The sequence below is a fragment of the Pelagicoccus enzymogenes genome, from assembly GCF_014803405.1.
Classification (GTDB): domain Bacteria; phylum Verrucomicrobiota; class Verrucomicrobiia; order Opitutales; family Opitutaceae; genus Pelagicoccus; species Pelagicoccus enzymogenes.
The window spans coordinates 288357-346027 of the sequence record NZ_JACYFG010000038.1; the positions used below are offsets into that span (position 1 = coordinate 288357).

At 56.6% G+C, this 57671-nt stretch carries 49 protein-coding genes (2 of these 49 cut by a window edge); 33 read left to right on the top strand and 16 right to left on the bottom strand.

Annotation, left to right across the window (positions count from 1 at the left end):
• On the bottom strand, positions 1–392 hold the beginning of the coding sequence (gene gltB / locus IEN85_RS15940; RefSeq protein ID WP_191618098.1) for a glutamate synthase large subunit. 4159 nt of this gene lie to the left of the window's left edge; only the first 392 of its 4551 coding nucleotides appear in the window; its start codon is at positions 390–392; the stop codon falls past the left edge of the window.
• Positions 393–500: 108 nt separating this feature from the next.
• Positions 501–842, bottom strand: a complete 342-nt coding sequence (locus tag IEN85_RS15945; protein ID WP_191618099.1) for a glutaredoxin family protein — start codon at positions 840–842, stop codon at positions 501–503.
• Between the two features lie 308 nt (positions 843–1150).
• On the opposite strand from IEN85_RS15945, the gene recA reads away from it, so the two are divergent.
• The 6 genes from recA to trmB all read left to right on the top strand — a co-directional run bounded on the left by recA (position 1151) and on the right by trmB (position 8436).
• Positions 1151–2212, top strand: coding sequence for a recombinase RecA (gene recA / locus IEN85_RS15950; RefSeq protein ID WP_191618100.1), 1062 nt, complete (start codon positions 1151–1153; stop codon positions 2210–2212).
• Positions 2213–2343: 131 nt separating this feature from the next.
• On the top strand, positions 2344–3702 hold the full coding sequence (gene mnmE / locus IEN85_RS15955) for a tRNA uridine-5-carboxymethylaminomethyl(34) synthesis GTPase MnmE (RefSeq protein WP_191618101.1): 1359 nt from the start codon (positions 2344–2346) through the stop codon (positions 3700–3702).
• 72 nt (positions 3703–3774) lie between these two features.
• A complete protein-coding gene (gene mnmG / locus IEN85_RS15960) occupies positions 3775–5616 on the top strand; it encodes a tRNA uridine-5-carboxymethylaminomethyl(34) synthesis enzyme MnmG (RefSeq protein ID WP_191618171.1) in 1842 nt (613 codons plus the stop codon).
• A 153-nt stretch (positions 5617–5769) separates the two neighbouring features.
• Positions 5770–6459 (top strand): response regulator, encoded by a 690-nt coding sequence (locus IEN85_RS15965; RefSeq protein WP_191618102.1) that lies wholly within the window; start codon positions 5770–5772, stop codon positions 6457–6459.
• Positions 6460–6465: 6 nt separating this feature from the next.
• Positions 6466–7797, top strand: a complete 1332-nt coding sequence (locus tag IEN85_RS15970) for a sensor histidine kinase (protein WP_191618103.1) — start codon at positions 6466–6468, stop codon at positions 7795–7797.
• Positions 7798–7845: 48 nt separating this feature from the next.
• Positions 7846–8436 (top strand): tRNA (guanosine(46)-N7)-methyltransferase TrmB, encoded by a 591-nt coding sequence (gene trmB / locus IEN85_RS15975; protein ID WP_191618104.1) that lies wholly within the window; start codon positions 7846–7848, stop codon positions 8434–8436.
• Between the two features lie 75 nt (positions 8437–8511).
• Here trmB and IEN85_RS15980 read toward each other — a convergent pair whose 3' ends face one another.
• Positions 8512–8709, bottom strand: coding sequence for a hypothetical protein (locus tag IEN85_RS15980; RefSeq protein ID WP_191618105.1), 198 nt, complete (start codon positions 8707–8709; stop codon positions 8512–8514).
• A gap of 172 nt (positions 8710–8881) precedes the next feature.
• On the opposite strand from IEN85_RS15980, the gene IEN85_RS15985 reads away from it, so the two are divergent.
• The 13 genes from IEN85_RS15985 to IEN85_RS16045 all read left to right on the top strand — a co-directional run bounded on the left by IEN85_RS15985 (position 8882) and on the right by IEN85_RS16045 (position 20413).
• Complete coding sequence (locus tag IEN85_RS15985; protein WP_191618106.1) at positions 8882–9727, top strand: F0F1 ATP synthase subunit A; 846 nt, start codon at positions 8882–8884, stop codon at positions 9725–9727.
• 78 nt (positions 9728–9805) lie between these two features.
• On the top strand, positions 9806–10012 hold the full coding sequence (locus IEN85_RS15990) for an ATPase (protein ID WP_191618107.1): 207 nt from the start codon (positions 9806–9808) through the stop codon (positions 10010–10012).
• An 87-nt stretch (positions 10013–10099) separates the two neighbouring features.
• Positions 10100–10648 (top strand): F0F1 ATP synthase subunit B, encoded by a 549-nt coding sequence (atpF, locus tag IEN85_RS15995; RefSeq protein WP_191618108.1) that lies wholly within the window; start codon positions 10100–10102, stop codon positions 10646–10648.
• A 24-nt stretch (positions 10649–10672) separates the two neighbouring features.
• A complete protein-coding gene (locus IEN85_RS16000) occupies positions 10673–11068 on the top strand; it encodes a F0F1 ATP synthase subunit delta (protein ID WP_191618109.1) in 396 nt (131 codons plus the stop codon).
• Between the two features lie 47 nt (positions 11069–11115).
• A complete protein-coding gene (atpA, locus tag IEN85_RS16005) occupies positions 11116–12648 on the top strand; it encodes a F0F1 ATP synthase subunit alpha (RefSeq protein WP_191618110.1) in 1533 nt (510 codons plus the stop codon).
• A 39-nt stretch (positions 12649–12687) separates the two neighbouring features.
• A complete protein-coding gene (gene atpG, locus IEN85_RS16010) occupies positions 12688–13566 on the top strand; it encodes an ATP synthase F1 subunit gamma (RefSeq protein ID WP_191618111.1) in 879 nt (292 codons plus the stop codon).
• A gap of 39 nt (positions 13567–13605) precedes the next feature.
• Positions 13606–15024: a F0F1 ATP synthase subunit beta gene (gene atpD / locus IEN85_RS16015; RefSeq protein ID WP_191618112.1), complete on the top strand. Its 1419-nt coding sequence runs from the start codon at positions 13606–13608 to the stop codon at positions 15022–15024.
• A 21-nt stretch (positions 15025–15045) separates the two neighbouring features.
• Positions 15046–15450: an ATP synthase F1 subunit epsilon gene (gene atpC / locus IEN85_RS16020; protein ID WP_191618113.1), complete on the top strand. Its 405-nt coding sequence runs from the start codon at positions 15046–15048 to the stop codon at positions 15448–15450.
• Positions 15451–15749: 299 nt separating this feature from the next.
• Positions 15750–16256 (top strand): hypothetical protein, encoded by a 507-nt coding sequence (locus tag IEN85_RS16025; protein ID WP_191618114.1) that lies wholly within the window; start codon positions 15750–15752, stop codon positions 16254–16256.
• 23 nt (positions 16257–16279) lie between these two features.
• The gene (locus IEN85_RS16030) at positions 16280–16981 is read left to right on the top strand and encodes a PspA/IM30 family protein (RefSeq protein ID WP_191618115.1); all 702 of its coding nucleotides are present in this window, start codon (positions 16280–16282) and stop codon (positions 16979–16981) included.
• Positions 16974–17648: an OB-fold-containig protein gene (locus IEN85_RS16035; RefSeq protein ID WP_191618116.1), complete on the top strand. Its 675-nt coding sequence runs from the start codon at positions 16974–16976 to the stop codon at positions 17646–17648. The genes IEN85_RS16030 and IEN85_RS16035 overlap by 8 nt, the downstream gene beginning before the upstream one ends.
• 6 nt (positions 17649–17654) lie before the next feature.
• Positions 17655–19379, top strand: a complete 1725-nt coding sequence (locus tag IEN85_RS16040; RefSeq protein WP_191618117.1) for a flotillin family protein — start codon at positions 17655–17657, stop codon at positions 19377–19379.
• 89 nt (positions 19380–19468) lie between these two features.
• Positions 19469–20413, top strand: a complete 945-nt coding sequence (locus IEN85_RS16045; protein ID WP_191618118.1) for a hypothetical protein — start codon at positions 19469–19471, stop codon at positions 20411–20413.
• Between the two features lie 77 nt (positions 20414–20490).
• On the opposite strand, the gene IEN85_RS16050 is transcribed toward IEN85_RS16045, so the two are convergent.
• The 4 genes from IEN85_RS16050 to IEN85_RS16065 all read right to left on the bottom strand — a co-directional run bounded on the left by IEN85_RS16050 (position 20491) and on the right by IEN85_RS16065 (position 25824).
• Positions 20491–22083 (bottom strand): S8 family peptidase, encoded by a 1593-nt coding sequence (locus IEN85_RS16050; protein ID WP_191618119.1) that lies wholly within the window; start codon positions 22081–22083, stop codon positions 20491–20493.
• A gap of 96 nt (positions 22084–22179) precedes the next feature.
• On the bottom strand, positions 22180–23946 hold the full coding sequence (locus IEN85_RS16055) for a hypothetical protein (protein WP_191618120.1): 1767 nt from the start codon (positions 23944–23946) through the stop codon (positions 22180–22182).
• Positions 23947–23950: 4 nt separating this feature from the next.
• Positions 23951–24247 (bottom strand): STAS domain-containing protein, encoded by a 297-nt coding sequence (locus IEN85_RS16060; protein ID WP_191618121.1) that lies wholly within the window; start codon positions 24245–24247, stop codon positions 23951–23953.
• 14 nt (positions 24248–24261) lie between these two features.
• Positions 24262–25824: a response regulator gene (locus IEN85_RS16065; protein WP_191618122.1), complete on the bottom strand. Its 1563-nt coding sequence runs from the start codon at positions 25822–25824 to the stop codon at positions 24262–24264.
• A 337-nt stretch (positions 25825–26161) separates the two neighbouring features.
• Between IEN85_RS16065 and IEN85_RS16070 the strand changes: the two genes are divergently transcribed.
• The 7 genes from IEN85_RS16070 (at position 26162) to IEN85_RS16100 (ending at position 33997) form a co-directional block, all read left to right on the top strand.
• Positions 26162–26527, top strand: coding sequence for a response regulator (locus tag IEN85_RS16070; RefSeq protein WP_191618123.1), 366 nt, complete (start codon positions 26162–26164; stop codon positions 26525–26527).
• Positions 26528–26538: 11 nt separating this feature from the next.
• Entirely contained in the window at positions 26539–28917 is a 2379-nt protein-coding gene (locus IEN85_RS16075) for a chemotaxis protein CheA (protein ID WP_191618124.1), read from the top strand.
• Positions 28918–28921: 4 nt separating this feature from the next.
• Positions 28922–29371, top strand: coding sequence for a chemotaxis protein CheW (locus IEN85_RS16080; RefSeq protein WP_191618125.1), 450 nt, complete (start codon positions 28922–28924; stop codon positions 29369–29371).
• A 73-nt stretch (positions 29372–29444) separates the two neighbouring features.
• Positions 29445–31658 (top strand): PAS domain-containing protein, encoded by a 2214-nt coding sequence (locus tag IEN85_RS16085; RefSeq protein ID WP_191618126.1) that lies wholly within the window; start codon positions 29445–29447, stop codon positions 31656–31658.
• Between the two features lie 34 nt (positions 31659–31692).
• On the top strand, positions 31693–32067 hold the full coding sequence (locus IEN85_RS16090) for a response regulator (RefSeq protein ID WP_191618127.1): 375 nt from the start codon (positions 31693–31695) through the stop codon (positions 32065–32067).
• A gap of 5 nt (positions 32068–32072) precedes the next feature.
• Positions 32073–33131 (top strand): protein-glutamate methylesterase/protein-glutamine glutaminase, encoded by a 1059-nt coding sequence (locus tag IEN85_RS16095; RefSeq protein WP_191618128.1) that lies wholly within the window; start codon positions 32073–32075, stop codon positions 33129–33131.
• 11 nt (positions 33132–33142) lie between these two features.
• Positions 33143–33997, top strand: a complete 855-nt coding sequence (locus IEN85_RS16100) for a CheR family methyltransferase (protein ID WP_191618129.1) — start codon at positions 33143–33145, stop codon at positions 33995–33997.
• A 62-nt stretch (positions 33998–34059) separates the two neighbouring features.
• Here IEN85_RS16100 and IEN85_RS16105 read toward each other — a convergent pair whose 3' ends face one another.
• From IEN85_RS16105 to IEN85_RS16140, 8 genes are all read right to left on the bottom strand, one after another.
• On the bottom strand, positions 34060–36132 hold the full coding sequence (locus IEN85_RS16105; protein WP_191618130.1) for a hypothetical protein: 2073 nt from the start codon (positions 36130–36132) through the stop codon (positions 34060–34062).
• Positions 36129–38126, bottom strand: coding sequence for a hypothetical protein (locus tag IEN85_RS16110; RefSeq protein WP_191618131.1), 1998 nt, complete (start codon positions 38124–38126; stop codon positions 36129–36131). The genes IEN85_RS16105 and IEN85_RS16110 overlap by 4 nt, the downstream gene beginning before the upstream one ends.
• A gap of 372 nt (positions 38127–38498) precedes the next feature.
• Positions 38499–39845 carry an ABC transporter permease gene (locus tag IEN85_RS16115; RefSeq protein WP_191618132.1) on the bottom strand — a complete coding sequence of 449 codons (1347 nt, stop codon included), beginning with the start codon at positions 39843–39845 and terminating at the stop codon, positions 38499–38501.
• A gap of 57 nt (positions 39846–39902) precedes the next feature.
• Complete coding sequence (locus tag IEN85_RS16120) at positions 39903–40826, bottom strand: ABC transporter ATP-binding protein (RefSeq protein WP_191618133.1); 924 nt, start codon at positions 40824–40826, stop codon at positions 39903–39905.
• Positions 40827–40974: 148 nt separating this feature from the next.
• On the bottom strand, positions 40975–42759 hold the full coding sequence (locus tag IEN85_RS16125) for an SLC13 family permease (protein ID WP_191618134.1): 1785 nt from the start codon (positions 42757–42759) through the stop codon (positions 40975–40977).
• Positions 42756–43346 (bottom strand): RrF2 family transcriptional regulator, encoded by a 591-nt coding sequence (locus IEN85_RS16130; RefSeq protein ID WP_191618135.1) that lies wholly within the window; start codon positions 43344–43346, stop codon positions 42756–42758. Before IEN85_RS16130 ends, IEN85_RS16125 begins: the two co-directional genes overlap by 4 nt.
• Positions 43347–43489: 143 nt before the next feature.
• Positions 43490–46372: a response regulator gene (locus IEN85_RS16135; protein ID WP_191618136.1), complete on the bottom strand. Its 2883-nt coding sequence runs from the start codon at positions 46370–46372 to the stop codon at positions 43490–43492.
• A 176-nt stretch (positions 46373–46548) separates the two neighbouring features.
• Entirely contained in the window at positions 46549–47196 is a 648-nt protein-coding gene (locus tag IEN85_RS16140) for a hypothetical protein (RefSeq protein WP_191618137.1), read from the bottom strand.
• Positions 47197–47462: 266 nt separating this feature from the next.
• On the opposite strand from IEN85_RS16140, the gene IEN85_RS16145 reads away from it, so the two are divergent.
• On the top strand, positions 47463–51431 hold the full coding sequence (locus IEN85_RS16145) for a PAS domain S-box protein (RefSeq protein ID WP_191618138.1): 3969 nt from the start codon (positions 47463–47465) through the stop codon (positions 51429–51431).
• Here IEN85_RS16145 and purU read toward each other — a convergent pair.
• Complete coding sequence (gene purU, locus IEN85_RS16150; protein WP_191618139.1) at positions 51428–52288, bottom strand: formyltetrahydrofolate deformylase; 861 nt, start codon at positions 52286–52288, stop codon at positions 51428–51430. The two genes, IEN85_RS16145 and purU, sit on opposite strands and share 4 nt — an antisense overlap.
• 234 nt (positions 52289–52522) lie before the next feature.
• Between purU and IEN85_RS16155 the strand changes: the two genes are divergently transcribed.
• The 6 genes in view from IEN85_RS16155 to IEN85_RS16180 are tightly spaced (at most 24 nt apart) and all read left to right on the top strand, a layout consistent with a single transcriptional unit that may run on beyond the window.
• Complete coding sequence (locus IEN85_RS16155; RefSeq protein WP_191618140.1) at positions 52523–53323, top strand: DUF3450 family protein; 801 nt, start codon at positions 52523–52525, stop codon at positions 53321–53323.
• 24 nt (positions 53324–53347) lie between these two features.
• Positions 53348–54781, top strand: coding sequence for a MotA/TolQ/ExbB proton channel family protein (locus tag IEN85_RS16160; protein WP_191618141.1), 1434 nt, complete (start codon positions 53348–53350; stop codon positions 54779–54781).
• Positions 54782–54784: 3 nt separating this feature from the next.
• Positions 54785–55339 (top strand): MotA/TolQ/ExbB proton channel family protein, encoded by a 555-nt coding sequence (locus IEN85_RS16165; RefSeq protein WP_191618142.1) that lies wholly within the window; start codon positions 54785–54787, stop codon positions 55337–55339.
• On the top strand, positions 55332–55745 hold the full coding sequence (locus IEN85_RS16170; protein WP_191618143.1) for an ExbD/TolR family protein: 414 nt from the start codon (positions 55332–55334) through the stop codon (positions 55743–55745). Before IEN85_RS16165 ends, IEN85_RS16170 begins: the two co-directional genes overlap by 8 nt.
• An 8-nt stretch (positions 55746–55753) precedes the next feature.
• Complete coding sequence (locus IEN85_RS16175; RefSeq protein WP_191618144.1) at positions 55754–56458, top strand: TonB family protein; 705 nt, start codon at positions 55754–55756, stop codon at positions 56456–56458.
• Positions 56459–56461: 3 nt separating this feature from the next.
• On the top strand, positions 56462–57671 hold the 5' portion of the coding sequence (locus tag IEN85_RS16180) for a tetratricopeptide repeat protein (RefSeq protein ID WP_191618145.1). 161 nt of this gene lie beyond the right edge of the window; the window shows 1210 of its 1371 coding nt (coding positions 1–1210); it begins with the start codon at positions 56462–56464; its stop codon lies off the right edge, out of view.

Below are 57671 nucleotides of genomic sequence, written 5' to 3' on the forward strand. Positions count from 1 at the left end.
GGGATGTAGCGCCAAGCCAGCAGGCTGAGGCCTTCGGCTTCGACCGCGTTTTCGATGATCTTGCGGCCGTGGGCTTGGGCGTAGTCGTCGTTGCGAGGGAGGAAGATGACGCCGACGCCGAGGTCGTCGTCGTTGAAGAGCTGCTTGCCTTGGTCTTCAAGGAATTCCCGGAAGAGCTGGTGTGGAATTTGCGTGAGGATGCCGGCTCCGTCTCCCGTGATAGCGTCGGCGTCGACGGCTCCGCGGTGAGCGAGGTTCTTGAGGGCTTGCAGCGATTTTTGCAGCAGGGCGTGGGAGCGTTCGCCGTTGATGTTGGCGAGCAGTCCGACGCCGCAAGCGTCATGCTCGAAGTCTTTTCTATAGAGAAGTGGAGAGGCTTGAATCTTGTCCATGGTTTGAGAGTGGTGGGAGCTCGAAATCTGAAAGCTGGAGGCAAAAAAAGGCCGGATGTTCTCTCCGGCCCTTGCTTTGTTGGTGTCGCAACGGATTGCGATCGCCCTTTAGAAGAATCGGATGGGCTTGGAAGCGGAGCGCATCTTTTCGTGCTCCTCGTCCGTGCAGCCTCGGTCCGTCGGAGCCGCGGCTTCCGCGTCGGTCGCTTTCACGAGATCGTTGGCGAGCATGTACTGCTCGACCTCTTCGCCGGAAACGTCGGCCAGCATGACGCCGTCGATTTCCACGCAGGGAGAAAGGGGTTGTCCGGACTTGGCCACCATTTCGGCGTAGTTGTCGGGATTGTTGATGATGTCGATGTCTTCGTACTCGAGCTGGTGCTTCTGCATGATGGCGCGCACGCCCATGCTCCAGCCGCAAGTAGGTTTCAGGTAAGCTTTGATCTTCATGACGTCAGTTAGGTGTAAGGTTGTTGTGCAATATTCGCGCCGTGCAGTGCGAATGTAGACGACGAAGCCGCACTTTCAAGCGGGCGCCCGTTTTTCTGCAAGAAGAATAAGGTTATCACAAGTGGAGCCCCACCTTGATTGCGGATTGTGAAAATTTTCGATCGCCCTTTTGGCATAGGACAGGATATGTCCGAGGCGGTCTGGTATATTTGGCGGAAGAACTGTACTTCGAATCTTGCCAGTGCAGATGGGCGAAAGCAGATTTGGCTCAAACACAACGTAAACCCTAATACTTTTGGAATTAACACATGGCTAAAGGCAAAACCAACCCCCTTCCCTCCTCTGACGATCGTCAGAAGAACGTCGAACTCGCGATTTCCGCGATTACCAAGCAGTTTGGCGAAGGGTCGATCATGCGTCTGGGCAGCGGCTCGAAGCTGGACGTGGACGTGATCTCTACCGGATCGATCTCCATCGACTTGGCTCTTGGAGTGGGCGGTTTGCCGCGCGGCCGTATCTGTGAAATCTACGGACCGGAATCCTCAGGTAAGACCACCATGTGTTTGAGCTTGATAGCGGAAGCTCAGCGCAAGGGCGGACTGGCTGCCTTCATCGACGTAGAGCACGCTCTGGATCCCAAGTACGCTCGCAAGTTGGGCGTCAACGTGGACGACTTGCTCGTTTCCCAGCCGGACTCCGGCGAAGATGCCCTCAATATCACCGAGACCCTCATCCGTTCCAACGCCATTGACGTGATCGTGATCGACTCTGTGGCAGCCCTTGTTTCCAAGAACGAACTCGACGGACAGATGGGTGACGCCACGGTGGGTTCGCAGGCTCGCTTGATGAGCCAGGCGATGCGTCGTCTCACCGGTATCGTGAGTAAGACAAAGTGTATTTGCCTGTTTACCAACCAGATACGCGAGAAGATCGGCGTTATGTTCGGCAGTCCGGAAACCACTCCCGGTGGTCGCGCCCTCAAGTTCTTCGCCTCGGTTCGCATGGACATCCGCCGTATCGGGCAAATCAAGGACAACTCTGGCGCCGTGATGGGCAACCGGACTCGTATCAAGTTCGTGAAGAACAAGGTGGCGCCTCCTTTCACGGAGGCCGAGTTCGACATCATGTACAACGAAGGCATCTCGCGCACTGGATCCATCGTGGACCTAGGGATCGAGCACAAGGTTTTGGACAAGAAGGGCGCGTGGATTTCTTACAACGGAGACCTGATCGGGCAAGGGCGGGAGGCTGCCAAGGCCTTCCTTGCGGAAAACAAGGAGGTGTTCGAGGAGATTTCCCAGAAGATCCTGGAAACTGTGAACCCTGATCTTCTCGAAAAGAAGCAAATCGAGGAGACCGCGTCCAAGTAGTCGCGGCAGACCCTTCTCTCTCCCAGTTTATCAAAGGCCGCTTGTCAAAGCGGCCTTTTTGTTGGATGGGTTAAAACCGACCGAGGGGAAGCGGGACATGGTCAAGACCCGTCCCGCAATTATTTTTGTGTATGGAAAATACAGATACGATAGCAGCATTGGCGACACCAAGCGGCGAGTCCGCGATTGCCTTGATCCGCGTAACGGGAGCTTTGTGCGAAAAAATCGCCATGGAAGCTTTCACCTTGGCGAAGTCCCCTGCCCCACGGCATGCGTCTTACGGAAGCTATCGCGATTTGTCGGGAGAAATTCTCGACGACGTGGTTTACATTCTGTTTCGCGGTCCCAAGTCCTACACCGGCGAGGATGTGCTAGAGGTCAGCTGCCATGGGAATCCTTTGATTGCGACGCGATTGCTGGAAGATTTATTGGCTCGCGGCTGTCGCCAATCCGATCCCGGAGAGTTCACGCGTCGAGCTTTTCTCAATGGCCGCATGGATCTCACTCAAGCGGAAGCGGTGATGGAGCTCATTCAAGCTCGCAGTGATCGGGCTATCCGCGTCGCCAACAAACAATTACGTGGAAACTTTGGTCGCCAGCTCGACGAATTGAAGATGCGTCTGCTCGCTACGGTGGCGACAATCGAAGCCTACATCGACTTTCCCGACGAAGACCTTCCTCCAGAACAAAAGAAAGCTGAAATCGAGGCCATCCGCTCGGTGCTCGCATTCTGCGGACGCATCATCGACAGCGGGAAGTACGCGGCCTTTTTGAGAGATGGCGTGAAGACTTTGATTCTTGGCGAGCCGAACGCAGGAAAAAGCTCTCTGCTGAATTGCTTGCTCGGTTTCGAGAGAGCCATTGTAAGCGACGAGCCCGGCACCACGAGGGACTTTATCAGGGAACGCATCATGTTGGATGGGTATTGTATCCAGGTAATGGATACGGCAGGGTTGCGAGAAGCTGCCAACGGTATCGAGCAGCAAGGCATTCGCAAGACGGTTGAATTGACGGAAGAAGCAGACCTTTTTCTTTTGGTGATAGACGGTACCCTCCCCGCCCCTACGCTTCCGGAGGAAGTATCGAGACAGATTACTGCCGATAACTGCATTTTGGTTCAGAACAAGGCGGATTTGGGCGCGTTGCAGCCCCTCCCCTCCCCGCTCGACGGATTGAGGCGAGTCACTATGTCTGCTCTTTCGGGAACTGGGCTTGAGTCGTTGAAGTCTGCCGCTGTCGAAATGATTGACGCTCACCTGGCTCAAGACCAGGACGACTTGATTTTGGTAAATGCGCGGCACAGTGCCGCTCTCAAGGAATTGTCGGAGTGCCTGGAGTCTGCTATTCGCAATTTCGAAGCGGGAGAACCCGCTGAGTTTGTGGCGAGCGAACTTAGGGGGGCCGTTGAGGCCATTGGACGGGTATTGGGCCGCATCGACAACGAGGACATGCTCGACGTGCTCTTTTCGAGCTTTTGCATCGGTAAATAGGCCTTTTCGAGGGGGCTACGAACCTGCTTGAGCTTGGAGCCCCCTCTCCTATCGTCCCCGTCCATGAGCGGAATGCTGGATGAGTACGATGTGATAGTTTGTGGTGCGGGACACGCTGGATGCGAGGCCGCTTTGGCTGCTGCCCGCATGGGGGCCAGGACGCTCGTGTTGAGCGGCAATATCGACACGATTGCGGCCATGAGTTGCAATCCGGCCATTGGTGGAGTTGCCAAAGGCCAGATTGTGAGAGAAATCGATGCCCTCGGCGGCGAAATGGCGGTCAATGCGGACGTCTCAGGCATTCAGTTCCGCTTGCTCAACGCTTCCAAGGGGCCCGCCGTGCAATCGCCGCGAGCCCAGTGCGACAAGAAAGTCTATGCCTTGCGAATGAAGCATGTCCTAGAATTGCAGGAAAACCTGTCCATCTTTCAAGCTACCGTGACGGGCCTCATTTTCAAGAACGGCAAGGTTGTCGGTTGTCGCACGAATCTTGACGTTGAGTTCTTCGGCAAAACATTGGTCGTGACCACGGGGACGTTTCTTCGCGGATTGATGCATGTGGGAAAAAACAAGACCGAAGGCGGTCGCATGGGCGATTATTCGGCAAAAACGCTTTCCGGAAGCTTTCTGGAGGCCGGAATCGAGCTCGAACGCCTGAAGACAGGAACGCCGCCGCGGCTTCTGGGGCGAACCATCGACTTTTCCGGGCTCGAGGAACAAAAGGGCGACGAAACGCCCGCCTTGTTTGGGTTCTACGATACGCGAGGCGAAAAGGACTTGTTCCACGTGGAACAACGCGGAGAACAGTTCGCGGGTTGGAAGCCAGGGACGGACCAGGTTTCGTGTTGGATCACTTACACTTCGCCGGAGACGCAAAAGATCGTGAACGATAACTTGCACCTGTCTGCCATGTACGGGGGCGAGATAGAAGGCACAGGGCCGCGTTATTGTCCGAGTATCGAAGACAAGTTCGTGCGTTTCGCCGACAAGACGCGTCACATGCTGTTCCTGGAGCCGGAGGGGCGAAATACGAACGAGTATTACGTGAACGGTCTCTCGACTAGCTTGCCGTTCGCGGCCCAGTTGGAGATGTTGCGATCGATCGATGGCTTGCAGGATGTGCATCTGTTGCGGCCGGCTTACGCGGTGGAATACGATTTCGCCCCGCCGACGCAACTTTTTGCCCACTTGGAGTCCAAGAAGGTGGAAAACCTTTTCTTTGCGGGGCAAATCAACGGAACCTCTGGGTACGAGGAGGCTGCCTGTCAGGGGTTGGTCGCGGGCGTCAACGCGGTGTTGAAGGCGAGGGGGGAGGAGCCGATGGTGCTGAAGCGGCACGATGGCTACATCGGGGTCTTGATCGACGATCTCGTGACCAAGGGCACTAAGGAGCCGTACCGCATGTTCACGAGTAGGGCGGAGTACCGGCTTTTGTTCAATCATGGCAGCGCGGAATTGCGCATGCTGGAGCACACGTCGGCCCATGGGCTCGTCTCTGGGGAGCGTTTGCGCCGCATGAAAGAAAAGAAAGCGAACGTCGAGAAGTGGGTGGATTGGCTCGAGAAGAACCGACGTGACACGTCGACTTGGGCGACGCACATTCGTCGTGGGCTAGGGAAGGGGGAGCTTCCTCCTGAGCTTGATTCGCTAGAGGAGGGAACGCTAGAGCAGGTCCTCTATCGCACCAAGTACGCGGGGTATCTCGAACGCGAAACCCGTCAGATCGCCAAGTTGAAGGATGTCGAAAAGATTAAGATTCCGGCAGATTTTGACTACTCCAAGCTCAACGGCTTACGGCTTGAGTCGATCGCCAAACTTAGCGAAACGAGGCCGGCAACCCTCGCGCAAGCGGGGCGAATCAGTGGTGTCAATCCATCGGATATCAGTATCTTGATGATTGCCTTGAAGAAGTAAGGTGTTGTTAGATAGAGGTTTATGTTGTATTAGGGGGTGTCTTTCCCTCTTCTTCTTCGAATATTCACGTCACTGAATTGTAACGCTAGGGCAGTTGCGCTCTGACTTTGTCTCGTAACAATCGGGCTCTTACTTATTACGCTTATGGTAGCTATGGATGACTCGAAGAGAATTTTGGTGGTAGACGACGAAGTCGACGTGACTGAGTTGTTGAGCTACCATTTGCGGCAACGCGGCTATGAAGTCCGAACCCTTAATGACTCTCGCTTGGCGTTGGAGACGGCACGGCAATTCCGGCCGGAACTGGTCGTTCTGGATATAATGATGCCGGATTTCAGCGGCTTGCAGGTCTGCAGGCTGATGCGTGCCGATTCGTCGTTGAAGGAGATTCCGATCATTTTTCTCAGCGCCAAGACGGAAGAGGGGGATCGTATTGACGGTTTCGAGAGCGGGGCGGACGACTATGTCTGCAAGCCTTTCAGTCCGAAGGAGCTGATGCTCAGGGTGGCTGCCGTGTTGAAGCGGAGAGGGGAGACCGAGGAAGCCAAGATCCTGGAGGTGAATGGAATTCGCATGGACGTGGAACATCACCGCGTCGAAGTGGAGTCCGAAGGCGTCGAGTTGACCGCTACCGAGTTTCGTTTGCTCAAACTGCTCTTAGAAGAGCGGGGCAAGGTGCAGACGCGGGAAACGCTGCTCCACAAGGTGTGGAACTACGAGAACGATATCGAAACCCGCACCGTAGATACCCATATGCGTCGATTGCGTGAAAAGCTCGGCAATGAAGCCTCTTGGCTTGAGACCGTGCGTGGGGTGGGCTACCGCTTAGTTGAGAGCCGGTAGTTCCCTATGACCATATTTTTTGCCTGCGTTGCCTTGGGTGTCGCTATCTTCTTCGCTAACAAGTACTTCAAGCAGAAGGTGGCGATTCGATTGCTCGCTGAATCGCTCACGAGCCGCACCACGATTTTGACTCACTCGAGCGATTTTCGTGGGGTGAATGAAAACTGGGGCTTGCTTCTCGACGAGTTGAATCGACTCATCGAGGACAACAACAGCCTTAGTCGTAAAAGCAGCGGCCAGCTTAACCAGATCGAGACCACTCTTGGCAGTTTGCAGGAAGGAGTGCTGATCATTGATAGGGATAATTATATCCTGTTGGTTAACAACGCTTTGAAAAAAATGTTCCCTTCCATGAGCGAAGGGGTGGGGCAGCGAATCGAGAGCGGAATGGGCAGCTCTGATTTCCTGGATTTCGTTTGGGACGTCAAGAAGGGCAGGGGGCCGGCAAAGAGGGAGATCGCCTTCCGCAACGGTCAATCGGAGATTTGGCTGGACGTCACCGCTGCCCGCCTTTCCGAAGCTTTGGAAGGCAATGGCCCGTGGTACCTTTTCGTATTGCACGATACCACGCGGCAGAAGGTTCTGGCTCAGGCCCGCAAGAATTTCGTGGCGAACGCTTCCCACGAGTTGAAGACTCCCGTCGCGGTCATCAAGGGCTATTCCGAAACCTTGGTCACGGATCACGAGACCATGCCGCTTCAGGATCGGGAGCAGTTTATTTCGACGATTCATCGTCACTCAGAACGCTTGGCCCTGTTGATCAACGACTTGCTGAGTCTGTCCCGGCTCGAGAGCGACTCGCCGAGCTTCGATTGGTCGGAATCGGACGTGTTGTCTTGGATTCGGGAAATAGCGATCGACTATGGGTCGAATCCCAAGAAATCGGGTTTGAAGGTTCAGACTGCCTTTCCGGACGACATGCGGGCGCGAGTTCGCTACGATGTGCTCAAACTTCGCCAGGTTTTCGATAATCTCGTGGAAAACGCCTGCAAGTACTCGCCGGAGGGCGGATCCGTTTGGATCGGGGCCAGAATCCGCGGTGGCGAGGTGCTCCTTTGGGTGGAGGACGAAGGAGCTGGAGTGCCGAAGGAAGACCTGAACAAGATCTTCGAGCGTTTTTACCGGGTGGACAAGGGACGCTCTCGCGAAACGGGCGGAACAGGGCTCGGATTGAGCATCGTCAAGCACATCATCGAGTGGCACGAAGGCCAAGTTTGGGCTGAGTTGGCGGACAAGGGCGGGTTGCGAGTGGTATTTAGTCTACCGCTTTTGCCGGATTCGGTGGAGAAGGGTAGCCCAGGAGCCGTTTCGATTGAGACGGAAACTGAGCGAGCCTAGGAAATACGGGTTGAAAGCTTTCCGGTTTCAGCGCTTAAACCCGCTGCCATGAACACCGGTTACGAACAGCACCTCGAATGGGTAAAGAAGCGACGCGCTGAGTTGCGGCAGAAGCTGGCGAAGCTGTTTCCGGAGCCTGCGGATCTCAGCCTGGAAATTGGCTGTGGCCACGGGCATTGGATGGCTGACTTCGCTGCAGCTTTTCCGGAGAAGCAATGCCTCGGTGTCGACTTGATCGGCGATCGTATCGAGCGGGCTGAGAAGAAGGTGGCTCGCGCGGGGACGAGCAACGCTCGCTTTTTGAGAGGCGAAGCCTTCGAGGTTCTCGACCTCATGCCGGATCACGTGCGATTGAACGAAGTGTTTATCCTTTTCCCTGATCCTTGGCCGAAGAAGCGTCACTGGAAGAATCGGCTCTTCAGCCAGAAATTCCTATCCGAGTTGGCGAAGCGTTGCCGCCCAGGAGTGCGGTGCTATTTTCGAACGGACCATGATCCGTATTTCGAGTGGGCAGAGGAAGTCGTTGCTGAACAGGATCTTTGGAGCAGAGAACACGAATTCGTTTGGCCCTTCGAGCGGGAAACGGTCTTCCAGAACAGGGCTGAGAGTTACCAGTCGCTGGTTGTTGTTAAACTATAGGCTTTCGCCTTTAACAACGCTTTCTCGGCTAAAGGGCGCAACACTATTATATAGTCCAACAACTTCCGCAGCGCACTAACCGTAGACAGCGATGGCTACGAGTTGCAGCCCGATAGCCAGTACTGCGAGGAGGGTGCAAAGCAAATAGAAGGGGTCGAAGGCTTTGGGCCGACCGCGTTTGGCGGGACGCTTTTTCGCCGACTTGTGGGGCGACCGCTTTTTCTCGATTTCCTTCAATCCGCTCAGGGCGCTGGTGAGATTGTCCTTTGCCATTTGTACCCTAAATTTCAGATCGTATCAGCGAAGCCAAGAACTTACGCTCAGTATTAGATTTCTTACTGGGTATGAAATGGATTGCTTACAATCTGCCCTAATAGACCCAAAAAGTCTTTCCAGAGTTGACGGCTCCCCGAGCGTCGTCCAACTAATCCTCCTTCTTTCACCTATGGCGGGCAAAAAGACACTTCTCCTCTCATCACTAGCGCTACTTCTTCCGGTAGCTGATGCATCTGCTGCAGTTAGCCCCGCAGCGAATGAACTTTTCAACGTATTCGGGCTGCCGGTCACCAACTCGATGGTGACAAGCTGGGTGATCTCGATCCTGCTCATCATCGGAATTCGCATGATGGTAGGGCGCCCGAAGATGGTCCCTTCGAAAGGCCAAGCCCTCGTCGAATCGCTTCTCTGCTTCGTCCGCGACACGACCTCTCCCATCGTCGGCAAGAAGGCGTTCCGCATGACCTTGCCGGTCATCCTCGGTCTCTTTTTCTACATCCTAATCCAGAACTGGAGCGGATTGCTTCCTGGAGTCGGAAGCGTAGGGATGGGGTACGCCGGCGAGGACGGTCACTTTCACGTGACTGAGCCATGGATCCGCCCAGCCAACGCTGACTGGAACGGCACTATCGCTCTGGCGGCGGTTACCATGATTGCTTGGCTGTTCATCGTTCTGAAGTCCGACGGTCCAGCTGTTCTCATCAAAGACCTTTTCGGCAACAAGGCCGACAAGAAGGAAGTGGGTAAGACCATGTGGATGGCGCTTTGGCCAATCTTCCTGATCGTCGGCGTGATCGAAGTGGTCTCCATCTTGATTCGTCCTTTGACACTCTCCGTTCGCTTGTTCGGCAACATCTACGGTGGCGAAAGCTTGCTCCACCAAACGGGCTTCATTTTCCCATTCTACTTTCTCGAGCTCATCGTTGGCTTCGTCCAGCCGCTGGTATTCATCCTGTTGTTCAGCGTGTACGTTGGTCTCATCTGCAACCACGGTGACGGAGAAGAGCACCACTAGAGATAACAATCTGTTGTCGGGACCATGTGCAAAAAATGTGGGCGGCAATATAATAGCTAACAAAAAAACATACGTATAATGAACATCCTCGCGGAACTCACAGGTAACATTGGTGCAGGTATCGGCGCTCTCGGAGCGGCGATTGGCGTAGGCCTCATCGGTCTCAAGGCTGCTGAAGCAGTTGGTCGCAACCCAGGCGCTTCTGGTAAGATCCTCGTACAAGCGATCCTCGGTATGGCTCTCGCTGAAGGTCTCGGCATTCTCGCCATCTTCTTCATCCAGTAGTTCACTACTTGATACTTTTGGCACCACCTGCGAAACAGCGGTGGTGCCATAATACTTTCTCGAACACTCTCGTATCTCCTTACGAACATGATTGACCTCATCCAAGTCCTCGCGGCGGCAGACCCACAAGCAGCTGATTCGGCGAACCTCGTCGAAACCTTTGGTATCCACGGTAGCCACATCATCATGCAAGCGATCAGCTTCACGATCCTCGCTGGAGTGCTCTGGAAGTTCGCGTTCAAGCCAGTGATGGCGACAATGGAAGAACGCGAAGCGAAGATCGACTCCGGTCTCCGGTACGCAGAAGAGATGAAGGTTAAGCTTGCCGAAGCCGAAGCTGAAAAGAAGAAGATCCTTCAGGAAGCGTCAGCCGAAGCGAAGTCTATCGTTACCGAAGCTCGTCAGACCGCTGAAGCTCGTATCGAAAAGTCTGCTCAAGACGCGATCAAGGCTGCGGAAGACATCACTAAGAAGGCTGAGCTGCAGATCGAAAACGACCGCAAGCAGATGCTCGCCGAAGCTCGCAGCGAAATCTCCCGTCTCGTCGTAGCTACCGCTGGCAAGGTTCTCTCCAAGGAACTCACAGCAGAAGAAAAGGCCCGCTACTCCGAGAGCGCGTCCTCAACACTCGTTTAATCCGCGAGCTGTACTTAAGTTTCAATGACACGCGACAAGCAAATCATCAATTACGCGAAGGGCTTGCTAAAGGTCTCTCTGGAAGACGGCCAGTTTTCCGAAGAGCGTGCCGCAGCGGTTTTACAGTCCCTGGAAAAGAATCCACCGCGTAACTACGCTTCGGTCCTCAAGGAGTACTTGAAGCTCGTGCAGCGCGAAGTCGCGAACAGCACTGCCGCTGTAGAGCACGCCGGCGACCTCAGCCCAGCCGCCACCGAGGCGATCAAGGCTAAGTTCACCGCTCACTACGGTCGCGCCATTTCCGTAACCACTAGGCAAAACGACTCCCTTATCGCGGGCATTCGCGTGCGAGTCGGCTGCGACGTTTACGACTCCTCGGTTGCCGGAGCTCTCAAAGAGCTAGAGGCGACGCTCTCCTAAATCACCCTCCTTTCAGAATACGCATCCTTTCAAAACGCTAGAACACTATGAGTTCCGTCATCGAGCAAATCGAACAACAGATCGCTAACCTTCAGGCCAAGACGGTCCAGAGCAACACAGGCAAGATCGTCACCATCGCGGACGGCGTTGCCAAGATCGACGGCCTTTCCCAGGCCATGTACAACGAAATGATCGAGTTCCCAGGCGGGTCGATCGGCATCGCCCTGAACCTCGAAGAAGATTCCGTTGGTGTTGTTATCCTCGGTGAATCCACTCACCTCAAGGCAGGTGACGAAGCTAAGTGCACGGGCCAGCTTCTCTCCGTTCCTGTTGGCAAGGGCCTCCTCGGCCGCGTTGTTAACGCTCTCGGCCAGCCAGTAGACGGCAAGGGTCCAATCGAAAGCACCGAGAAGTACCCAGTTGAAAAGATCGCTCCTGGTATCATCGAGCGAAAGTCCGTCGACCAGCCGCTCGCGACTGGCATCATGGCGATCGACTCCATGATTCCAATCGGCCGTGGTCAGCGCGAGCTCATCATCGGTGACCGCGGTACCGGCAAGACCACCATCGCGATCGACACCATCATCAACCAAGCGAAGATCAACGACGTTGGCCTCGCTTCCGGTGATCCAAATTTCCGCCCTGTATACTCTATTTACGTAGCGGTTGGTCAGAAGAACTCCAACATCGCACGTACGCTCGGCGTTCTCGAAGCAGCAGACGCTCTCAAGTACACCATCCTCGTCGTCGCTGGAGCGGCGGACGCCGCGGCAGACCAGTACCTCGCTCCTTACTCGGGTGTTGCGATGGCCGAATGGTTCATGTCCAACGGCATGGACGCGCTCATCGTTTACGATGACCTTTCCAAGCACGCTGCGGCTTACCGCCAAATGTCCCTCGTACTCAAGCGTCCATCCGGTCGTGAAGCGTACCCAGGTGACGTATTCTACCTCCACTCCCGCTTGCTCGAGCGTTCCGCACGCGTTAACGAGGACAACGGTAACGGTTCCATCACGGCGCTTCCTATCATCGAAACGCTCGCAGGTGACCTTTCTGCCTACATCCCAACCAACGTGATCTCCATCACCGATGGTCAGATCTTCCTCGAAACCGACCTCTTCAACCAAGGCATCCGCCCAGCGGTATCGGTGGGTCTCTCAGTATCCCGTGTTGGTTCTGCGGCGCAGATCAAGGCGACCAAGCAGGTTGCCGGCAAGATCAAGCTCGAGCTCGCCCAGTTCCGCGAACTCGCGGCCTTCGCCCAGTTTGGCTCCGACCTCGATGCCAAGACGAAGGCTCAGCTCGACCGCGGCGCTCGTATCGTTGAGCTCTTCAAGCAACCCGCTTTCAACCCGCTCCCAATCGAAGAGCAGGTGGCCGTTCTCTGGGGTATCCAGAATAACTACTACGACGACATCGACGTTTCCAAGATCGTTGCCGCTGCCGGTTCCATCCGTGAATTCTTCACCACTCGCAAGGAGTCTCTCCTCGTGAGCATCCGTGAAAAGGCGAAGATCGACGACGCGTTGCAAGCCGAGCTCAAGAAGGCTTACGACGAGTGGAAGCCAAGCTTCGCTTAATCTCGTTCGCTTATAAATCCTCGCGAACCTCTTCCATAGATGCCTAGCACTAAAGAAATCCGAGGCCGAATAAAGTCGGTCAAGAACACTCGCCAGATTACTAAGGCGATGGAGCTTGTCGCGGCTTCGAAGATGAAGAAGGCGCAGCAAAACGCGTCTTCGGGCCAGCCTTACGCAGCGTTGCTCGCGGAAGTTTTGGCGAACGTCTCCGGTCGTATCGACGGAATCGAGCATCCCTTTTTCGAGGAACGCGAAGTTAAGAAACGCGGCATCCTCGTTGTATCCACAGACCGAGGACTTTGCGGACCGCTTAACAGCAACGTTTTCCGTGAACTCATGAAGGTGAAGAACGACGCGAAGTTCGTCACCATTGGTCGCAAGGCAGTTCAGTTCGTTAGCCGTAACAAGCTCGACCTGCTCGCTGAGTTTTCCGTACCCGACGAAGTGCCTTACCTTCAGGTAAAGCAGATCGTCGAGTTCATGATCGAGAAGTACGAAGCTGGGGAGATCGACACCGTCGAAATCCTTTATCCCCGTTTTGTGAATACGTTGGTTCAGGAGGCTTCCTTCGGAAAGCTGCTCCCGATCAGCAACCTCGACGACATGATCAACGGACTTCGCGGGAAAGACGCAAAGCCGTATCAAGAAAGCTTGGACGACCGCATGATGAAGTTCGAGCCGGATCCCAAGGCCATCCTCTCCTCCTTGCTTCCGCTCTTCGTCAACCGCGAGGCGCATCAAGCCATTCTCTCCGCGCGCGCTTCCGAGCACAGCGCCCGAATGGTTGCGATGAAGACAGCGAAGGACAACGCGAGCAACTTGCTCGACTCCCTCACGCTTCAGTACAACAAGGCCCGTCAGGCCGCCATCACACAAGAAATCCTCGAAATTGCCGCGGCAACAGCGTCCAACGGCTAACCCTACTTTTAGAACAAAACTTCCATCACCGAAAAGGCTATGAGCAACACCGGAAAGATCCTCCAAGTCATTGGACCCGTTGTAGACGTAAAGTTTGCACCCGAAACGATCCCGCCAATCTATCAGGCGCTTACAATTCAGTTCGAAGCCGCTGGCCAAAAAATCGATCTGACTCTCGAAGTTCAGCAGCACCTTGGTGAAGGCGTTGTGCGTGCGGTTGCGATGTCTTCCACGGAAGGCCTCAAGCGCGGCATGGAAATCACCGACTCCGGCGCTCCAATCTCTGTACCAGTAGGTGAGGGTGTTCTCGGCCGTATCTTCAACGTAACCGGCGATCCCGTGGATAACCGCGGCGAAGTTAAGTTCGACAAGAAGTACCCGATCCACCGTCCAGCTCCACCGCTGACCGAGCAGGACACCAAGGCCTCTATCCTTGAGACAGGCATCAAGGTCATCGATCTCATCTGCCCGTTCATCAAGGGGGGTAAGGTTGGCGCTTTTGGTGGTGCGGGTGTTGGTAAAACCGTTGTGATCATGGAGCTCATCAACAACATCGCGAAGACTCACGGTGGTTACTCCGTATTCGCAGGTGTAGGTGAGCGTTCTCGTGAGGGTAATGACCTTTACCACGAAATGTCAGATTCCGGCGTTATCGACCAGGAGAACATCGAGAACTCCAAGGTTGCTCTCGTGTACGGTCAGATGAACGAACCACCTGGCGCACGTATGCGTGTTGCGCTTTCCGCTCTTTCGATGGCTGAGTACTTCCGCGACGAAAAGAACCAGGACGTACTGCTCTTCGTAGACAACGTATTCCGTTTCTCCCAAGCAGGTTCTGAGGTATCCGCGCTTCTTGGACGTTCTCCATCGGCGGTTGGTTACCAGCCAACCCTCTCTTCTGAAATGGGTGCTCTCCAGGAGCGTATCACTTCTACCACCAAGGGATCCGTTACTTCCTTCCAGGCGGTTTACGTTCCTGCGGACGACTTGACTGACCCTGCTCCAGCGAACACCTTCGCTCACCTCGACTCCACTATCGTACTCGAGCGTTCGATCGCTGACTTGGGTATCTACCCAGCGGTTGACCCACTCGCTTCCGTATCCAAGGCGCTCGAACCAGCTGTGGTTGGCCAAGAGCACTACGATGTGGCCCGCGGCGTACAGCGCGTACTTCAGCGCTACAAGGACCTGCAGGACATCATCGCGATTCTCGGTCTCGACGAGCTTTCTCCAGAAGACAAGCAAACCGTATTCCGCGCTCGTAAGATCCAGAAGTTCCTCTCCCAGCCATTCAACGTGGCGGAAGTCTTCACTGGATTCCCAGGCAAGATCGTTCCTGTTGCGGACACCATCAGCGGCTTCAAGAAGATCCTCGATGGCGAGCTCGACCACATCGCCGAAAACGACTTCTACATGAAGGGCGGACTCGAAGAAGTTCTCGAAGCCTCCAAGGCCTAAGCCCGAGCAACCCGGTAGGAAATGTCACTCCAACTAGAAATAGTAACGCCGCACGGCAAGGTTTACGACGAGGAGATCGATTCCGTCGTGATGCCTACCACTTCGGGTGAAGTCGGCATCATGCCGGGTCACATTCCGCTCCTCACCGAAATCCAAGCCGGTGAGATCGCGGTCAGCAAGTCTGGTACGGTAGACCACCTCGCGGTGAGCAAGGGCTTTGCCCAGTGCATTGGCGACAAGGTTTCCATCCTGGCGGAAAATGCCATCAGCGAATCCGACATCGACGAAAGCGAAGTCGAAGCCGCTATGGCCCGCGCTCAGGAAGCCCTCAAGAATGCCAAGGAAATGAGCGCGGAGGAGTTGGCTCAGCTCGAGACCACCATCCAGTACGCGAACATCCAGCAGCTGCTTAAGAAAAAGAAGTAGTCGCCCAAAGCATCTTACTTTACGAAAACACCCATCTCGAATGAGTTGGGTGTTTTTTTGTCTTCCTTGGGCAAGAGGGCGAAGAGCTTTGCTTACTTCCCGTATCCAGGCATTCGAGGAACCCCACAAAGTGGATTACAGGTTTACTGGTAGGTAGTTCCTGAAGTGTGACTTGACTGTTCTCAATTGTAGAATAATTATACGTAACCTCGGATTCTTATTCCGGGTATCCTCTCTTGTTAGTGGGTTCGCGAATCGCGTGAACCGTCGATTTTGCCTTAGCCCAGACCCCAAACCCAGTGAACGACAACAAAGCGACTGTTCCGATCAGCGGACGCGTTTCTGAAGACGACTACAACTTCTTGATGGAGTACCCAGTCGAAGGAAAAGTAACCGCGAGCGAAAAGTTGCGTTACGTGATGTCGTTCTTTCGAAGCTACCATGAAAGCTTGAACGATTACTCCGACTGTTTGGCGGAGTTGAACCGGTTGCTCGAGCCTTCCCGCAAAGACATCAAAAAGGCTGAGTTGGAGGCAGAGGTGTCTTCAGAATTGTTAGACCGACTGTTACAAGTTTTACCTGAGATGCTTGCTCTGTGCATTACTGCGAATGTACCCAAAAAGTCTGACAAGAAGCTACCAGCTCTGCTCGCCTTGGAAGAACGCCAACTGAAGTTGGCGATGGGGCTTATCGAAAGCGTTCTCCGAATGGGGCTTACACAAAAGTCTCCCACTTATAACCCAACTGTCCTCAGGGACAAGATGAAGACGATCAGCGAATTGGTTGAGCTGAGCCGTCAGACATAACAACAGCCTTAACCCGCATAATTATGAATGATAGCATCTCCACACGTATTGGACGAATCATTACTGGAACCGCATATTCTATAGTCTCCAAAATTGAGGGCCTTGCTCCAGAGGCGGTACTAGAGCAGGCGATTTCTGAAGTAGATCAAGTCTTGGATGAAGTGCGAGCAGCTCTAGGAGGAATCACGGCTCAAAAGCATCACGTATCCAAAACGATGGCACGCCTTAATCATGAACATGCCGAGTTAGAAGACCAAGTCGTTGTGGCATACACGCAGGGGCGGAAGGACTTAGTAGAATCTGCTTTAGCCCGTCAAACTGATATCGAGGATCAGCTCCCTGCCTTGGAAGCTCAGCTCGGACGCTTGTCTCGCCAAGAGGCTGACCACAATCAAGCATTGACCGGTTTGATTGCCAAGCGAAACGAAATGGAAGATGAACTTCAGGAGTTCATTCGTAGCCGCAAGCAGGAGGTTGTTGTCACGGATTCCGATGTTGAAGATTTCGCGAGTCCAGATTCAGCGCTTTGGAAAGCGGAAAAGGCGGAAAGCGCGTTTTCCCGCGTGATGCAGCGTACTACTGGAATAAATCGTAGCTCGCTCACTACGAACAGCCGGGAGAGCGCCAAGCTGGTCGAGTTGGCGAACTTGAGCCGCAACGCCAAGATCGAAGCCAAACTGAAGGCTTTGGAAGAGAGGATAGAAAGGGAATCCGCCCATGATTGAAAACCTACTTGCTCCAGAAAACGGAGTGTTTCTGGTTTCCCTTTGCTTGTTCCTCCTGATCTTCGTGATTCAGGCGGTCAGCGTGGTCGTCGGTATGGAGCCTTTCGGTTTCCTGGACAGCTTGTTGCCGGACGTCGACATCGATCTGGATTCTGATCTTAACCTAGCGGATACGACGCCTGGCTTCATCGACAGCGTAATGTCCATGCTGAAGCTGGGCCGCGTACCTTTTGTATTCACTTTTATACTTTTTCTTTTCCTGTTCTCGGTCGTTGGCCTCTATGGTCAGATGGCTTTGTTCGAGCTGAGTGGATCTCGCTTACACTGGTTCCTAGCTTCGGGAGGAGCCTTTGTAGTTACGCTTCCACTACTACGATTTGGAAACGGGATTCTCGAAAAAGTACTCCCCAAGGATGAAACGGCTGCCATTTCGGCGAGCACCTTCATTGGCAGGATGGCTACCATCGTAATCGGTTCCGCCACGCATGAGCGGGCAGCTGAGGCGAAGGTGGTCGGACCTGACGGGAAAACGCATTACGTCAACGTTGTCGCAGACAACGAGGGCAAAGTCTTCACGCAAGGTGACCACCTGCTCATCGTAGGCCGCCGGACGGAGGGCATCTTTACAGTTATCGAAAACAAAAACCCACTCTTGGAAGAACAATAAAAAACTATGTTTGATCTATCATCACTAGCCGGAGTCGTCGGCTTGGGCGTCATCCTCGTCCTCACCATCCTTTTCATCCTGTCGCGCTTCTATCGACGGGCCAGCAAGGAGGTTGCGTTTGTCCGTACCGGTATGGGCGGCGAAAAAGTTATCTTGGACGGAGGCGGCCTAAAGTGGCCGGTTTTCCACGAAATCATCCTCGTGAACATGCGCACCCTGCGCTTGCAGGTGGATCGCAAGAATGAAGAAGGATTGATTACGGCAGACCGGATGCGCGTCGATGTGACGGCTGAGTTTTATCTTCGGGTGAAGCCTGAGAAGGAATCCATCGCCAAGGCTGCCCAGACTTTGGGTGAACGGACATTGGAACCCGAACGCTTGAAGGAGCTGCTCCAGGGTAAGTTCGTCGATGCGCTGCGCTCTGTTGCAGCGGGTTTATCCATGGAACAACTACACGAGCAACGCGCGGAGTTTATCCAGTCCGTGCAAGTGTCGCTCAGCGAGGACCTGCTGAAGAATGGTTTAGAGCTCGAGTCTGTTTCCTTGACCGCTCTCGACCAAACCGGCCGCGAGTATTTCAAGGAAGACAATGCCTTCGACGCTCAAGGTCTCGCCAAGCTTACTTTGATCACCGAATCGAAGCGTGAAGAGCGGAATCGCATCGAGCAAGAAACACGTATCAAGATCGAGAACCAAAACTTGGACGCTGCGAAACAGAGCTTCGAGATCAAGCGGGCAGAGGAGTTCGCTCGCCTCGACCAGCAGCGCGAAGTCGAGATGGCCACAGCTCAGCAATCGGCTCGTATCAAGACGGAGGATGCCATTCGCAAGCGGGAAGCGGAAGAAGCCCGTATCTCCGCGGAGCAGGCTGTGAAAGAAGCGGACATCCTCTCTCGCCAGGCGGTAGACGAAAGAGACATCGAAGCAAAGCGTCGTATCGAAGAAGCGGATATCCAGCGTCGCCGCTCCGTAGACGTAAGCGGGCAGGAAGCCGCGATCATCGTGGCGAAGAAGTCTGAAGAAAAGTCCCAGGCGGAAGCGGAAGCGGCCAAAGCGCGTTCGAATTTCGTGAGGGAAGAAGAGCAAGTCGTCACTGTTCGCGAAACTGCGATCGCCAATCGTAAGAAGGAGATCGAGCTGATCAAGGCGCGTGAGGACGCGGAGAAGCAAGCGATCGATGTTACGGTTGCCGCTGAAGCGGACAAGCAAGCGGCGCTCGACAAAGCGGAGGCGGTGCTCACCGAATCCAAGGCAGCGGCTGAGAAGATTCGCATCATCGCGGAAGCGGACCAGAAGCGATTCGAGGTCGAGGCTTACGGCGAGAAGGCGATCAACGAAGCCAAGAATATCCTCAGTTCCGAGCTCATCGGCTTCGAATTGCGCAAGATCTTGGCTCAAGTGGCCCCGAAAATCATGGAAGCCAGCGTAAAGCCAATGGAGAAGATCGACAGCATCAAGATCCTGCAGGCGAATGGCTTTGGCGGTACGACTGGAGGGGCAAACGGAAGCAACGGTACGTCAAACGCGGGGGGCGGCAGCTTGCCGAACCAGCTCGTGGATGCGGCTCTTGGCTACCGCATGAACCTGCCGCTGGTCGACAAGATGTTGGAAGAGCTCGGACTGGATCCGAAGTCAGCAGAAGGTCTCAGTGCCTTGCTTAAGGAGAAAGGCGACCTGAAAATCGACACCGAGACGGAGGAGAAAACGGTTAAAGCCAAAAGCAAATCCTAGCGTAGTTTAATAGCGTATACAAGTTTGGGCGAAGGGTAACCTTCGCCCTCTTCTTGTTCTTCACTTTCCCATTCCCAGATTCTTGGACCATGAAAAAAAGATCACTCTCGAATTTCGTTATCCTTCTTGCTTCGATCATTTTGGCGACGGGCCTCTATGGGAAGAAGCACAAGGGAATCGAGTTACCCAAGTCTATCGGCTCGTTCCTGTATCAGGACTTTCACGACTACGAGAAGGAGAATCCCGGATTGGGGAGGGGTTTCGCTTACCACACTTCGGACGGAGTTACTGCGACGATTTACGTGTACGACCTGAATCGCAGGGACATCGAAAATGGGGCAGATGGAGTTGTCGTAGTCGAGTCGGCCCGTTTGACGGCTCGCGAGATAGAGATGATGGCCAAACAGCAAGGCTATGCGGAGCTAAGCGTTTCGAACTTTCGCAAGGTGTCGGTTGGGGCAGTCAAGATGTGGTTTTCGAGGATTTCGTTCCAGGAAGAGAATGGGGTAGAGAGAAATTCCTTGGCATTGCTAACTGGATACAAATCTCAAATTTTTAAGGTTCGCATCACAGGGGGTAGTGATGCGGAACGCTTCGATGCGGTGGTGGAATTCTTCCTAAAGGACTTGGGGAACAAGGTTCTTAAAGGGGGAAAGAAAAAGAAGCGGGACATTGTTCTAAGCTCGGAAATCATGAACAGCGCGAATGGGGCGTTGCATGTGGTCTATACGGCGATCAAGCAAACCTTGGGCGATCCATATTCGTTTGAGACGGAACGGGCCGCGATGGAATTGGTAGCTCTTGCCTTGGAAAAGGAAGGCAACGAGAAGGACGAGACTTTCAATCGGGACGACAAGAGCTTGATGGAGTTTCACAAGGCCTTCCGAGCAGGATTCTTGAACGAGTACGTTTGGTTCTTTGCTCGGAATTATGTGTGGGAGAGGCCGGAGGGCTTGCGGCTTAAAGCATTCCAGCAGTGGATTTCAGAGGAGATGCCGGACCATGAGCTGCCCTTGGTTTTCTCGGTCGGATGAGGCTGAAAATCGCGTGACAAGCACGCTCCCACAAGTAGTTGGGTAGATGCGAGGGGGGTATTCGGAGAAGCCACGCTCTATTCTTCGGGAATTGAGAGATTGCTACTTCGTAGGTTGTTTTCGGGAATTGTATCAGGTTCGGAACTACGCGTTTCGACGTTAGCGGAAATTTCGAGTCCGAGGGATAGCTCGCTGACATTGGCGGGCAGACTTTGGCTCGCGGATTGGCCTGGTTCGAGGGAGCCGAGGTAGATTTCTTGGGTGATGCCGTTTGGGAGCGTGTAGCTGAGCACGGCTGCGGGGATGGTTTTGGTGCCGCGGTTCTGGGCGGTTAGGTGAATGGTGTATTGGTCCTCTGGGCCGTCGGTGTGCGCGAGGTAAATGTCGGCGAGAGCAAGGTCTGTGTAGATTGTATTGGATTTGTAACTACGAGTTAAGTCGACGTAGCCACGGCCGAGTTGGACGTCGACTCCAGGGAGCCCGCTGTCGTTGGCGTTGGCGAGCAGGAGTTCGGCGGCTTCGCTGGCGGTGATGTCGAGGGCGGAACTGAGGGAGGCGATTGCTCCGGAGACGTAGGGCGCGGCGGCGGAGGTGCCGGTGAAGCTGGTCCAATTTTCGTCGTCCCAGGCGGCGTAGACGCCGACTCCGGGGGCGGCGATGTCTACGGAGGCGCTCTGGTTTGAGAAAGAGGTGGGGTGTCCTTCCGCGTCGATGGCGGACACGGCGATGACGGATTCGTAGGCTGCGGGATAGGGGAGGGCAGCGACGCTTTCGTTGCCGGCGGAGGCGACGAGCACCACGCCTTGAGAGTCGGCGTAGGCGACGGCGTTGCTGAGGGCTTGGTTGCTACCGTAGCTGCCGAGGCTCATGTTTATGATGTTTGCGCCCTCGTCAACGGCTTGGACGATGGCCTTGGCCAAGGTGAAGGCGTCGCCTATTCCGTCTGTATCGAGAACTTGGATGCCGATGAGCTCAGCTTGGGGGGCGATGCCGACCCCTTCTTGGCCGGCGATGAGGGAGGCGACAGCGGTGCCGTGGGAAAGGTAGTCGTGGGGGGCGGAGAAGCCGATCTGCGTGAGTTTGTCGGAGTCGAGCGTCGTGTGATTGCGGATACCGGTGTCGAGCACTGCGATCTTGACGCCTTGGCCGCCAGCGTTGTTTGGGTCGAGGGCTCCCATGAATCTGAGGGCGGAGCTGCCGAAGGCCCGATCGGCAGCGAGGGTGTCGGTGGCGACAGGGAGTGGGGTGAGCAGGGTGTAGTTGGGGTCGTCTTGGGCGTTCGGGGGAAGCTGGCTGGGGTCGAATCGCTCGGGCACTTTTATGCGGACTGACAGGAGTCGCTGGTTGGAGGCGACGACATGGACGTCGTCGGGCAGGTTCGCCAAAAAGGCGCGATAGTCGGACTCGGCGGCGAAGGAGAGTACGCGTTCGTTTGGGATGGAGTGCCCGGGAGCCGCGTCTTTGGGGTCGGCGGATTCCGTGGTCGGTGCGACGGCTTCTGTTGTCTTGGAGACGAGCCTGCGCGGATTTGCGTGCTCGAAATTCTGAGAGATGGCAGCTGGTTTTTTGCTCTCTTCGAGGTATTGGCGTAGCCAGAGCCCCGCGGTCGCTGCAACGATCAGCAGACTGAGCGTGACGGCGATGTAGGGTGGTAGTGGGCGGCGTGGCATGGAAGCGAGCTTAGCCGAAATCTTGGCGGAGCCTCCCCTAGGACACTAGCTTGGATTTTGGGTTCGCCCGAAACGGCGCATGGTTGCTTCGCGGGGCTAAAAGAGGTCGATGTTATCGCAGCTTAGGGTTTTGGAGCTGTTGGCGCGGTCGCTTAGGCGGGTGCTGATGCCGAGGTCGAAGGCTTGCGATTGTTGGTCGTTGTGGATGCGGGTGTGCATGGCTCCGCGTTTTTCGGAGAGCAGTGTTTCGACTTCGGCGTCGATGGCTTGGCGGGCGGCGGTCTTGAGCTTGTCGATCTTGGCTTGTTGGCGGAGTTCCTGGGCAAATTGATCGAGCGTGTCGGCTTGGAGGCTGAGCTTGTGGAGGCGTTCCGCATCGTCGTTCGAAAATCCGGTTACCATTTCGCTGAGGCTGGCCACGATTTGGAGGGAGTTAAGGGTGCTGTCGCGCAGGGCGTGCAGCTCGGCCTCGAGCTCGGGGCCCTGTTCTTCGATCGTGGCGAGGTGTTCTTTGCCTGCGTCCCATTCGCTGTCGATGGTTTGCACGAGTTCTTCGACGGCGGCGTGCAGGGTGTCGATCTGGGTGGCGGTGCTGTCGCCGAGGGCTCTGAGTTCGGAAGAGATCTCGGCGGTGCGGGCGGCGAGGACTTCGAGTCCGCTTCCTTCTCCGACTTGGATGGAGCGAACTTGGGCGTTGAGGGCGATGAATTGTATTTTTATGGAGACTTCGAAGACGACGGCGGAGAGTTCCTTGGTGAGCTCGCGTACGGGTTGGATGGCTTCGCGGGAGCCTTGGGAGAGGGCGGTGCTTTGCGCGAGCATGGTGCGGATGGACTCGAGGGATTCGAGCAGCATTTGAACCATGCCGTCAGCGGAGGCAGTGATATGCTCGAACTGGTCCATGGTGGTGGCGGCGCGGTAGAGTTCCTTGGCCTGGCTGGATATGGCGTTGAGGCCGGAGTTGAGCTCGTGGGAGGACTGGCGGATTTCTTCGGCGGCGGTTTCGACTTGGGTGGCTTGGAAGATGAGCCAGCTGGTTTGGGAAATTCCTTCGGGCTTTTGCTCGAGGTCCTTGAGGATGCTTTCGCAGCGTTGGCGGATGATGTCCTCGTACTGGAGCGACATGACGAGCCGGCCGATGGCGTTCTCGAAGTTGTTGGCGTGGATGTCGAGGTGGGCGGACTTCTTTGAGTTGGTGTTGATTTGGGTTTTGAAGGCTTGGATGGCGTCGGAAATTTCAGCCTGCTTTTGGGAGATGAGCTGGGATTGGTGCTCTCGCTCGGTCTTGGTGCGCTTTTCGGCGGTGAGGATGGCGGAGCGGGCGTCTTGCAGGTTCTTGATGTTTTTCTGGAAGGTTTCGTCGACAAGGATGTGGAGGTGGGAGATTTCCTCGGATACGGAGTGAAAGGTCTGGCGATTTTCTTCGGAGAGCTGGGAGGCTTCTATCTTGAAGAAGACGAGCATGAATTTGAGGGGCTCGAGGGAGGAGACCATGTCGTTCTGCATCTGCAGCAAGTCGCCGGCGCTTTTTTGGCTGTCCAGCATGAGCTGGTGGTTTTTGGCGTGGTGCTGGAGGCAGCCGGTGAGAAAGGTCATTGGGCCTTCCAAGGCTTCGGCTACGCGGAAGAGCAGTTGGCTGCTTTCGTCGTGGCCTCCGGCGGAGGCGAGCAGCACGTTGCAATCTTCCCGCAAGCGCTTGGTCTTCTCGTCGATCAGTTCGAGGTTGTTGCTGATGCCGCGGAAGACGGACTCGACTTCGTGGATGGTTGTTCGCAGGTGCTGGGAGAGGCCCTGGGTAGAGACGGCTGCGTCGTGGCGTCGCGTCCAGCGGTGGCGGATTCGCTTGGTGAGTCTTTGTATCACGGTATTAGGGGCCGACGATTTCCGCCTTTTGGTCGAGGCGGGTAAAGGTGCAGATGCGCTTGAGGCTTTGGTTTCCGATGAGGAGGCGCACGCGGGCGTTCTGGTTGTTGGCGGTCTTTATGGTTTTGACGATCACGTTGAGTCCCACGGAATCGACGATGTTGGCGGCCCGCAGGTCGAGCTCGAGCAGTTCGCTGGACTTGACGTTTTGGAGGAGGGGCTCGATGCGGGTCCAGTGTTGGCTGGCGTTGGTGCTGACGATATCGGCGTCGGCCTTGTAGCTGTGAATCGTTGGATGCATGGTTTTGCGGGCGGTTAGTTGGCCCAGTTTAGGTTGGCTTCGCGTTCGAATTCCATGAAGACGGATGCTCCGCGGTCTGAGAGGTCGATGCGGCTGGGGATGGAGTGCATCATGATGAGACCTCGGTGTTCGGGGATGAGCTCTTCGGCTGCGGTGGCGGCGTGGGCTTCCCAGTCGAAGCTATGGCCCTGGCCTTGGTCGCGGATTTGGATGGCGATCTTGGAGAAGTCATGGGAGCGGGAGAGTCGAAGGGAGGCGGCGAGGTCCCTTTGGGAGCGGCAGCCGTGCGTGAGAGCGTTGAGGAGGGCTTCGCGGAGGCAGAGCAGGAGGTCTGCGAGATAGGAGCTGTCGATCTCGGGGGCGACGATGCGGATGCTTTTTTCGCAGTAGGCTTGGATTTCGTCGATGCGGTCGGCTTGGTCTCCGGGGATGTCCAGGGAGACCAAGGGAATCATGGGCTGGAAGTCTATCGGGGTACAGGGGGGGGTTACGCGGATGACTGCGATGTCGTCTCGGGCGTTGGAGAGTAGGCTGGAGGAGTTGAGCCTTTTATTGAGGAGACGATCTGCCAAGGCGAGTGGATCGACTTCGGTGTTTTCGGCGAGGTCGCTGAGGCCGTCGGTCCAGGCGCAGACATAGCCAGGCTGCAGCTTGATCTGGCTTTGGAAGAAGGGGTCTTCGAACCAGCCGAGGGGAGCGAAGCCCTGGGCGTTGCCAATGGGGGCGGCGAATCCGTCGCTTTGGGAGAGGTAGGGCTGTGGTGCGCCCGCGTTGATGAAGGAGAGGAGTTGCTTGTCTCGGTCGAAGCTGAGGGCGAGGGCGGCGAGAGAGTGGCCGACGAGGTCCTCGTCGTTCCATTCGTGGAGAAGGATGTCGTTGAAGTGTTGGAAGACTTGGGGAAGGCTGGCCCCGTACTTGAGCATTCCGCGGGCGAGGCCGTGGAAGTAGTTGGACTGGAGGGCGGAGGAGAGCTCGTGGCCGGAGGCGTCGGAGATGAGGAGGACTTTCTCGCCGCTCTTGAGGGGGATGACGGAAACGAAGTCGCCGCTGGCTTGGGACTTTGAAGTGAAGGTGAACTCGATGTTGGACCATTCTCCAGTCAGCTGCTTGTGCTGCAGGATACGCTGGTTTTCGCCGAGGGTGTTGGCCTCGGATTCAGTGGCCTGCAAGTGGCGGCGGCGACGTGTCTGAGCGACAGCGTCTGCGACGCGAGCCCTGAGGGTGTCGCGCTTGATGGGTTTTTGCAGGAATCCGCAACCGTTGATCTGGATGAGGTTTTCGAGGATCTGGCGTTCTCCGTCGCTGGTCATGAGCATGACGGAGAGAGTGGGGTCCTCCACGCTGATGTACTTGAGGAGCTCGAGCCCGTTTTGGCCGGGCATCCAATAATCGGATACGACGAGGTCGAAGTGGTCGAAGCCGAGTGTATGAATATGAGCGCGGGCTTCTTTGGCTGACTGCGCCTCGGTCACGTGGTAACCGAGTCTTTCGAGCACGAAGCCGAGGAGGCGGCGGGTCGTTTTGTCGTCGTCTACCAGAAGGAGTTGGATGGATTTGGAGCTGGAATGGCCTTCCATAGGGGCAGGAGATCGGACGGCACGGTAGATTTTTTAGTAGTAGTGCGAAATAGCGCTTAGTGACCTTGGTATTTATCAATATTTTATGGGCCATCTTCCTTGTTTTAGGGTGAAGTCCTTAGTGGTAGTCTCGTTGTGTCTACTAGATGGATTAGCTTGTAAAATAAGTAAAAGCTGAGGCGGAGCTTCTCGTTCTCCTTAGTAAAATAAGTATTTAGCACTAGCCCTTCGCTGGTTTTTTGGGTCGGGCTGCTTATATTTCGCGGCTCCGATACGATAAAGGGCCCTGGAACATAGCAATTTCACTGAGGAAATAGGTACTTACCCACGCACCCATATGAAAACGATAATAACTGTCGATGATGCGTCGACGATCCGCAAAATGGTTGGATTCACCCTCAAGTCCGCAGGCCATCAGGTTCTTGAAGCCGCTGATGGGCTGGAGGCTTACGAAAAGCTCAAGGGCAAGCCGGTGGATCTGGTTATCACCGACGTCAACATGCCGCGCATGGACGGCATCGAGCTGACCCGCAAGCTGCGCGCCTTGCCTGCCTACAGCCGGGTGCCGATCGTGTTGCTCACCACGGAAGCGGGCGCTGCCAAGAAGAGCGAAGGCAGAGCCGCGGGAGCGACCGGCTGGATCGTGAAGCCGTTCAGCCAGGACCAACTACTTGCGCTCGTTTCACGGGTGTTGCCCAACTAACTACGAGCGCTATGAGCAGCGAAAGCTTCGACGACTTTCAGACCGAGCTCGTCAAGGACTTCCTCTTGGAGAGCGCCGAGGGGCTTGAGACCTTCGATCAGGATCTGTTGGCGATTGAGAAGGGGGAGTTCGATCCGACTTTGCTCAATCAAGTCTTTAGGGTGGTGCACACCATCAAAGGGACCGCCGGATGCCTTGGCTTCTCGCGCATCGAGAGTATCGCCCACACGGGAGAGAACGTGCTTTCGCTGATGCGCGACGGGGAGCTGCAGTCCTCGCCCAGCATCGCTGACGCTCTTCTGAAGCTTTCCGATGCTTTGCGGGCGATGCTGGAAGTGATCGAGACCAGCGGGTCGGACGAAACGGCTGGCGACTACAGCGAGCTCAAGGATGTCTTGGACGCGATCAAGAACGGCGAACTTTCCGTTGAAGCGACGACTATCGATCTGGAAGCGTCCGATCAGATTGAAACGCAGGAAATCGAAAGCGGTGAGCCGTCGGCAGACCCGAATTCCGGTTGGGGATTTTTCGAAGACGAAGGCGAAGCGTCTCAATCGGCTGTTGAGCAATCCGCGCCAGCGGAATCCATTCAGGAAGATGTGGGCGATTCGGCGTGGGGACTCTTTGAAGAAGAGGAGGTTGCTGTCGTTGAAAAACGGGTACATGAACAGGAACGTAAGGACCGGCCAGCTCCCAATCCGCCTGCTGCCGGTAAAGCAGAATCTATTGCCAACGCCACTGTGCGGGTGGATGTGGAGTTGCTCGATAGCTTGATGAACATGGTCGGCGAGCTTGTCCTCTCACGCAATCAGCTCTTGCAGCTCGGATACCAGCGAACGGTTTCGCCTTCGGAGGTTTCTGCGATCTCGCAGCGATTCAATCAAGTGACCACGGATTTGCAGCAAGGGATCATGAAAACGCGCATGCAGCAGATCGGCACGGTCTGGGGCAAGTATCCGCGAATCGTGCGCGATCTTGCTGCTGACCTTGGCAAGCGCGTCGAGCTTGAAACCTTCGGAGCGGATACCGAACTGGATCGCACCATCATCGAAGCGATCAAGGATCCGTTGACCCATATCATACGCAACGCGGTGGACCATGGCATCGAACGCCCAGAGGTTCGCAAGGCCGCAGGGAAGTCCGAGTCGGCCCAGTTGCTGATGCGGGCGTTTCACGAAGCGGGACAAGTAAACATCGAGATCGTCGACGACGGAGCGGGAATCGACGGAAACAGAATTTGCGGCAAAGCAATCGAGAAGGGCTTGATCGACGTCGAAGAAGCGGCACGGCTTTCCAATCGCGAGAAGATCAATCTCATCTTTCTGCCCGGTTTTTCCACAGCCGAGAAGCTGAGCAATGTCTCAGGTCGCGGCGTGGGAATGGATGTGGTAAAGACCAACATTGAGAAGATTGGAGGTTCCGTGGAAATCCATTCTGTCTGTGGAGAAGGTACGACTTTGCGTATCAAGATTCCGCTTACGCTTGCAATTGTAGCAGCCTTGGTCGTTAAGAGCGGTTCGCAGCGTTTTGCGATTCCGCAGGTCAACCTCGTGGAGCTCGTCCGCATCAAGTCGGAAGACATGAAGGAAGCCATTGAGATGGTTTACGATGCGCCCGTGTTTCGTTTGAGAGGCAAGCTTCTCCCTCTGGTCTTCTTGGACAAGTTCCTCAAGCTTCCAGCCGAAGAGCGCGCGATGCGTTCCTCTGTCAGTATCGCGGTGCTGCGGGCCGACGGTCAGGACTATGGTCTGGTGGTCGATGTCGTGAGCGACACGGAAGAGATCGTGGTGAAGCCCTTGGGCAAGCAGCTCTCTCACATGCCGATCTATGCCGGGGCTACGATCATGGGAGACGGTTCGGTAGCCATTATATTGGATGCGGTAGGAATCGCTTCTCAGTCTGGGGTGCTCAGCAAGGCTCAGAAGGCGATGGACTCGCGTTCGGACGGCTCGGAAGACCTCCAAGACTTCGGGCAAAAGACGTCTCTTATCCTCTTTTCGCTTCCTGGATGGGAGAACTTGGCCATGCCCTTGGATGCCGCGGAACGACTTGAGGAGTTTGCTCCAGAGGTCATCAACAAGTCGGGTGGCGTAGAATCGGTGCAATACCGTGGTGGCATCATGCAGCTCTTGCGTCTCGGGGATTTGCTGGGCACGGAAACAAGCTTTGAAGATTCCTTGCGCGAGCAAGTGATCGTCTACAAATGCGCGGATCGCTACCTAGGACTGGTGGTAGGCGAAAATCGCGATATCGTCGAGCAGACGCTCCATTTAGAGAATATCGGTTCGCGAGCCTTCATCAAAGGATCTGCGGTGATCAACGGCCAGACCACAGACTTGGTTGACGTCGATGCCGTGCTGGAGCGAGCCGGACTTAAGGAAACATTCTAGTGTCATGACAAATTCGATACAGCTCTGTACCTTTCGCCTCGGCGGGCTCCACCTTGGGATCGACGTGCTCTCTGTTCAGGAAGTGATCAAGTGTCCAGCCCTTACGCCCGTTCCTCTTGCTCCCACGGAGATTGAAGGACTCCTGAATCTTCGCGGCCAAATCCTCACTGCTATCGACCTTCGTAGACAGTTCTCGTTGGGATCAGAAACCAGTGAGGGCAACGAAGGGAAGATGCTGATCATCGTTCGTACCCGATCCATCGAGGCTGCTCTGCTCGTCGACTCGGTGGGCGATGTTATAGACGTCACCGACGACAGTTTCGAAGAAACCGCAGCCAACGTGCCTGCCAGCGTGCGGCCCTACATACTTGGCGTGCACAAACTAGAGAAGCGACTGCTTCATGTACTCGATGCAGAGGCGACCGCCTCGATTGCCTCCCGCTTAACACTTTAATTGATAGATATAAACCTCCATAGCCATGCGTCTCAGAACAAAACTCGTATTATCCACAGCATCGCTTATAGCTTTGCCAGCCGTTGCAGTCCTTGTCGCTCTGCAATTTCAAGCCGGAAACGTCACTCTATCACTTCTCTCCGCGATAGCGGTCGCGATCGGTGTGGCGGTGATGCACTTCTTCGTCGTCAGTCCGATAGACCGTCGCATCAAGTCGGCGGCGACAGCCATCGAAGCGCTTTCGAAAGGTAAGCTTTCGAGCGAATTGGATACTGAAAGCAAGGACGAGCTCGGCGATCTCGGCCGTTCCTTGCAGGCCACCTGCTCCGGCCTGAAGAAGACCTTCGAGTCAGAGGAGATAGACTGGGACAAGGTGGCGGAGTTAAAAGTGATTTCCAAGATAACCGACATGACGAGCATCGTTTCGGAGGCGGACCTGAAGGGCACGATTGTTTCCTGCAACGACAAGTTTTGCGAGGTCTCCCAGTACGGTCGCGACGAATTGATCGGGCAGGGGCACAACATGACGCGCCACCCCGACATGCCCAAGAGCGTGTTCAAGGAGCTTTGGGGAACCATCGGTCGAGGCAACATTTTCAGGGGCATGGTCAAGAACCTCAAGAAGGACGGCACTCCTTACTACGTGGACGCTGTGATCGCTCCGGTGATGGGCGAAAACGGAAAGCCGCGTAAGTATTTGGGAGTTCGATACGACGTGACGGAGTCGGAGATCGAGCGTCAGAACGCGAAGGGAATCTTGTCTGCGATCGATGACGCCTTCGCCTATATCGAATTCGATACGAGCGGGAACATCCTCACTGCCAACAAGAACTTCTTGGAAGCGATGGGCTACCAGTTGGACGAAATCGCAGGCAAGCACCATCGCACTTTCGTGACAAGCGACTACGCCCGCTCGTCGGAGTACGCAGCGTTCTGGGCAGATCTGAAGGATGGAAAGTCCTATTCCGGAAGCTACAAGCGCATCGCCAAGGGGGGGCGGGAAGTTTGGATACAAGCTGTCTACGCTCCTGTGATGGACGAAGTCGGTCGTGTGATCAAAGTGGTGAAGATCGCTACGGACGTCACCGAAGCTAAGATCGAATCGATCAACAACGAGCGTCAGCTCGCGGAAGCGAATCGCAACCAGGCAGTGATCGAATTCGACAACAAGGGAATGATCCTCTCGGCCAACGACAATTTCCTCTCCTGCGTGGGCTATTCGCTGAATGAGATCCAAGGAAGGCACCACAGTATGTTCGTGGACGAAGAGTATGCGAAGTCTACTGAGTACGCGCAGTTCTGGACAGATTTGAACAACGGTCGCTTCCAGACCAGCGACTACAAGCGACTTGCCAAGGGTGGTAGGGAAATTTGGATACAAGCGACTTATAACCCGCGTTTTGACGCTTCGGGAAATGTGAATAAGGTGATCAAGTTTGCCACGGACATCACCGCCAAGAAGGCGGCGGAAGAAGGGCTAACCCGCACTCTCGCTCTCGTAGCCGAGCATTCGCAGACCTTGGCCTCTGCCGCGGAGGAGCTATCCGCCACTGCGCAAAGCATGAACACCAATACGGCGGATACGGCGCGTCAGGCTGGTGTGGCCAGCTCGGCTTCCGAGCAGGTTGCCACCAACATCTCTATGGTGGCGACAGCAGCCGAAGAGATGAGCGCCTCGGTGCAGGAGATCGCCAAGAACGCTGCGGAAGCGGCTCAAGTGGGCGCGTCTGCTGTTGGGGTTGCCGCCTCGACCAATGAGACGGTCTCGAAGCTGGGAGCTTCCAGCGTGGAGATCGGCGAGGTCATCAAGGTTATCACTTCGATCGCGGAGCAGACGAACTTGCTCGCCTTGAATGCTACCATCGAAGCGGCCCGGGCTGGCGAGGCCGGCAAGGGGTTCGCGGTGGTCGCCAACGAGGTCAAGGAGCTGGCCAAGCAGACGGCCGCTGCCACGGAGGACATCTCGATTAAGATTCAAGCGATCCAGACCGACGCTTCCGGAGCGGTCTCCGCGATTGGCGACATTTCGGAGATCATCCGCCGCATTAACGATATTCAGAACGAAATCGCGAGCGCGGTGGACGAGCAGTCCGCTACAACCAACGAGATTGCTCGCAACGTATCGGAGGCTTCCCGCGGAAGTTCGGAGATTTCCGAGAATATCGTAAACGTCTCCAGCGCCGCCCAGTACACGACTGAAGGCGCCAACGATACGCTGACGGCGGCCCAAGGTCTGGCCAAATTGTCCTCGGAATTGAAGGCGATCGTAGAGAACTCCCGCAATTAGTTTTGAGTCAAGTATCTAAATATAGGATACGTTAATGAAGTCGATCGTGATAGACGATAGTCGTACTGTTCGTAAGATGCTTTGTCACTACATGCAGTCTCTAGACATTGAAACGGTGGAGGCTGAGGATGGCTGCGATGCCTTGTCGCTGCTGGGTGAAGAGGATCCTTCGAGCATCGAGATTGCCTTGGTCGACTGGGACATGCCTCGGATGTCGGGGATCGAGTTTCTTAAGGAGATTCGATCCTGCTCGGAGTTTTCGCATCTGAAGGTGATGATGGTGACTTCCCATAACAAGCCGGAAGACTTGATGCGGGCGATCGAGCTAGGAGCGAACGAGTTCCTGATGAAGCCCTTCGACGAGGATATGTTTCGTGACAAGATGCGTATCCTAGGCATGGCCAATTAAGCGTGATGAAGAAGATTCGTGTTCTAGTCGTCGATGACACGGCGGTGATGCGTAAAATCGTTTCAGAGGTCGTCGATCGCGACCCGGAAATGGAGACGGCTGGAGTGGCCGCGAATGGGCGGATCGCCTTGCAGCGGGTCAACCAGGTGAGTCCCGACTTGATCACGCTGGACATGGAGATGCCGGAGATGAATGGCATCGAGATGGTGCGCGAGCTGCGCAAGACGCATCCACGCATCCCGGTCATCATGCTGAGTTCCCTCACGGTGAAGGGTGCGGAGGCAACCTTAGACGCCTTGCAGGCGGGGGCCAGCGACTATGTTGCCAAGCCCGCGCGATCCATCGGAATTCCCGCAACCTTGCAGCAGCTGCAAACGGAGTTGCTCCCCAAGATTCGCCACTTCTTTCCGAAGAAGAAGGAAGTCTTGCCGGTGCTAGCGCCACGTTCTACGTCGCTCGCTCCGAAGCGTCGGCAACGCATCGAAGTGGTCGCGATTGCTACCTCTACCGGAGGCCCGAATGCCTTAGCCCGCGTTTTCGAGCAGTTGAAGGAGCCCTTGCCGGTACCGGTGGTGATCGTGCAACACATGCCCCCTATCTTCACGCGCACCCTGGCGGAGCGGCTTGACGCTTGCTCGGGAATGAAGGTGGTGGAAGGCGAGGAGGGGCAGGCGCTGCAAGCGGGACATGCTTACCTCGCCCCCGGCGGCTACCACATGGAAACCAAACGAGAAGGGGTGCGGGTGGTGTTGCGGCTGAATGAGAATCCTCCCGAGAATTCCTGTCGCCCGGCGGCGGACGTGCTTTTCCGTAGCGTGGCGGCTTGCTACGGTGGTTCAACTTTGGCGGTTGTCATGACTGGCATGGGGCGTGATGGCTTTTTGGGTACGCAAGTCATTTGCGATCGAGGAGGCGTTGCCGTGGCGCAGGACCAAGCTAGCAGTGTCGTGTGGGGAATGCCCAGCTTCTTGGCGAAAGAGGGATTGGCGGAAAGCGTGTTGCCGCTCGACCAAATTGCTGGGGAAATCTCGAAGCGGGTAAGCGCTTCCATGCAGCTACGCTAGGCCGAACCAGCATGACGATCTCGGAAGCCCATTTCGCGTTTATCAGCGAACTCGCGAGAGAGCGGGCGGCGATCGTTTTGAAGCCCGGCAAGGAGTATCTCGTTGTCTCGCGCTTGGAACCGCTTGCCCGTACTAGCGGTTTCGATTCTTTGGACACGTTCGTCGACGAGATGCGGCGGGAGCTGGGATTTGGAAGGCTGCAAAGGATGGCGGTGGAGGCGTTGACTACGAACGAGACCTTGTTTTTTCGCGATCTGCATCCCTTCGAAGCGATCGAGCAAAAGCTTATTCCGGAAATCATGGCCCGTCGTGCTTCGGAGCGGCGTATCGATATCTGGTCAGGGGCGAGTTCCACGGGTCAAGAGGCTTACAGCATTGCGATGCTTTTGCGTGAAAAGTTTCCCGAGCTTTGTAGTTGGAAAGTGAATATTATTGGCACGGACCTTAGCGGTAAAGCGGTGGAAAAGGCCCGAAGCGGAATTTACTCGCAGCTCGAAGTTAATCGCGGCTTGCCCTTGCCCTTACTGTTCAAGTGTTTCGACAAGTTGGGCGACGATTGGCAGATAAAGCCGGACTTGAAAAAGATGGTGGAGTTTCGCCAGATGAATTTGATCGAACCGTGGCAGGGCTTGCCTCGATTCGATTTGGTGATGATGCGAAACGTGCTGATCTACTTCGATCTGCCGACTCGCAAGAAGATTTTGGACGGTATTCAAAAGGTGATACATCCAGAGGGGGCTCTCTTTTTGGGAGCGTCCGAAACGACTTTGAACGTGGTCGACTGTTGGCAGGTTGAGAATTGCGGGCGTACCTTGGTCTACCGCGTGCAAGGACGAAGCAGCGTGAAGCCTGCGGTGTCGCCCTAGAGGCGTGTTCGGAGAACCCGCACCACCTGTATACTCGCTAGTCAGTACTCGCTTCGAAATTGTTACCAGATGATTTCGGAGCTGTAGTCGATGTTTTGGTTTACCAGATGGGTGAAGCCCAGTGTTTGCAGTTGTTGGCGTTCGGATTCGCTCCAGATTGGCAGTTTTATGAGTTCTTCGGTGCCGCTGTATTGGGCGGTTTGCGCCTTGGCTAGCAGGAAGGCTTTTGCGGTGAGCAGGCGTTCCGAGTCGGGGAGTGATTGAATGCTCGATACAGCTTCGTATGGGCTTTTTTTGCTGAGTTCCCTTCCTTTTTCGATGCGGGCGAGGGCTTGATTGAGCTTTGGGTCGTCGGCTGGGTAGTCGTCGGGAAGCGAGTTACTGGCGATACTGAGGTAGATGTCGTCGTGGAAGGGGTGGGAGTCGATGGCTTGCTTGAGCTCTTTGTCTTCGAGGTAGGCACTGAGTTCGATGCTGTTGGCGACGATGAGGGTTTCGCTGGGAGTTTGGGCGACGCCGAGGTATGCGATTTTGTTGGGATCGAAGAGGGATTGCTGCAGGGCTGCAGTTCTGGCGGACTCCAGGATGTTTTGGGCTTTTTCTGGTGGGAGGTCTTTCAGGAGGTGCGGAAGCTGGTCCAGGTTCCTGACGCTTGCGTTCGAGGTGAATTCGTAGCTGCCGAGGGTATTGTAAACCCAGGTAGGGTCAGCGGAAGAAATGATATTTTGGATACGGTCGGGGGCGATTTCGTGGGCGGAGAGGATCATGCCGGGGCTGAGGCTCCAAAGCAGTTGCTCTTCGGAGAGCGAGTTCAGGGTCTCTTTGGCGGCGGCGAGATAGGCGGGTGGCCAGACTTCGAGTTTGCCGATTTCGAGTACCTGCATGAGACGCTCCGGAGTGGGGGCTTCGCGGGTGGTACGGGTTACGATGGCGTCGCTGAAGTCTTTGTCCGATTGCAGCATGAACCGCTCGAGGGTCTCTAGGATGGGGTGATCGTTCTGCAGGCTCAGATAGAGGGACTTGATGGATTGGAGGTCTTCGACTTGATGGAGATAGGCGGTGAATTCTTCTTTGAGGCGGATGATGTGGCAGTGCTCGGGGGCGGCCTTGATCGTCCTGAAGATGCTGGCGTGGTTTTGTTGTTCGGAGTCGGCTGAAATCCCCTCGCAGATCCAGAGTCCAGCGTCCTCCCATTGGGCAAATCCTTTGGATGCGAAGAGGTGTTTGAAAAAGGGGGCATGCTCGGAATCGAACTCGTAGGAGATGTCATGGAAGTCTCCTTGTTGGCGAACCCAATCTGCTGCGGCCGCGGGATGGGCTGCCGCGTAGGAAACGGCGAAAGTCGTTCTTTCGTAGCCTTGAAGCTTTGAGGCGTAGCTGAGTAGCTGGTTTTGGGCTATGTAGTCGTGGAGTTCCAGGCCGAAGGATATTTCCTCCCAGTCGGTGAGTTCCCAAAACTGCAAGGCGAGGTCGAAGAGCGACTTAGCGCTTGCTTCGTCGATTATGGCCTGAGGGCTAGCGATTAGCTCTCTGTTTTCCCAGAGCAGGCTGGGATCGAGCTCAATGAGTGTACCCAGAAGGTCGCTACGGAGTCGGTTCTTGAGTCTCTGGTTTTCAACCTTTGGCAAAAGCTCCAGAAGCGCCATGGGCTCCATGTAGGATAGGTGGTAGGAAGGGTAGAGCTTGGTTTGGTTTTCTTCGCTGAGCGTTTTGTATTTCGCTTCCGAATACTCGAGAAAGGAGTCGGGCGCGGTGCGCATCCATTCGGAGTGGAAGGCTCCGCGCAGGTCGTAGTTGGGGTAGTGCCAAATGTCGGGGGAGAGGATGGCCAAGTTTCCTTTCGGGTTTTGGCGGGCGGCGTAGCAGCCGATGGCGATCATGCGTCCGTATCGCTCGGTTTCGTCATCGAGCGAGAGAGCGTGGTCGAGTTCGCGGCGTGGATCGAAGGGTTGGGAAAAGGGGAAGCTCGGAACGGTGAAGGTATCGCGTTGCGGACTGGTTGGCGTCTGAAGCTCGGCGTCGGATGTGTCAGCGGTAGTGAGAGGCGACGAGAGCTGTGGTTGTCCAAGCCAGAGTCCTAAGGAAAAAGTGGATACGGTTCCAGCGATCAAGCTTATCCGTTTTAGCGTCTTCATAGGGTCGTTCCTCTGTAGAGTGCGTCGTGGATCTTCAGCTTTTCCTCTTGGCTAAGCTGAGGGGAGGTGAGGAGACGTTGGGCCCGGCTCCGCAGGTTGCTCCAGTGGAATTGGTCGATAGCGGAAGTGAGGACGTTGACGAAGACCTCGGGGGCCTCTTGCCGCAAGAGGAGGAGTTGATCGGTGTTGTCGGTTTCTTCCTGGAAGGCGTTTGCGGTGCGATAGAGGTAGTCGTGCTGGGTGGAGAGTTGAGCCAGTTCCTGCGAGGTACTGAGTTCTTGCTCGGGCTCGCTATTGTTCAGGCAAAAGGTGAGGAGGGCGATTTGGGAGCTCGGGGAGCTAAGGTCGCCTGCTTGAAAATAGGAGAGAGCAGTCTGATGATCTGCCGTGTAGGCAAGCGTTTCGCCGATTTGAGCGGCTTGCCTAGCATTTATGTTTTGAGGCGATTCGTGTTTGAGGATTTCGGTCGAGAGGTAAGGTTTTTGGCGTATCAGGTTTATGAGTACGTCTGTTTGTTGCTCGAAGGTCCCGCTTTCGAGGATCATGCCGAGTTCCTCGTCTTCCGCGGAGAAAGCTATCATTTGCAGTTGCCGCTGCTTTTCCGAGCCTTGGAGTGTTTCTATGGAATGTAGGTAGCGTTCGGGATCGAATTGCCAGAGGGTGGCGGCGCTGCGGGTATCGTTGGGGAGAAAGTCCTGAGCTTCGGGGTAAAGGTCGCAAAGTGCAGCGAAGGTGGCGGCGTCCTTCGCCGATAGCGATTTTTCGAGGGCGGCGTTGAGGACTTCGGCGCTTCGCAGTTCAACAGGGACTTGGGAGAGGGTGCTCAAGGCGTCGGTGGAGCTGCCGGTGGCGAGTTTGCTGACAAGAGCGATTTGGGCCGTGCCTTGGTCGTATGCGGAGATCAGGCGGATGAACTCGCTGTCGTCGTAGAATTGGTTGGCAGTGCTTAGGACGAGGTTGCGAGTCCTAGGGCTAAGGTCGGGGATCTTGAGCAGTCTCTCTGCGATTTCGCGGTTGATGGCGACGCCCATTATTTCGGCGCTGAAGCCGTTGGCGTTTTGCCGCCAGAAGCTGGGGTGTTGGCTGAGGAAATCGAGCAGCTTGCGCTTTTCTTCGTCGCTGAGGGAGCGTTCGATGAGGTGCCAGACGAAGAGGGCGGAATCGAGGCGTGCGATGGTTTCGGGGGAGGCGGTTCCGCTTTGGGCGATGGCGCCGACAATGGTAGCGGCTTGTTGGGGTTCTTTGAGGATGAGATGGGTGGCAGCGTCTAGGTAGCGACGTCCTATCTCGATGGCTAACGGGATGTCAGGTTGGATGCCCTCCTCTAGGTAACGCTTGGAGTTGGTCCAATAGTTGTGGGCGGCTTGAGGGAGTTCTTTTTCGGAAAGTTTAGAGAAGGCCGCTTGGGGACCGAGAAGTTGGAGCCGGTACGGGAAGAGGAGCTCGGGGTGTTGTTGAGAGATGCCGTCTATGAATTGATCGGCGAGCAAAGAGCGTAGGTCGGGGTCGCCGATCAATTCGACGGTGCGGGCGGCTCCGGGGCGATTTTGCAGGCCGAGGTTGAAGAAGACGCCCGAGAGGTTGTCTAGAAGATCTGGATACGTATGGTTCAGCTGCTCGGTGAAGAGTGCGAGGCCGGAGCTGTCGAGGCTTGCCCATTCCATGTAGAGAGCGAGCGGGAGGTCGCCGCGGAAACGGGTCCAGCCTTCAGGATACATGGCTTCGAGGAAATAGGGCATATCTTCGACGGCGAGCTGCTTGGCGAGGGCGTAGTAGCTGGCGCTTTGCAGGGAGAGCGAAGGCTCTTCGAGCATTTGCAAGAAACGGTTTCGCCAGAGGGCCCGCAGTTCAGCCGGGGACGAGCTGGAGTGGAAGGCGGGCGCGGCGGATGGACTTTCTTCAGGGGCCGAGGGGCGAGAGTCGCGCCATTGGGCGACGCCGTAGCCGAGGGCAAGGCCGAGAGGGAGCAGTAGCAGCGAAGAGTGGCGTTTCACGGGGAGTGGAGCTTTGGGGTCCAGTCGCGGGCGAGCGGACGGCGCCGTTTGAGGGAGCGGCCCGGAATCGCGTCACACACAACTGAGTTGATGCCGATTCTCATTAGTTTGCCTACGAGTGTAGGAGTTCCAATAAAATTCGTACAATCTCTTATTCGCGTCACAAAGCGCTTTCGGATTCCATTCCTGCCCAGAAAAGGTGGGAGCCAGTGATCAGACCACTCGCTTAGGTGGTCAGACCACTGGAGTCGAGGCGGAGCCGCGGTTTTGGGAAGGAAGGGAGTGGCTGCCGTTTGGGTCGTTCCTTGGCTGGCGAGGATTGCCGACCAAGCCAAGCGCTCGAAGCCGACCCGGCTTTTGAGGAGCTTTGTCTTAGCGAAAGAGGTCCCCGGTCTTGAAGCGCCAGGTCGAGATCAGGTTGAGCGCTAGGGCGATGCCGGCGAGCACGCCGAGTTGGGGAATCAAGGCGAATAGTCCTGCCTCTTCCCAGAGGGCTCCCAGGTAGGACTCGACACCCCAGTAGACGAGGGTGAACTTGCCGATGACTTGCATGGGCTCGGGCATCATGCTGAGCGGGAACCAGGCACCGCCGAGGGCGCTCATGCTGATGATGAGCAGGGTGCCGAAGCCTTGGGCTTGTTGGGGCGTTTTGGATACGGAGGCAAGGAACATGCCGAAGGCGGTACAGGCCGCCGAGGCGAAAAGGCTGACGACGAAAAGGTTGAGGAAATTGGGGAAGACGTCGACTTTGAAAAGGAAGGAGGAGGCAACGAAGAGGGTGAGGGCCTGAACGACGCCGAGGATGGTATTGAAGATGAACTTGGACCAGAGGATATGGGTGCGTTTGACGGGCATGGAGAGCAGGCGGAGGAAGATGCCGTCGTTGCGTTCCTCGAAGAGGGAGGCGGCGGATCCGGTGGTGGCAAAGAGGAGGAACATGATGGCGTAGCCGCCGATCATGCGGGTGAGGTAGGGATTTTTGACTTCTTTGCCGAAGACTTGGTCTTCCTCTATCTGGATGAGATCTTGGAGGAGGCCCTCGGATGAGGCAGCCGAATCGGAATCGGAGGAGTCGGAGCTCAGAAGTTTGCTTAAGCCTTCGAAGCCCATGTTTTGCCGGATCTCTTCGTATTCAACATTCTCGTACGTTAGGCTAATCAGGGCGGCGAACCCGTCCATGAACTCGGTGTATTTTTCTTCGCCCATGAACTGGCGTTGATAGCGGTCGAGCTGCCCGGACATGAGCTGGGGCAATTGGGTGAAGACAGCTTTTTGCACGAGCCCGTTTATGATTTGGGCTTCGATCTGGTTCTTTGGATTGGATAGAAACTCGAGACGCAGGCCGATGCCATCTTCCTTGAGGTAGTCTTGGGGAATGATGAGGGCGAAGTTGTAGTCGTGGTCCACGATGCCTTGGCGGATGGAGTCGCGGTCGAGGGGTATGCGCGTTTGCTCGGGGCCGGCGGTATCGCGGATCAATTCGATGCTCTGCTCCGCTTCGAGACCTTCAATCAGGGCGTTGGCGGTGGGATCGCCCGACTCGTTGTAGATGGCCAGCTTGATGTTGGAGGAGAGGCCTCCGTTGTCGCCGGCGCCGGAAAAGATATTCCCCACGATGTAGATGACGAAGAAGGGGACCAGAAAGGTGAGCAAGATGGCGGTCTTGTCCTTGAAGAACAGAGTGAAGTCCTTGCGAACGAGAGTGAGGATGGCGTGCATGGGAAAGAGGTTCTGGATTTGGGAAGGCTGTGGTTTCGCGACCAAGGTCGCTCCTACTTACTCGCGGAGCTCGCGGCCGGTGAGGTGGAGGAAGAGGTTTTCCAGTGAGGGGCGAGCGATTTGGAAGTTGGCGGCATCGAGGCCTTGTTCCTCCGTCCAACGGAAGAATTGGGAGAGCTTGAAGCCTGCTTGGGTCTTGAGTTGCAGGAAACTGCCGTCCTGGACGACTTCGCCGAATTGTTGTAAGGCGGCTTGGTTGGCGAGGTCCAGAGAATGGGCTCGGGCTCGGATGATGTTGGTACGAGGAAGTTCCTGAAGCAGCGTATCGAGTGTTCCAGTACGCAGAATATTCCCGGCGTCGATGATGGCGATCTGGTCGCAGAGCCGTTCGGCTTCTTCCATGTAGTGCGTCGAATAGACGATGGTCATGCCTTCGGCTTTCAGCTGGAGCAGGGTTTCGAAGATGGCATTGCGGGATTGGGGATCGACGCCGACAGTGGGCTCGTCGCACAGCAAGATCTTTGGCTTGTGCATGAGGGCAGCAGCGATGTTGAGGCGCCGTTTCATGCCTCCTGAGAACTCCTTGACCGCGGAGTGTCGTCGCTCCGTGAGCTGGGCCACTTCAAGAGCGTATTGGATTTGATGCGAAAGCTCTTTGCCGGAAAGGCCGTAGAGCCTTCCGAAGAGCTTGAGGTTACTTTCTGCGGAGAGTTCCTTGTAGAGGGCAATGTGTTGGGGTGAGAGGCCTATTTTTTTCTTCTGGGCAATATTGTTGGGATCGATGGACTTGCCTTCGAGGGTGAGGGTGCCGGAGTCTTGTGTCAGAAATCCGGATACAATGCTCATGAAGGTGGACTTGCCGGCTCCGTTCGGGCCGAGGAGACCGTAGAAGCTGCCGGCTTCGATAGAAAGGCTGAGGTCTTGCAACGCTTGGGTAGAGGCAAAGCGCTTGGAAAGGGATTCGGCTTTAAGGAGGCTCATGACGGTAGCTTTTAGGGGTACGTCTATGTACACAGGAACCCTAGCACAGGTTACGGTCGCTGCGCAGTGCCGTTTGGCCTGTCTTGGATAGGCCGATAGTAATGGGACCCTTGAGTCTCTGGCGAAATTCGCGGCGCTGTCTTGCAGTCTAGAAGCTCCAGACTTGCGGGATGACGAGCATGGCCAGCAGGAAGGCGAGGGCGTTGAGGGGAATGCCGATTTTGAGAAAGTCGGCGAAGCGGTAGCCTCCAATGCCGTAGACGTAGGTGTTGGTCTGGTAGCCGATGGGGGTTGCGAAGCTGGCCGAGGCCGCGACTGCCACCGCTACGAGGAAGGGGCGCGGGTCTACGCCGAGGTTTTGGGCTGCTCCGATGGCGAGGGTGGCCATGAGGACTGCGGCCGCGTTGTTGGAGAGAATTTCGGTAAGGATGGTGGTGATAAGGTAGATCCCGGCCAAGAGCGCGAGCGGGCGCCAGGCTTCGGCGACGAAGCTTTGGGTGGCGTGGACGAGGGTGGTGGCTACAAGGTCGGAGGTCCCGCTGGTTTCCAAGGCTTTGCCGACACCGAGCATGGCGAAGATGAGGAAAAGGATGGGCCACTGGATAGAGCGGTAGGCGTCTTGAGTGGCGAGGCAGCCGGTGATGAGCAGAAAGGCCGCGGCGACGATGGCGGCTCCGGCTATGGGAAGCAATCCGGCAGCGGAGACGACGATCATGGCTGCGATGGCGAGCAGGGTGAGAAGGCGGTTGCGGCTGGAGGCGGGCGACTCGATTGGCGTCTCGTCGATCACTACGAAATCGGGTTCGCCGCGCAGCTTGGCGATGGCCTCGTTGCTGCCGAGCAGCAATAGGATGTCGCCGCCTTTGAGTTGGGTTTGGGCGACGTTTTCGTTGAGGTTGCGGCCATTGCGGTGGATGGCTACGGGGGTTAGTCGATAGCGTTGGAAAAAGTTGAGACCATCGGGAGTATTGCCCGCAAGATGGGTCTCGGAGCGCAGGGCGACTTCCACGAAGCCGCCCGCCGCGGAAGTGATTTGCTCCATGCCGCATTGCTCCATGAGGGAGGAAAGTGGGTCGCCTTGGGCGAGGGTGCGAGGGCTGGCTGCGATGAGGATGCGGTCGCCGGTTTGAAGGGGAACGTTATTGGGATCGGAGTCCAGAGCGATGCCGTGTCGGATGACTTCGAGGACGCGCAGGCCGCTGCGTTGGAAATTGGGTAGAGAGGCGAGGCACTTGTCTTCGATGGGGGAGCCTTCGCTGAGGAAGGCTTCGATGATGTATTCACGCCGTTGCTCTTCGCTCAGGATCGAGCTGATGGTTTCGCGATGCGGCAGCATGCGGTAGCCGACCAACAGGAGGTAGAGCGTTCCCGCGACGAGGAGTGGGATGCCGACCCATGCCAGCTCGAAGAGGCTGAAGGCGGGCAGGGAGTGGCTCTCGGCGACGGAGCTGATGACGATGTTGGTACTGGTGCCGACCAAGGTGCAGGTGCCGCCGAAAATGGAGGCGAAGGAGAGGGGGATGAGCAGCTTGGAGGCAGGGATGTCGAGCTGTTTGGCCAGCGAAAGCACCACGGGCAGGAAGACGACGACGACGGGAGTGTTGTTGATGAAGGCCGAGATGGCCGCGACGACGAGGATGAGTAGGGGGAGCACCAGGGTGACCTGGGCGTTGGGGAAGGATTGCAGCTTGCGGGCGATGGACTGTATGGCGCCGCTTTTCTCAAGGGCGGCGCTGATGATGAACATGGCCCCGATAGTGATAGGGGCGGCGTTGGAGAAAGCGTCGAGGGCGTCCTGGGTGTCCAGTATTCCGGTGACGAGCAAGAAGGAGAGACCGAGGAGGGCCGTCAATTCTGCCGGGATGCGCTCGTAGGCGAAGCTGGCGAGCATGGCTAGCAGGGTCAGCAGGACGAGGACGATTTCCCAGTTCATTTGGTCGGGGGGTGAGATTTGGTGGTTGGGGTGGAAAGCTCGCCGGCGAGTTCGGCGAGAAAGCCGTCCCTAGGGTCGGAGGGATTGGCGGGGGCGGGTCTTTGCCCCGCGTTTTGGCTCATGCGCAGGAAATAGTTGTCGGCTCCAGTGCGGCGGATCTTGCGCAGGGTGACTTCGACGACGTCCTTGAGGCTGTAGCGGTCGAGGATGTTGGAAACCGCGTTGCGCACGTCGATCATGATCATGCGCAGGCCGCAATGCTCCTCGTCGGGGCAGGAGCAGCGCTCGTAGGCGGATTGGCTGGCGCAGCTTATGGGGGCGAGCGGTCCGTCGAGGGCGCGTACCAGTTCCCCTACCTTAATCGTAGAGATGTCGCGGGCGATGTAGTAGCCGCCAGCTTTGCCGCGCTGGGTTTTGACGAAGCCGTCCTTGCGGAGCTGCAGGAAGATTTGTTCGAGGAATTTGGTGGGCAGGTTTTCTGCCTCCGCGAGGGTGGAGAGCGGGACGCGATCGTGGTCGAGCGAGTGGGCGATTCCGAGGTCGATCATGGCGCGAAGGCCGTATTCGGCTTTTTTGGGGAGCTTCATGGAGCAGGGGCTGCGGGTTGGGGGAATAGAAGCACGGCCTGTTTTGCCGCACTTTTTGGAAGTAACTAATTGCTACAAAATTAGTATAGAATCAAGCCGAGACGAATCCCGGAGATTCGTTTCGGGCCTTGCGGCGAGGGCCCTTAGTTCGAGAGGTGGCGGTGGATGGTATTGCCGAGGAGTTCGGCGGAGACGGGCTTGGTCAGGAAGTCGTCGAAACCGTGGGAGAGGCAGGTTTCCCGCATGAGGTTTGAGGCGTGGGCGGTAACGGCGATGCTTTTGGTTTGCTGCTCGAAGTCGGGGATTTGCTTGAGTCGATTGAGGATTTCGAGGCCGTCCATGTCTTTGAGGGAGATGTCGATGAGGGCAGCTTGGTAGCGTTTCTGCCGCGCTTTTTCGATGGCTTGGGGACCGTCGCTGGCGAAGTCGACTTGGTAGCCGAGCTGGTCGAGCACGTAGCTGATGTAGCGAGCGTTTTCGGGATTGTCCTCTACGAGAAGGATTTGGGTATGGGGCCGGGCCCGGGGCGTTGCGGCGGGAGGACTTTTGGCGGAGGGGTCGCTGGGGGTGGAGGGGAGGCTTTTTTTGAGGGTGACGGGGAAGGTCGCGATGAAGCGGCTACCTTGCGGGGAATTGGGTTCGTAGGAGATCTTTCCGTCGGCTTGGGTTGCCAATTTCTTGCAAATGGCGAGTCCGAGACCGAGTCCTTCGTGCTCGCGGGTGAAGGAGCTGTCGGCTTGGGTGAAGGGGGAGAAGAGGGCGTTGCGGAAGGTTTCGGGAACGCCGGGGCCCTGGTCTTCCACGATGACGTGGAGGGTACAGCTGGTGAGCGTTTGGGAGAGTCCGGTGGTGATCTTGACGGGGGCGCCGCCTGAGTACTTGAGGGCGTTTTCGAGGAGGTTGAGGAGGATTTGGGCGATGTTGAGCTTGGGGCCGCTCAGGGTGGCGCTGGGGAAGAGGGCTTGCAGGGAGTCGTTGCCGTTTTGGAAGGTGACCTGGCCCTGCTGGGCGTTGAGCTGGGCGTAGTCGCGGACTTCCTGCAGGAGGGTTTCGTGGGTGAAGCTTTGAGGGTGGGCGGGGGACTCGTCCTGGCTGAGTTGGGTGAACTGGAGGATGCGGTCCACGACGTTGAGCATGTGGTTGGCTCCAGTGAGGATGCCGCTGGCGAACTCGGCGGCGTCGGCGTTGTCGCCCGAGTTGGCCTCCAGGAGTTGGGCGTAGCCGATGATGGGATTGAGGGGGGTGCGCAGTTCGTGGCTCATGACGGAGAGGAATTCGTCCTTGGCCCGGCTGGAGGCTTCGGCCGCTTCCTTGGCCTTGAGGAGTTGTTGCTCGAATTCGACGCGTTTGCTGACGTCGTTGATCATGATGAGGGCATGGGGCCGTTCTTCGATTTCTACGGTGCCGGCGTAGACTTGGGCGTCGAAGGCGCTGTTGTCGTCTCGTTGCTGGGGGCTCTCGAACTGCAGGGAGTTGGTTTCGGCGAGGCGTTCGATGCTTTTCGCGATGGTGTGGCGGGAGCCGGTGTTAGGGGCGTCGAAGCGGGCGAGTTCGCTTTGGCGCAAGTCTTCCACGCTGACTTTGTAGAGGTCGGCGGCGGCTTGGTTCCCGTCGACGATCTTGCCGTTTTGGGGATCGGCGAGCAGGATGGGCGAGACGGAGTTGTAGAAGAGGCTGGAGAAGCGGGCTTCCGAGCGGGAGAGGTCTTTAAGGGCGTCCTTGTGGGCTTGGATGATGTCGACGAGGCGACGTCGCATAGCGTTCAGGTTGTCGGCCAGTTGCTGGAGTTCGATGCTGGGGAGGATTTTCTGGGGGGGCATGCGGTAGGGCGTGCCGAGCTTCTTTTCGTCGAGTTCGGAGAGGTAGGTGGAAAGGCCGATCAGGTTGTGCACGAGTCGCTTCTGGAAGACGAGCAGGACGAGGAAGCAGAGGAAGGCGAGGATGGCTAGGATGTTGAAGAGGAGGAGGTAGGCGCGGGCCCGCTCGCGGATGTTGTCGCTGGTGGAGAGGGCTTCCGAGCGGGCGCTCTCGAAGGCGTCGAACTCTTCCACGGCGATGGATTTGAGGCGGGCGTGGGCTTGGGAGAGCCAGTCTTGGCTTTGGGTGAAGAGGAGGTTGGCGTCGCCGATGCGGCGCTCGCGTTGGCGGAGCTTGTCGAGGATTTGGTCGGAAATGGCGACGGCGGAAGCGGAGTGCTTGGCCCATTTGTCGTAGAGGTCGTTGACGACGGCGAAGCCGATGCTCTCGGAGCTGTCGAGCAGCTCTTGTGCTTCGTCGAGGCGGCGGGTGATTTGCTGCATGTTTTCTTCGTACTCGGCGCGGGTGCGGCGGTAGCGCTGGGCGTCGGGCTCGACGTGCAGCACGATGCGTTGCTCGGAGATGCGAGCTTGGTAGGAGTCGCGGTCAGCGTTGAGGATGAGGCTGATGGCCCTGCCGATGTCTGCTAGGTCGGATCCTGGCTTGATGTTTTCGAGTTGCTGGTCGGCGCGTTCTCCGAGGGTGTCGATGGAGGCCCGGAAGGGGATGAAGGCTTGCTCGGCGAGCTCGTGGGAATGGGCGCGGGAGGCGATTTGCTGGGATAGCTCCTCGGTGAGTTGGATGATGCGGCGTTCCTCCTCGATCCAGTTGTCGATGGTTTGCTGGTGGTTGTCCCAGTCTTTTCTGAGGGAAACGGGCAGCGTCTTGGTCACGACGCCCAGGGTGGACTCCATATTTTGCAGGCTGTCGCGGGCGTCGTTGATGAGTCGTTGGATTTCGTCCTGGGAGCGGGTGAGGTAGGTAGACTTTATTTGGGCGATGCGGGCCTGGTTGGCGTCGCGGATGGTGTTGAGCAAACCGGTGAGGCCTTCGTAGGTTTCCTGGAGCCGGGGGGCGTTTTCGAAAACGAGCGGGTTGAACTGGTGGTCCACGATTTGCTCGGTGTCGGCGACTGCCTCGCTGAGTCGTTGGCGTCCGAGGATGAGGAGGATGCTGAGGCTGCCGAAGGCGAGCAGGAGGATGGTGAAGAATTGGGTTCGGAGCTTCATCGCTGGGGCAAAGGCGGCTGGGAGGAATCAAGCTGTAAGGGCTGCCCCCTAATTGCAAGCTGTGGGATGCAATCGAATCGGGGGAGCTCGGCAAGCGGAAGGGGGTGGATTTTGGATACAAAAAAACGCGAGCCAGTTAGCTCGCGTTTCGAGGGAAAGGGGTGCGTCGCCTCCGTTTAGGCGTCGGGAAGTTTTTGTTCGATGCTGCGGGCGCGGGACTTCCAGAAGAAGGCCTCGTCACTGATCGCCTCGATGAGGGAGCGGGCGGTGGCGGCGTCGCCTTCTTCGCTAGCGAGGTAGGCCAGTCGGTACTGGGCTTCGGCTTGGGCGAGGGCGCTGGGGTCGTTGGCGATGCCTTGCAGCAGGCTTTTCGCTTCGCTTGCCTTGCCTTGGTCCATCAAGGTGACGGCCAAAGCGATCGTGGCAGCTTGGTCGATGGGCGCGGCGGCGCTTTTGGAGGCCTCGCGGTAGTAGCCTTCGGCCTTGGCGAGCTCGCCGGCGCGGTAAGCTTCGTCGCCGAGTTCCTTGAAGGCGAAACCGCTGAGCGGCTTTCCGGATTCCTCTGCGGCCCAGGCGGCTTTCGCTTCCGAAGTGTTGGCGGCCAGGTATCCTTCCTTGAGGCTTTCCTCCGCTTTGCTCTGCATGAATTTGATGCCTTGGTAGCCGAGGAAGGCGGCGAAGATGAAGGCGATGGATCCGATGAGGATGCCTTTGTTCTTTTCCCAGAACATGATGGCCTGATCCTCGAGGTCTTGGATTTCTACTTGGTTGGGACCGACGATGTTGCGTTCGTCGCTTTTGGGAGAGGTGCTTTTATTTGCCATGTCTGGAAGGAATGATGGTGGGCTGCCGCCCTACAGGTGTAATTTTGGGAAAAGGTCCGTCAGTGAAAGCGTTTCGCGGCCGATTTCGAGATCAATTTTTGCGCGGGCATTGGGCGGCGGCGGACGAGGCTTGCGAGGGGGGCTTTCAAAACGGGGCTTTAGCAGGCTTTTAACCGCAGCCACCCTTGACGAAAGGACCGTTCCAGAGGAGTTTTGACGCCTCTATCCCCCTTGATCGCGTACCGTATAAATTTCGCTAGTTTGAAATGACCGAAGACGAAGCAAACTCCAACGTTGCGGGCGGCTTGGAGAGCCTTGGATGCTTGGAGCAGTCGACGGCTGAGGCCTTGTTGCGGACCTTGGACGAGCATGTGATCGTGGGAGTGACGGACGCGAAAGGCGTGATCACCTACGCGAACAAGCAGTTTTGCGAGATCAGCCAGTACTCGAGCGAGGAGCTGGTGGGCAAGACGCACCGCGTGATCAACTCCGGCTACCATCCGAGTTCCTTCTGGAAGGCGGTTTGGAGCACGATCAAGTCGGGGACGAGCTGGAAGGGGCAGGTTTGCAATCGGGCTAAGGACGGGAGCCTTTACTGGGTGCAGACGACCATTCACCCGATCGTGGGAGCCAGTGGCGAGATCGAGCAGTACGTGGCGTTTCGCACGGACATTTCTTCCCAGAAGGAGGTGGAAAACAAGCTGCGCAATTCTCAGATGCACCTGCAGGAAGCCTCACGGGTGGCGAAGGTGGGCTCCTGGGAAGTGGACCTGGTGGCGGGGAAGGTTTCCTGGTCGTGGACGACCAAGATGATCCACGAGGTGGCGCCGGACTACGAGCCGACCATGGAAGCGGGAATCGAGTTCTATCCGGAGGGGCCGCATCGCGATCGTATCACCTATTTGGTGGAGCGAGCGATCTCGACGGGCGAGCCCTTCGACGAGGAGTTGTTGATCCGGACCGCTGCCGGTAAACCGAGGTGGGTGCGGACGATCGGCCAAGCGGAATCGGTTAATGGGCAGTGCGTGCGGCTGTATGGCGTTTTTCAGGACATCGACAGCAATCGCAGGTTGCTCGAGGAGAGCGAGCGGACTGCTTCGCTATTGAGCAACTTGGTCGACTCTGCCACGGAGTTCGGACTCATCGCTACCGATCCGGAAGGCGTTATCACCCTGTTCAATGCTGGGGCGGAGAAGTTGCTCGGCTACCGGGCGGGGGAGTTGGTGGGAAAGGTCACGCCGGCCGTCATCCATCTCGAGAGCGAGGTAGAGCAAAGGTCGATCGAGCTTTCGGAAAGGTTTGGAAAGCCGGTTTCTGGGTTTGAGGCCTTCGTGAAAGTCTCGATTGAGGAAGGAAGCGAGCAAAGGGAATGGACTTACGTACGCAAGGACGGCTCCCATGTCCCGGTGTTGCTGGTTGTAACTCCCATGCGCGGCAAGCACGGGGAGATTTCGGGCTTTTTGGGAATTTCGCGGGACCTCTCCGCTCAACGCAAGGCCGAGAACGAGTTGAAGGACAGCGAGGAACGGTTTCGCCGCTCCTTCGAATTCTCGGGCATCGGCATGGCTATCGTGTCGATGGAAGGGCGTTGGATCCAAGTGAACCGCTCTCTGCTCGAGATGCTGGGGTACGAGCGCGACGAGCTACTGAAGCTTACGTTCCAGGACATCACCCACCCCGACGATTTGGAAGCGGACCTCGAGTTGCTGGAGGAAACGGTCGCTGGAACGCGTCAGAGCTACAGCATGGAGAAGCGCTACTTCCATGCGAACGGGGAAATTATCTGGGTGAAGCTCAACGTTTCGCTGGTTTCCGACGTGGAAGGCAGGCCGATCCACTTCGTCTCCCAGATCGAGAATATCTCGGACAGCAAGCGGCTGGCCAGCCAGATGCAGGCGGTGAGCGAACGTTTGGCCCTCGCCACCCGGGCGGGCGGAGTGGGGATTTGGGATTACGACATCCAGAAGGAGTCTCTTATTTGGGACGAGCAGATGCTCAAGCTCTACGGAGTGACGCGGGATCAGTTCGCGGGCGACATTTCCGACTGGCGGAAGGGGATCCATCCGGAAGACTTCGCTGCAACAGTGAAACTGGTGGAGGCGGCGGTTGCTGGCGAAAAGGAGTTCAACACGCACTTCCGCGTGGTTTGGGCGGATGGAACGGTGCGGCACTTGCGGGCCTTGGCGATCGTGCAGCGAGACGAGAAGGGAAACGCGACCCGCATGGTGGGAACGAACTGGGACGTCACGGATTCCGTCAAGCAGCGCGAGGAGCTGAGGCAAATGGCGGAGCAGGCGGAGGAGGCCAGCCGGGCCAAGAGCCAGTTCCTCGCCAACATGAGCCACGAGATCCGCACCCCAATCAACGGCGTGATCGGCATGACGTCCTTGCTGCTGGATTCCCCTGGGCTAAGCGACGAGCAAATCCGCAAGGCTCGGGTCATCCAGTCGAGCGGGGAAGCTTTGCTGGCCTTGATCAACGATATCTTGGACTTTTCCAAAATCGAAGCGGGCAAGCTCGACCTCGAGATTCTCGACTTCGACTTGCGCGAGACCTTGGAGGACTTGAACGCGCTGTTGGCATTGAAGGCCAAGGAGAAGAAGTTGAGGTTTACCTGCCGCGCGGACAGCGCCGTGCCAGACTGCTTGAGGGGCGACCCTGCACGTTTGCGCCAGATCTTGCTGAACCTTGCGGGCAACGCCATCAAGTTTACGAACGAAGGCAGCGTGAAGGTGGAAGTGTCGCTCGAATCGCGTGACCTGAGCGAAGCGGAGCTCCGTTTCGTGGTGACGGACTCTGGTATTGGCATCAGCTCGGACAAGGTGAAGACGCTCTTCCAGGAGTTTACCCAAGCCGATTCCAGCACGACGCGTCTTTACGGTGGAACAGGGCTAGGCTTGGCGATCAGCAAGCAGCTGGTTCACTTGATGAATGGCGAGATCGGGGTCGAAAGCGACTTGGGGCGCGGCTCCAAGTTCTGGTTCACGGTTCGCTTTCCGTACAAGGGGGTTGAGCACGAGGAAGGGCTGCATCGCCGTTTGAGGGGAAAGTCCGCCCTAGTGGTGGGGCTGGGGCAAAGCCAGCGAGTGGAATTGCAGGAGTACCTCGAAGTATGGGAGCTGCGCTCCACGGTCTGCGCGTCTCCGCGCGAGGCATTGCTGGCGTTGCGGGAGGAGGCGAGCGTAAGAAAGCGCTTCGACTTTCTGTTCTTTGACCCGAAGGACGACCCTGAAATCGTTGTCCAGCTCTTGGAAGAGGCGCGTCGCATCCAACCCAGCCCGCTGCCTCGTATGGTCTTGTTCGCGACCGGCGCCTTCGAAACGGCGGACAAGGATTGGGTTTGCCTGCGCCAGCCTTACCGTAGATTGGAGCTCTACAATGTCATGGTGGCGGGACTGGAGAAAGAGGAGCCCAAGGTGGCCGAATCAGGAAATCCGGCGCCTGCCTGCTTCTCCTCCCTCAATGCGAGAGTGCTGGTGGCCGAGGACAATGTGGTGAACCAGATGGTTGTGCGCGGAATTCTCGGAAAGTTCGGGATCCATGCCGACACCGTTGCAAACGGCCTGGAGGCCTTGGAAGCATTGCAGCGAATTCCCTACGATCTGGTGGTCATGGACGTGCAAATGCCGGAACTCGATGGGCTCGAAGCGAGTCGCCGTATCCGAGCCGGGGTGGCTGGAGAGGGGGCGAAGTCGGTCCCAATCATCGCCTTGACGGCTCACGCGCGTCCCGAGGACAAGCAAGACTGTCTCGACGCCGGGATGAACGAGTATGTTTCCAAGCCTGTCGCGCCCAAGGAGCTGTTCAAGGCCTTAAGCCGTTTCCTGGTCGATGAAAGCGATTCGGAAGACGGTATCGGGAATTCTGATACGGACACGGTGGACACCAGCGTTTTCGACCGAGCTCAGCTGATAGCGGGAATGATGGACGACGAGGCGCTCGCCCGCGAAATAGCAGAGCTGTCGCTGGTCGATTTGAGGAGGCATCGAGACCACTTGGAGGCCACGTTTCGTTCTGGCAACATGGGCGAAATTTTACGCAGCGCCCATTCGATCAGAGGCGTGTCTGCTCATGCATGCTGCGGCCGCTTGAATCGCTTCTCCACCTCAATGGAGGAGGAAGCTCGCAAGGGGAACCTGCAGGCCCTGCAAGCGAGCCTTGCGGAATTGATGGAGCTCTTGGAAGAGGGGATGGAAGCGCTTCAGGCGTTTCTCGACGAATCTCGTGCTGGCTAGTCGAATACGACGGTCTTGTTTTCGTAGACGAGGATTCGGTTTTCCAGATGCCAGCTGACCGCTTGCGCCAGGGTGAGCTTTTCCAGGTTGCGCCCCTTTCGCACCAAGTCCTCGACCGAGTTTCGGTGGGTGACGTGGGCGACGCTTTGGTGGATGATCGGGCCCTGGTCGAGGTCAGGCGTGGCGTAGTGGGCGGTGGCTCCGATGAGCTTCACCCCGCGGCTGTGGGCTTGGTGGTAGGGTTTGGCTCCGGCGAAGGCGGGGAGGAAGCTGTGATGGATATTGATGACCGGTTTTCCGAAGGTATCCAAAAAGATGGGACTGAGCACTTGCATATAGCGGGCCATAATCACGAGCTCGATGCCTTCCTGCTTGAGCAAGGCGAGCTGCTTGGCTTCCGCGTCAGCCTTGTTCGCCTTGGTGACGGGAATGTAGTGGTAGGGGATACCGTAGGTTTTGGATACCTCTTCGAGGTCCTTGTGGTTGGAAACGATAAGGGAGATTTCGCAGGGGTACTCTCCGGACTTCCAGCGAAGGATCAGATCGTGGAAGCAGTGGTCGAACTTGGAAACGAATATGGCGACCTTTGGCTTGTCTCCGGAAATGGCGACCTTGGTTTTCATGCCGATCGAGTCGCCGAACGACTGGAAGGCGCTGGCGGTCTCGCGGGGATCCGACCCGTCGTCGATGGACCACTCCACTCTCTGGAAAAACACGCCCGCTTGGGCGTCGCGGTGTTGGTCGGCGTGGATGATGTTGCCCCCGTTGTTGAAGATCCATCCTGAAACTTTGGATACGAGACCCTTTTGGTCTGGGCCGGATAGGAGGGCGACGAGGCGTGAGGGAGATGAGTTCATGGAAACGAATGAAAGGGATCTGGATCGATCCGTTGGCCTCGAAGATCGTCGCCGCAGGGCGAGAGGCAAGCTTTTGATCGCCTGGCTGCGGTTCCGGGCGTTTCGTGCGTTTCCGAAATATTCGTGAGATTGACAAGTCGCTGTGTCGATGTACTTTAGGGAAATCTCCTCTTCGTTCCGCCGTTGTTCGGAGCGTTCGAGCTGAAGGTCCCCCACCCACCTCATTGTTCTATTATGTTGTACCGAAACCGAGTCTCCTCACGTCTACTTCGTTTTAGCCTTGGAGGGATCGCATTGGTCTGGGGAGCGGGCGTCTCCTTTGGGCAGTCGTCCGCGTCAGGGGTGGGCCAACTGGAATCGCAAACCGATCGCTGGATCTCGCTCCAGTCCAAGATCGCCAAGGTGGAAGCGGACTGGAAGAGCGAGAAAGCCATGTTGGAAAGCTCGATCAAGCTCTTGGAAGCGGAGCAAGCGACGCTGCAGGAGAACCTGAAGGCCAACAAGGCAGCCAGCGACGTTTTCGTAGCGAACCGAGACCGCATTCGATCTCGGGTCGAGGAACGTCGCGCGGGCTTGCGCACGCTGTCGACTCCCTTGGATACAATCGAGTCGACCTTGAGGGAGCTGATGCCGCGTTTGCCGTCCCCTCTACGGAACGAAGTGAAGGCCCACCTCAGCCGTATCGATTCTTCGGATGCGGAATCGGCCGCCTCTACTCCCACGCGGGTCCAAGCCTTGGTTGCAGCCTTGTCGGCGGTGGATCGATTCAGCAACTCGCTGACGAGCGCCCGGATCAGCCGGCCGGGGCCGAGCTCTGGAGAGGTGAGCGTGCGGGTCCTCTATTGGGGCTTGGCGGGCGCCTACGGGGTGGACGATGCGAACCGCCGCGCCTGGGTGATCTCTCCTGGCGCGACCGGGTGGGAATGGGAGGAGCGCAGCGACATTTACGACGATGTATTCGAGCTATTGAAAGGCTACGAAAGCGAGACGGACAGCCCTCGGATGATTTCCTTGCCCGCGTCGATCGAACAATAATCCCGCCCCTCAAAGAAAGCAGACATGACAGATCCCATACCTCTCTCGAAACACTTCATCGCTCTGTTTTCGATAGCGGTGATAGGATCAGAGGCGCTCGCGCCAGCCAACGCGGTGGCCAAGGATATTGACGAGATTGCTCCCGAGATCGAGCAGTTGGTCGACAGCAGCTTGAAGGAGTACCAATCGCTGGAAGAGTCGATCGCGGAAGAGAAGGTTCCTATGGTTATCCGTTTGTCGGAGCTGGAGGAAGCGAACCTGCAGTTGCGCTCCGAGGTCGAGAGCTACCGTTTTCTCAGCGACAAGTTGAATCTGGAAATCGGGGAACTCACGGAGGAAGGAAGGGCTTTGACCAGTCAGGTCGATTACGTCGAATCGGCTTTGGAGAACTTTTTGGTGAAGTTCGAGAGCCGGATCAACATGGCCGAGGGCCAGCGCTTTTTCGACGAACTTGAATCCTTACGGGCCAAGACCTCGGATCCACAGGCTGACGTGTCTCAGCGATTCGAGGGATTCGTGAGCGCCATGGAAATGTCCCTGCAGCGGGCGGAACGCGCGCTGGGCGGGGAGCTGTTTCCCGGCAAAGCCATCGACTCGGAAGGCCGTATCTTCGCTGGACAGGTAGCGATCTGGGGACCAAGCAGCTATTTCCTGAGCGACGATACGCAGCAAGCAGGGGTGATGAGCTACAACCCGGGAGCCTTGGAGCCGGGAGTGACCTTTTTGGAAGGCGAGGCGGCCGGCGCCTTAGCCGCCTTCATAACCAACCGATCGGGAGAAGTGCCGCTCGACGCTACTTTAGGCGACGCTCTTACTTTTGAGGTTTCGCGAGGAAACGTCGTCTCGCACATCAAGCAGGGCGGAATCGTGGGTTACTTCATCTTGCTGCTGGGGGCCATCGCTGCGGGGGTGAGCCTCGTCAAGCTACGCGACTTGAAAGGCTTCTCCGCGCCTTCAGCCGAAACGATCGAGGAGTTGTCCCGTTTGGCTCAGGAGGATAAGATGCCGGAAGCTGCCTCCAAGTTGGAAGCGATTCCAGGCGTGGCCAAGGACGTGCTGGCGACCGGTCTGCGCAACATTAATAAGAATGTTCTCTTGCTGGAGGAAACGATGTTGAGCGTGATTCTGCGGGCCAAGCCCAAGATGGAGCGCTACCTGCCCTTCCTTGCGATCACTGCTGCTGCGTCCCCCTTGCTCGGCTTGCTCGGTACCGTGGTGGGCTTGATCAAAACCTTTGCCCTCATCACGCTCTATGGAGCGGGGGCTCCCAACGCCTTGTCCTCCGGCATTTCGGAAGCTCTGATCACCACGGAGCTCGGCTTGATCGTGGCTATTCCCACTCTGATTTTGCACGGGCTCTTCTCGCGAGTGATCCGTACGCGTATCGGAGTATTGGAGCAGGTAGCCTTCGATTTCGTAGAAACCACCAACGTCGAAGCTCCACGAAAGGAAGCCTAAGCCATGGAGTCGCTGGGCAATTTCCTACACGCGCTGAGAACCGGGGGGCCGATCATGTACCTGCTGGCTGCCTTGTCCTATGTGCTCTACTGGCAGGTGATCACAATTTTGCTCTACGTATTGAAAGTTCGCTTACAGACTTTCGTGGACAACAATAAGCTAAGGGCGGACCTCTCAAGCACGGACGCGTCTCGGGTGGAGCTGCTTCTGATCCGTTATGAAGAGGTGCAGCTGCAGTTCAGGGACTTTATCAAGAACCGCCTCCGCTTCACGGGAGTGCTCCTCATAGCGGCGCCCTTGCTCGGATTGCTGGGGACCGTGCTCGGCATGCTCGATATGTTCAACGGCTTGTCGTTGAGGGCTGGCCACCAGACCACGCTGATCGTAGCGGAGGGGGTCAAGAAGTCATTAATTACTACGCAGACAGGGCTGACCATCGCGATCCCGGCCCTGTTCTTCGTCTATTGGGTTCGCCGCGTCGCCAATCGCCGCGAGCTCGAGTTGTTGGAGCACAAGGTAATCGCGACTGAAACTTTAACTACCGACAGCGATGCTTAAAGAATTACTCCGTAGTAGCGAAGACGAGAAGGTGGATATCAACCTCTCGCCCATGATCGATTGTGTATTCATTTTACTGATCTTCTTCATCTTAACCACTGTGTTTTTGCAGGAAACGGGCATCGAAGTCGATCGGCCGGAGGCTTCCGGGTCTGTGCCGCTAGAGCAAGACAGCATCCTAATCGGCATCAGCTCCGACGAACGGATTTTCCATGGCGGGCGCGAAGTCAGCCTGTCGGCGGTGCGTCCACTTGTGCATCGGGCGATGGCGGCGAAGCGGGCGACCGTCATTATCCAAGCGGACAAGAACATTGGCCTGGACCTGTTCGCGAAGGTATACGGAGAGGCGAAGACAGCTGGGGCCGAGGTCTATTTTTCGACTGACCACGTTGAGAACTACCAGTAGTATTCAATATGAGTTTTATCGATACAGAATACCGTTCAACCCGCATGACTGTCCGAGCGCATCTCGGGGCGGTGGTGGCGACGGCTGCTGTATTCGCTGCGATTGCCAGCACGGGGGTGCGCTTGTTCAAGCTCGAGCCCAAGGAGGAAAGGGAGCGTCCGGTTTACTACTTGGCTCCGCCCAAGGAATTCGTGGAAACGAAGACGTCCGTTCCAGAGACGCCGAGTACGATCGAACCGCTTTCCATGAACGAAGTTGGTTTGGATTCGGCCCCCGAGCTCAATATCAAGCCGATCGATGTTACGATCTCGGCCGACATCTCTTCGGAAATGACCTTAAATCTCGAGATGGGCCGGGCCTTTCGGGCGAGCGCTCCGCAGCTCAGCGAATTTGACGATTTCACCATCTTCGAGAACCAGGACGTCGACGAGCGTCCGGAGATACGTTATGCGAAGAAGCCGAGCGTTCCTTTCTCTCTGCGGGGGGAGGAGGTCGAGGTATTGGTGTTCTACTACGTAACGGCCCAAGGCCGTACCGACAGCGTGAGCGTGCTTTCGTCCAGCTCTGAAAACCCGACCTATGGAGAAGCGGCTATCGATGCGATCCAAGGTTGGCGTTTCAAGCCTGCCAAGAAGAACAAGGAACCCGTAGCTTGCTGGATTCAGCAGTCGATCGTTTTCAGTAAAGGCTCAACCAGCCCCTTTTCCCTATAGCTTATGCGAAACTTACTATCTGCCTTTTTCGTGCTTTCACTTTTGGGCGCCGCTGCCAGCCAAGCGCAAGTGGGCAAGCCGAGTCTCTCCCGATCCGATTTCGACGCTCGAGTGGAGGAAGGCTACAACTCAGTTTTAAGCCCGGAGCCAGAAGTGACGGTGCTTGAGCGGGAGCTGCTGAAGAAGATCTACAGTTTGTTGGATACGGATGTCCAGTTTGCCTACACCTTCCTGCAGGACACCTTGAATTCTGGAAACCCCGTTTCGGGAGCCTTTAACCACGCGATGGGCAACGTTTATTTCAAGAACGGAAACTACTTCCAGGCCGAAACGCAGTATTTGGCGGCCATCGACAAGCATCCGACTTTCCAGCGCGCTTGGAATGCTCTCGGTCTGGCTCGGTATCAGCAGGGCGACTACGAAGGCGCGGCCACGGCCCTTGCCAACAGCGTTCGCTACGGAGCCAACGATGCGATGAGCTACGGTATCCTCGGGTTTTGCCACTTGCAGCTGGGACGCTACCGCTCTGCCGAAACGGCATACCACTATGCCATGTTGTTCGAGCCTGAGCAGACCGACTGGGCGGAAGGCATCGCTCAGGTCTACAATGAGACGGCCCGCTTCGAGGAAGCGATATCTGTCTTCGACGACTTGATTCGCACGGATCCGAGCAATAACGAATTTTGGCTGCTCAAGGCCAACGCCTGGCTAGAGTTGGGCGAACCCATGAAGACGGCTCGTTGCATTGAAATTGCAAAGCGTATTGGCGATGTCGATACGGATACCTTGTACCTCTTGGGGAACCTTTATTTGGAGGCAGGCATATTCAACCGGGCTCGCGAAGTTTTCATTTCTGCAGCGGAGAGTTCCGGCGAGTTGAATGAGCAAGACCTGATCGGCGCGATTCGTTACCTCGTTTTCCAAGAGAAGCACGAATTTGCGGAAGAGATTTTTCAGTTGCTGAAAGGGGAGGGCGATGACTGGAGCCGGGAGGACAAGAAGCTCTACCGTTTCCTAAAAGCGGAATTCGCGTACTTCCATGGAGAGTTGGACGCCTCGGAGGAGGCTTACGCAAGCGGCCTAGAATTGGAGCCCTTCAATGGCTACGCCCTCATGAAAATGGCCAGTATCAAGCTGAACCAAGGCGATGTGGAGCGTTCTATCGTCTACTTCGACCGGGCGGCCGCCAATCCAGCGTTCCGCTACGACGCCT

Coding starts and splice junctions, on each gene's coding strand:
- IEN85_RS15945 (WP_191618099.1), bottom strand. CDS start 842: ATGAAGATCAAAGCTTACCTGAAACCTACTTGCGGCTGGAGCATGGGC.
- recA (WP_191618100.1), top strand. CDS start 1,151: ATGGCTAAAGGCAAAACCAACCCCCTTCCCTCCTCTGACGATCGTCAG.
- mnmE (WP_191618101.1), top strand. CDS start 2,344: ATGGAAAATACAGATACGATAGCAGCATTGGCGACACCAAGCGGCGAG.
- mnmG (WP_191618171.1), top strand. CDS start 3,775: ATGCTGGATGAGTACGATGTGATAGTTTGTGGTGCGGGACACGCTGGA.
- IEN85_RS15965 (WP_191618102.1), top strand. CDS start 5,770: ATGGATGACTCGAAGAGAATTTTGGTGGTAGACGACGAAGTCGACGTG.
- IEN85_RS15970 (WP_191618103.1), top strand. CDS start 6,466: ATGACCATATTTTTTGCCTGCGTTGCCTTGGGTGTCGCTATCTTCTTC.
- trmB (WP_191618104.1), top strand. CDS start 7,846: ATGAACACCGGTTACGAACAGCACCTCGAATGGGTAAAGAAGCGACGC.
- IEN85_RS15980 (WP_191618105.1), bottom strand. CDS start 8,709: ATGGCAAAGGACAATCTCACCAGCGCCCTGAGCGGATTGAAGGAAATC.
- IEN85_RS15985 (WP_191618106.1), top strand. CDS start 8,882: ATGGCGGGCAAAAAGACACTTCTCCTCTCATCACTAGCGCTACTTCTT.
- IEN85_RS15990 (WP_191618107.1), top strand. CDS start 9,806: ATGAACATCCTCGCGGAACTCACAGGTAACATTGGTGCAGGTATCGGC.
- atpF (WP_191618108.1), top strand. CDS start 10,100: ATGATTGACCTCATCCAAGTCCTCGCGGCGGCAGACCCACAAGCAGCT.
- IEN85_RS16000 (WP_191618109.1), top strand. CDS start 10,673: ATGACACGCGACAAGCAAATCATCAATTACGCGAAGGGCTTGCTAAAG.
- atpA (WP_191618110.1), top strand. CDS start 11,116: ATGAGTTCCGTCATCGAGCAAATCGAACAACAGATCGCTAACCTTCAG.
- atpG (WP_191618111.1), top strand. CDS start 12,688: ATGCCTAGCACTAAAGAAATCCGAGGCCGAATAAAGTCGGTCAAGAAC.
- atpD (WP_191618112.1), top strand. CDS start 13,606: ATGAGCAACACCGGAAAGATCCTCCAAGTCATTGGACCCGTTGTAGAC.
- atpC (WP_191618113.1), top strand. CDS start 15,046: ATGTCACTCCAACTAGAAATAGTAACGCCGCACGGCAAGGTTTACGAC.
- IEN85_RS16030 (WP_191618115.1), top strand. CDS start 16,280: ATGAATGATAGCATCTCCACACGTATTGGACGAATCATTACTGGAACC.
- IEN85_RS16035 (WP_191618116.1), top strand. CDS start 16,974: ATGATTGAAAACCTACTTGCTCCAGAAAACGGAGTGTTTCTGGTTTCC.
- IEN85_RS16040 (WP_191618117.1), top strand. CDS start 17,655: ATGTTTGATCTATCATCACTAGCCGGAGTCGTCGGCTTGGGCGTCATC.
- IEN85_RS16045 (WP_191618118.1), top strand. CDS start 19,469: ATGAAAAAAAGATCACTCTCGAATTTCGTTATCCTTCTTGCTTCGATC.
- IEN85_RS16050 (WP_191618119.1), bottom strand. CDS start 22,083: ATGCCACGCCGCCCACTACCACCCTACATCGCCGTCACGCTCAGTCTG.
- IEN85_RS16060 (WP_191618121.1), bottom strand. CDS start 24,247: ATGCATCCAACGATTCACAGCTACAAGGCCGACGCCGATATCGTCAGC.
- IEN85_RS16065 (WP_191618122.1), bottom strand. CDS start 25,824: ATGGAAGGCCATTCCAGCTCCAAATCCATCCAACTCCTTCTGGTAGAC.
- IEN85_RS16070 (WP_191618123.1), top strand. CDS start 26,162: ATGAAAACGATAATAACTGTCGATGATGCGTCGACGATCCGCAAAATG.
- IEN85_RS16075 (WP_191618124.1), top strand. CDS start 26,539: ATGAGCAGCGAAAGCTTCGACGACTTTCAGACCGAGCTCGTCAAGGAC.
- IEN85_RS16080 (WP_191618125.1), top strand. CDS start 28,922: ATGACAAATTCGATACAGCTCTGTACCTTTCGCCTCGGCGGGCTCCAC.
- IEN85_RS16090 (WP_191618127.1), top strand. CDS start 31,693: ATGAAGTCGATCGTGATAGACGATAGTCGTACTGTTCGTAAGATGCTT.
- IEN85_RS16095 (WP_191618128.1), top strand. CDS start 32,073: ATGAAGAAGATTCGTGTTCTAGTCGTCGATGACACGGCGGTGATGCGT.
- IEN85_RS16100 (WP_191618129.1), top strand. CDS start 33,143: ATGACGATCTCGGAAGCCCATTTCGCGTTTATCAGCGAACTCGCGAGA.
- IEN85_RS16105 (WP_191618130.1), bottom strand. CDS start 36,132: ATGAAGACGCTAAAACGGATAAGCTTGATCGCTGGAACCGTATCCACT.
- IEN85_RS16115 (WP_191618132.1), bottom strand. CDS start 39,845: ATGCACGCCATCCTCACTCTCGTTCGCAAGGACTTCACTCTGTTCTTC.
- IEN85_RS16120 (WP_191618133.1), bottom strand. CDS start 40,826: ATGAGCCTCCTTAAAGCCGAATCCCTTTCCAAGCGCTTTGCCTCTACC.
- IEN85_RS16125 (WP_191618134.1), bottom strand. CDS start 42,759: ATGAACTGGGAAATCGTCCTCGTCCTGCTGACCCTGCTAGCCATGCTC.
- IEN85_RS16130 (WP_191618135.1), bottom strand. CDS start 43,346: ATGAAGCTCCCCAAAAAAGCCGAATACGGCCTTCGCGCCATGATCGAC.
- IEN85_RS16135 (WP_191618136.1), bottom strand. CDS start 46,372: ATGAAGCTCCGAACCCAATTCTTCACCATCCTCCTGCTCGCCTTCGGC.
- IEN85_RS16140 (WP_191618137.1), bottom strand. CDS start 47,196: ATGGCAAATAAAAGCACCTCTCCCAAAAGCGACGAACGCAACATCGTC.
- IEN85_RS16145 (WP_191618138.1), top strand. CDS start 47,463: ATGACCGAAGACGAAGCAAACTCCAACGTTGCGGGCGGCTTGGAGAGC.
- purU (WP_191618139.1), bottom strand. CDS start 52,288: ATGAACTCATCTCCCTCACGCCTCGTCGCCCTCCTATCCGGCCCAGAC.
- IEN85_RS16155 (WP_191618140.1), top strand. CDS start 52,523: ATGTTGTACCGAAACCGAGTCTCCTCACGTCTACTTCGTTTTAGCCTT.
- IEN85_RS16160 (WP_191618141.1), top strand. CDS start 53,348: ATGACAGATCCCATACCTCTCTCGAAACACTTCATCGCTCTGTTTTCG.
- IEN85_RS16165 (WP_191618142.1), top strand. CDS start 54,785: ATGGAGTCGCTGGGCAATTTCCTACACGCGCTGAGAACCGGGGGGCCG.
- IEN85_RS16170 (WP_191618143.1), top strand. CDS start 55,332: ATGCTTAAAGAATTACTCCGTAGTAGCGAAGACGAGAAGGTGGATATC.
- IEN85_RS16175 (WP_191618144.1), top strand. CDS start 55,754: ATGAGTTTTATCGATACAGAATACCGTTCAACCCGCATGACTGTCCGA.